We start from the raw sequence: 52,030 nt of genomic DNA, 5'->3' as shown, positions 1-52,030 counted from the left end.
GGCCTTAGCCATCACACCCCGCACAAAAGGGCGGGGCCCCCGAAACCGGGGGCCCCGCCCTGAACGCCGCCGACGCCTAAGGCGTACCGCAGGCCGTCAGTTGTCGTCCTCGTCGATGAGGAACCCGCGCATCGGCGAGGGAGCCTGCTGCATCGGCGAAGGCCCCTGCGGCCGCACCGGCGCCATCGGCTGAGTCATCGCCGGAGTCATCTGCTGCTGCCCACCGTAGGACGGCGGAGCCGGAGCCGGACCGCCCATCTGCCCACCGTAGGACGGCGCACTCGCGCCGGCCGGAGCCATCGAGGGCGCGGAAGGCGACGGCAGCGACGCAGTCGCCGGAACCCGCGGCGGAGCCAGCGAGTCATCGGCCTGGGTCTCCAGCTGACGCAGCTGGGACTCGAGGTAGGACTTCAGCCGGGTCCGGTACTCACGCTCGAAGCCGCGCAGATCCTCGACCTTGCGCTCCAGCGTGGCGCGGGCGGACTCCAGGGAGCCCATCGCGACGCGGTGCTTCTCCTGGGCGTCCCGCTCCAGCGCGTCGGCCTTGGCGCGCGCGTCGCGCTCCAGGCCCTCGGCACGGCTGCGGGCCTCGCCGACGATCTTGTTGGCTTCGGAACGGGCCTCGGCGATCGCCTGGTCGGCGGTCTGCTGGGCCAGCGAGAGCACACGGGCGGCACTGTCGCCGCCGGGGCCCTGACCGGGCTGCGGCATCTGCGGACCGTGACCGCCCATGGGGCCGCCCATCGGGCCACCCATGGGACCGCCCATCGGGCCACCCATCTGCTGCTGCATCTGCGGCTGCATCTGGCCGGGCATCTGCTGCATCTGCTGGCCGGGACCCTGACCCATCGGGCCCTGTCCCATGGGTCCCTGTCCCATCGGACCCTGGCCCATGGGCCCCTGTCCCATCGGACCCTGACCCTGCGGACCACCCTGGCCACTGGGGCCGGCCGGCAGCTGCGGCGCACCGCTGGGCAGCTGGGGCGGGCCGCCCATGGGGCCGCCCATCTGCTGCTGCGGCGGGCCCGATATGCCGGCGGGTACGGGGCCACCCGGGCCGCGCATGCCCTGCGGCGGACCCTGCTGCTGGTCCTGCTGTTCGGGCGGCTTACGCATGCCCTGCTGCTGGTTCTGCGCAGCCGCGCGCGTGGCCGCCGCCAGTTTGGCGCGCAGGTCCTCGTTCTCGCGGAGCAAGCGGGTCAGTTCGGCTTCGACCTCATCGAGGAAGGCATCGACCTCGTCCTCGTCATAGCCTTCTCGGAGGCGGACGGTCGTGAACTGCTTGTTCCGCACGTCCTCGGGGGTCAACGGCATCTCTTCACCTCAACGTAGTCGTCAGCATTCGGCAAGACCGTATCGTTCACACCAACACCGACCTGACGACGGTGATCAGGATGTACACGATGATCATCAGTACGAAGAAGGACAGGTCGAGCGCCACGCCCCCGAGACGCAGCGGCGGAATGACCCGCCGCAGAAGCTTGAGCGGTGGATCAGTGACAGTGTAGGTGGCCTCCAGAACGACCACCATCGCCTTGCCGGGCTGCCATGAGCGGGCGAACTGGAAGACGTAGTCCATGACCAACCGGAAGATCAGCACGATGAGGAAACACATCAGCGCGATGTAGAGAACCTGCCCGACCACGCTCATGATCCGTGCTTCCCTCTCCCCTGTTTCCGTACGTTTCCGTACCTTGACTCCGGTCCTGCGTCTCAGCTCTGGTTGAAGAACCCGCCCTCTGCGATACGGGCCTTGTCCTCCGCCGTGACATCGACGTTAGCAGGCGACAACAGGAACACCTTCTGCGTCACCCGCTCGATGCTGCCGTGGAGACCAAACACCAAACCGGCTGCAAAGTCGACAAGTCGCTTCGCATCTGTGTCATCCATCTCAGTCAGATTCATGATCACCGGGGTGCCCTCACGGAAGTGTTCCCCGATGGTACGGGCCTCGTTGTAGGTCCGGGGGTGCAATGTGGTGATCCGGTACGGCTCCCGCTCGGACACGACCTTGGGCATGATCACCGGGGCGTTCTTCTCCATGCTTTGACGTTCTTGTGTGATAGACGCCACGGGGGCGATTCGCGCAGGACGCCCGGATTCCGCGGTCAGCGAAGAGGAATGCGGCATCGAGTCGCGCTGCACCGGAGGCTGCACCACTCGTACCGATTCGTCCCGTTGGGACTGATGTGCCTGGTGTGACTGGTGCGGCGGTTCGTGCCGCCGACGGTCCCGCTCGGGCTCCGGGTCAAGCTCGGGCTCGAAGTCGTCATCGGGGTCGAAGCCCCTGCCGTCGTACCCATCGTCCTCCACGAGGCCGAGGTAGACCGCCATCTTGCGCATCGCGCCGGCCATGCTCTGAGTCCTCCGCTCTGTGGTGGATCGGCTGACGAGTTGCCAAGTGCCCGCGATCCACGAGGTCGTTATGCCCGCCCATCGGCGGTAATGACCATATTTTCTGCTGTGGTCCGACTTCTTGGCGACGTTACCCGAGCCTGGGTCGGACTCCGAGTACCGCAGTACCGACGCGTACATGTGTCGCTCCGGCCGCCACGGCTTGTTCGAGGTCCGTACTCATACCTGCCGAGACCATGTTCGCAGCCGGATGGGCACGGCGCATAGCAGTCGACAAATCCATCAGCCGCTCGAACGCCGCCTGTTGGCGTCCGGCATAGGGTCCGGTGAGCGGCGCCACGGTCATCAGCCCGTCGAGACGGAGCCCCGGGGCCGCGGCGACCAGATCGCCCAACTCCCCGATTCCACTGACCCCTACGCCTCCCCGCTCCCCCCGGCCGCCCTCCTCCGCGTCCAGCGCGACCTGAATGAGACATCCCACCTCGCGCTCCACCCGCACCGCCTCCTTCGACAGTGCGGTGACGAGCTTGGCACGATCGACGGACTGCACGAGATCCGCGTAACCGAGCACGGATCGCACCTTGTTGGTCTGCAACTGACCGACAAAATGCCAGGAGAGCGGCAGATCAGAACATTCCGCCGCTTTGGGTGCCGCGTCCTGATTCCGGTTCTCGGCGACGTGACGCACACCGAGTTCGGACAGGATCCGCACATCACTGGCCGGGTACGTCTTGGTGACCACGATCAGGGTCACCTCCGCACGCTTGCGCCCGGCGGCCGCGCACGCCGCCATGATGCGATTCTCCACTTGCGCCAGATTTCCGGCGAGTTGATCCCTGCGGTCCGTCATGTCCTATCAGTCCAGCCAGACATAACCCGCGAGCCGCCCGGTGGTGCGGTCTCGACGGTAGGAGAAGTGGTCCGCCGATTCGAGCGTGCACACCGGCGACTGCTCCCGGTCACGCACCCCGAGCCGTTCAAGCTGCGCGTGCACTCCCGCGGTCACATCCACCGCCGGCGTGCCCCAACCGGTCTCGGCGTATGCCGCGGGTTCGACGGCCGCGACCTCGGCTCGCATCGCGTCCGGCACTTCGTAGCACCGGCCGCAGACGGCGGGTCCGGTGCGGGCGACGATCCGGGACGGCTCGGCGCCGAGTTCCACCATGGCCCGTACGGCAGCGGGGACGACGCCCGCGACCATGCCCGGCCGTCCCGCGTGAGCCGCGGCGACAACTCCGGCGACGGGGTCGGCGAGCAGTACGGGCGTGCAGTCGGCGGTGAGCACGGCGAGGGCGAGTCCCCGGCGCGCTGTGACGATCGCATCGACGGACGGAATCTCCGCAGCGAGCCACGGCCCGTCGACCACCGCCACGTCCGGCCCGTGCACCTGGTTCATCCAGACGACCCGGGCCGGGTCAAGGCCCAGTGACTTGGCGGCCAGTTCACGATTGGTCCGTACGGTGTCGGCGTCGTCGCCGACCGCTCCGCCGAGGTTGAGCTCCTCGTACGGAACGGCGCTCACCCCGCCCCACCTGTCGGTGAAGGCGAAGTGCGCGCCGCTCACTGTGCTCGTTCCGGAGCGCTGTCCTATCACTTCAGGAAGTCCGGCACGTCCAGCTCCTCGGCCGCGCTGTCCGAGTACGAGCGGGACGGCGGGACCGGCGGCGAGACCGGGATCTCGTTCACCGGCTCCGGCGCAGGCGCCGACGTCTCCTTCGGCGTGACGCTGCCGAGCGAGCCGAAGGACGGACGGCTGTCGGAGGACCGCACCGGAGTGGGCTCCTCGCGCTTGGCCGAGGACGAGCCGAGGATGTTGTCCCGCTTGGTCGGCGGCTGGCCTCCGTCGAAGCCGGCGGCGATGACGGTGACCCGCACCTCGTCGCCGAGCGCGTCGTCGATGACCGCACCGAAGATGATGTTGGCCTCGGGGTGCGCGGCCTCGCTCACCAGCTGGGCGGCCTCGTTGATCTCGAAGAGACCGAGGTCGGAGCCGCCGGAGATGGAGAGCAGCACGCCGCGGGCACCGTCGATGGAGGCTTCCAGGAGCGGCGAGGAGATCGCCATCTCGGCAGCCGCCACCGCGCGGTCGTCGCCGCGGGCCGAGCCGATCCCCATGAGGGCCGAACCGGCCTCGGACATCACGGACTTGACGTCGGCGAAGTCGAGGTTGATCAGACCGGGGGTGGTGATGAGATCGGTGATGCCCTGAACACCGGACAACAGGACCTGGTCCGCCGACTTGAAGGCGTCGAGGACCGAGACCTGACGGTCCGAGATGGACAGCAGCCGGTCGTTCGGGATGACGATGAGGGTGTCGACCTCTTCACGGAGTTCGGCGATGCCGTCCTCCGCCTGGTTGGCCCGGCGCCGCCCCTCGAAGGTGAACGGGCGTGTGACCACGCCGATGGTGAGGGCGCCGAGCGAGCGTGCGATGTTGGCGACGACGGGTGCGCCGCCGGTGCCTGTGCCACCGCCCTCGCCGGCCGTCACGAAGACCATGTCGGCCCCCTTGAGGACCTCCTCGATCTCCTCGCGGTGGTCCTCGGCCGCCTTGCGGCCGACGGCCGGGTTGGCTCCGGCGCCGAGTCCGCGGGTGAGTTCCCGGCCGACGTCGAGCTTGACGTCGGCGTCGCTCATCAACAGAGCTTGCGCGTCGGTGTTGATGGCGATGAACTCGACGCCCTTGAGACCGACCTCGATCATCCGGTTGATGGCATTGACACCACCGCCGCCGACACCGATGACTTTGATGACTGCGAGGTAGTTCTGCGGTGCTGCCACGTCGAAGGCCTCTCGCCTCGAGTTACGTGTCGTCGCCTCGCATGTTCGCGATCCGACGACTGATGCCGAATGGGACGGTCCGAACGCCGACCCGAACCCTAACGTTGAAGTTTAGGGTTACCAGTGTGTCTGTTCCTTGGACTCTTCCGAACAGGACACTAAGTCGACAAGTGGCGCACGTTCAACGAACACGCCGAACCTCCCGTTTTTCTTTTCACCCTATGTGATCAGCCGTAGCAGTGCCCAACCAGGGTGCTGGCCTGCGCAGATGTACGTCAACTCGCTGATGACGCAGGGGCGGTGGGGACACTTACGTCGAAGTGCCGCGCCTCTGGAGCCGCTTTCATGAGAGCGGTGAGCGTACGGGCCTTCGCCGCGCCCTTCTCGCCGCTCCCCCACTCGACGGTCCGGCCGCCCTTCAACTCCAGCGAGATGGAGTCGTACGAGCCAACCTTGACGACCTCGGTGTCACCGGCGACGGCGGCCGGAATGTCACCGGCGACCGTCACAGCCTCGCGCACCAGCCGGTCGGTCCCGAAGCGACGCAGGCCCGCCGACTGAGAAACCGTCAATTCCAGTACGGGCACGCTCTTCGGAGCATCAGAAACCGTCGCGAATCGCACACCCTTGGCGTCCACTTCGACGAACTTTCCGCCCTTTTCTTCAATCAGGACCGGAGTGCGCTCGGTCACTTTCAGTCCGATTCCATGCGGCCAGGAACGGACGACATCAACCGAGTCAATTCGGGGCAATTTCCGCAGGAGTCGTTCCTCAATGGCGTCGGTGTCGATGGAAACCAGCGGCGATCCGACCGGAACTTCGGCCGCTTCTCGCACCTGCTGATCCGTCAGCAACCGCATCCCGGAGGCCGATACGCGCTCCACGCGCAGCCACTTCGAGCCGTAGAGGAGCCACACGGAAGCGGCAGCGAGCAACACCGCGGCGAGCAAAAGGATGATGAACGTACGAGGCCGGGGCAGCCTCCCGATACGGGGCCGCCGGGGCGGGCCGGACTCCACCTTCTGCCGTTCACCGCGCTCGGCGGTCGTCGGTCCGGCCACGCTCCCTGCCTTCCCTCATACGTCCCTAGGGTCTGTCCGCCGGACAGACCCTAGCGGTGGCGCGAGGCGATCGCCTCGTACACCATGCCGACGAGCAGGTCGTCGGCGTCCCGACGGCCGAACTCACTGGCGGCGCGGGACATCTCGTACAGCCGGTGCGGGTCGCCGAGCACGGGCAGGACGTTGCCCTGGATCCACTCGGGCGTCAGTTCCGCGTCGTCGACAAGCAGTCCGCCGCCGGCCTTGACCACCGGCTGGGCGTTCAGCCGCTGTTCGCCGTTGCCGATGGGCAGCGGGACATAGGCGGCGGGGAGCCCGACGGCGGAGAGTTCGGCGACGGTCATGGCGCCCGCGCGGCAGAGCATCATGTCGGCCGCGGCGTACGCGAGGTCCATCCGGTCCACGTACGGTACCGGGATGTACGGAGGCATTCCCGGCATCTGGTGTACCTGCGGCAGTTCGTTCTTCGGGCCGACCGCGTGCAGGATCTGGATACCGGCCTGCTGGAGGTAGGGAGCGACCCGCTCGATGACCTCGTTCAGGTGGCGGGCGCCCTGGGAGCCGCCCGAGACGAGCAGGGTCGGCAGCGCGGGGTCGAGGCCGAAGTAGGCGCGGGCCTCCGGGCGTACGGCGGCCCGGTCGAGGGTGGCGATGGAGCGGCGCAGCGGGATGCCGATGTAGCGGGCGCCGCGGAGCTTGCTGTCCGGAGTGGAGACGGCGACCTGGGCGGCGTACCGCGACCCGATCTTGTTGGCCAGGCCGGGCCTGGCGTTGGCCTCGTGGATGACGATCGGCACGCCGAGGCGCTTGGCCGCGAGGTAGCCGGGCAGGGCGACGTAGCCGCCGAAGCCGACGACCGCGTCCGCCTTGGTGCGCTCCAGGATCTGCTCGGTCGCCTTGATGGTGCCGCGCAGCCGCCCCGGGACGGTGATCAGCTCGGGGGTGGGTTTGCGCGGCAGCGGGACGGCGGGGATCAGCGCGAGGTCGTAACCCCGCTCGGGTACGAGTCGGGTCTCAAGGCCGCGCTCCGTGCCCAGTGCCGTGATTCCCACGGTCGGGTCCTGCCTGCGCAGGGCGTCCGCGAGGGCGAGCGCGGGCTCGATGTGGCCGGCGGTCCCCCCGCCGGCGAGTACGACATGCACCGAAATTCACCGCTCTCCGGACGAACGCGCCGCCGAGGCACGCCGTCGCATTGTGTTCCATCTCCGAGGCCCCGCGTCTTCCCCCGCGGAGCCTCTCACCGCAGCCCGCTTTCTGCCAAAGCGGGGTTGCCGCATCGCGAGCGCCGCCCGCGCCGCGGGGTCCTCGCGGGCGAAGGCGATCAGCAGTCCGATGGCGAACATGGTCGGCAGCAGGGCGGAACCCCCGTAGGAGAACAGCGGGAGCGGGACACCGGCGATCGGCAGCAGACCGAGCACCGCACCTACGTTGATCACGGCCTGGGCCGTGATCCAGGTGGTCACGCCTCCCGCGGCATACCTCACGAAGGGGTCCTCCGTGCGTCCGGCCACGCGGATACCCGCATAGCCTAGAGCCGCGAAGAGGGCGAGCACCGACAGCGTCCCCGCGAGGCCCAGTTCCTCCCCGGTGACGGCGAAGATGAAGTCCGTGTGCGCTTCGGGCAGTTGGCCCCATTTTTCCACACTGGCGCCGAGGCCGGAGCCGAAGAGCCCGCCGGAGGCGAGCGCGTAGATACCGTGCACCGCCTGCCAGCACTGGTCGTTCGGGCCGGGGTCGGTGGCGCCGATGCAGGCGAGGCGGGCCATCCGGTTCGGGCTGGTCTTGATGAGGATGAACCCGAGCGTCAGGGCGATGGACAGCACGCCCCCGAACAGTCGCGTCGGCGCCCCGGCCAGCCACAACAGCCCGAAGAGGATGGCGGTGAGGATGATCGCCGTCCCCATGTCGCCGCCGAGCATGATCAGCCCGAGCAGCATGAAGGCCACCGGAACCAGCGGCACCAGCATGTGCTTCCACTGAGCGAGCAGCCGCTTGTCCTGTTTGCGCGCGAGCAGGTCGGCGCCCCAGAGCACGAGGGCGAGCTTGCCGAACTCGCTCGGCTGAAGCTGGAAGGGGCCGCCTACGGAGATCCAGTTCTGGTTGCCGTTGACCGCCACTCCTATCCCCGGCACCTGCACCAGGATCATCAGGAAGACGGACCCCGCCAGTATCGGATAGGCCAGCGCCCGGTGCAGCCGCACCGGCATCCGCGAGGCGACGAGCATCAGCACGCCCCCGATACAGGCGGCCAGGAACTGTTTGCGGAAGAAGTACGACCCCGGCAGCGACAGCTGCAACGCCGTGATCTGCGAGGCCGAGTAGACCATCACCAGACCGAGCACGGTGATCAGCAGACTGCCGCCGAGGATCAGGTAGTACGCGGTCAGCGGTCGGTCCCAGGCTTTGCGGACGCGTACGTAGAGGGTGAGCAACGGGTTCTCGCGCGTTGAGCGGGCGGCGACGGGCCGCTTCGGGGCTCGCTGGACCGGCGGCCTGCCGGTGCGACTGCTGGGCATCACCGGCTCCCGTCGTCGCTGCGGGAGGGCGTGACGCCGGGGAGCTCCCCCGGCTTTTCGGGCACAAGGGGTCGGTCGGGCTGGAACAGCGCCGTGCCACCGGCGGAAAGCCGCCGACGAAGCACCGGCCACGATGGCGTCACGCGTCGCTCCCAAGGGTCCCGGGCGCCCGGGCCGGCGGCTTCGGACCCGCCGTCAGGCGCCGACGGCGCCGAGTTCGCGAACCGCTTCCGCGAAAGCGTCACCGCGCTTGTTGTAGTTGGCGAACATATCCATGGAGGCGCAAGCAGGCGCCAGCAGCACCGTGTCGCCCGCCTGAGCGAGCCCCCGCGCCTCCTGAACCGCCGCGCGCATCGCCCCAGTGTCGGTCCGGTCGAGGTCGACCACCGGTACTTCCGGCGCGTGTCGCGCGAGCGCTTCCCGGATGAGGGCGCGGTCGGCGCCGATCAGCACGGCACCCCGCAGTCGCTTTGCCGACTTGGCGACCAGTTCGTCGAAGGTCGCGCCCTTGGCGAGCCCGCCCGCGATCCACACGATCGGCTCGTAGGCGGCCAAGGAGGCTTCCGCCGCATGGGTGTTGGTGGCCTTGGAGTCGTCGATGTAGGCGACCCCGTCCACGTCGGCGACGTGCGCGATGCGGTGGGCGTCCGGCCGGAAGGCCCGCAGACCGTCCCGTACGGCCGTGGGGGGCACCCCGAAGGCGCGTGCCAGGGCCGCCGCCGCGAGCGCGTTGGCGATGTTGTGCGGGGCGGGCGGATTGACGTCCGACACCTCCGCGAGCTCCTGGGCGTTCTTCTGCCGGTTGTCGACAAAGGCACGGTCGACCAGGATGCCGTCCACGACGCCGAGTTGGGAGGGCCCGGGCGCGGCGAGAGTGAACCCGATCGCCCGGCAGCCCTCCTCGACGTCCGCCTCGCGGACCAGTTCCTCGGTGGCCTTGTCGGCCACGTTGTAGACGCAGGCGACCCGATTGCCTTCGTAGATACGGCCCTTGTCGGCGGCGTACGCCTCCATGGAGCCGTGCCAGTCGAGGTGGTCGGGCGCCAGGTTCAGTACGGCGGCGGAGTGGGCGCGCAGGGAGGGCGCCCAGTGCAGCTGGTAGCTCGACAGCTCCACGGCGAGAACGTCGTACGTCTCCTCGCCGAGGACCGCGTCGAGGAGCGAGACCCCGATGTTGCCGACGGCCGCCGTACGCAGCCCTGCCGCCTTCAGGATCGAGGCGAGCATCTGGACGGTGGTGGTCTTGCCGTTGGTGCCGGTGACGGCGAGCCAGGGCGCCGCATCCGGGCCCCTGAGCCGCCAGGCCAGCTCCACGTCGCCCCAGACCGGGACGCCGGCCTCGGCGGCCGCGGCGAACAGCGGCTTGTCCGGCTTCCAGCCGGGCGCGGTGACGATGAGGTCGGTGCCCTCCGGCAGGGTGGCGCCGTCACCGAGGCGCACGGTGATACCGAGCGCCTCCAGGTCCGCGGCCTGGTCCCGGGAGCGCTCGTCGTCGCCGTCGTTGACGACCGTGACGACCGCGCCGAGGCCGTGCAGCACACGGGCCGCCGGGATCCCGGAGACGCCGAGCCCCGCGACGGTGACGTTCCTGCCCTGCCAGTTGGTCACTTCTTGGCTGCCCATCCTGCGTAGAAGAGGCCGAGACCGACGATCACGCACATGCCCTGGATGATCCAGAAGCGGACCACGACAAGGACTTCGGACCACCCCTTTAGTTCGAAGTGGTGCTGGAGTGGCGCCATGCGGAAGACGCGTTTGCCGGTCATCTTGAAGGAGCCGACCTGGATGACCACCGACATGGTGATGAGGACGAAGAGGCCGCCGAGCAGGGCGACCAGAATCTCCGTGCGGGAGCAGATCGCGAGGCCGGCGAGCGCGCCGCCGAGGGCCAGCGAACCGGTGTCACCCATGAAGATCTTGGCCGGCGAGGTGTTCCACCACAGGAAGCCGAAGCAGGCGCCCATGAGGGCGGAGGCGACGACCGCGAGGTCCAGTGGGTCTCGTACCTCGTAGCAGGCGGCCGGGTTGGTGAGGGTCTGCGCGTTGGCGCAGGACTCCTGGAACTGCCAGACACCGATGAAGGTGTAGGCACCGAACACCATCGTCGCGGCGCCGGTGGCGAGGCCGTCCAGACCGTCCGTCAGGTTCACGCCGTTCGACATGGCCAGGATCATGAACAGCGCCCAGACCACGAACAGCACCGGCCCGATGGACCAGCCGAAGTCCTGGACGAAGGAGAGTTTCGTGGAGGCCGGGGTGTTGCCGCGGTTGTCGGCGAACTGAAGGGCCAGGACCGCGAAGGCGATACCGACGGTCAGCTGTCCGGCCATCTTCGCCTTGGCCCGCAGACCGAGCGAACGCCGCTTGACGATCTTGATGTAGTCGTCCAGGAAGCCGACCAGGCCCATGCCCGCCATCAGGCCGAGCACCAGCAGTCCGGAGAAGGTCGGCGGCTTGCCGGTGATCACCTTGCTCAGGAAGTACGCGATGATCGTCGCCAGGATGAAGGCGATACCACCCATGGTCGGGGTACCGCGCTTGGCGTGGTGCTCGCGCGGGCCGTCGTCGCGGATGTACTGGCCGTAGCCCTTCCTGGCCAGCAGCTTGATCAGCAACGGTGTGCCGATCAGCGTCAGGAAGAGACCGATGACGCCCGAGAACAGAATCTGATTCATCATCAGACGGCAACCTCGCCCTCAACGCCGCTGTCGAGCAGCGCGAGCGCCACCCGTTCGAGCCCGACCGACCGGGACGCCTTCACAAGCACGACGTCCCCCGGGCGCAGTTCACTGCGCAACAGGTCGACAGCCGCCTGTGCGTCGGACACGTGCACCGACTCCTCACCCCACGAACCCTCGTTATATGCGCCCAGTTGGAGCCAGGACGCTTCCCTGCCCCCGACCGCGACGAGCTTGCTGACGTTGAGTCGGACGGCGAGCCGCCCGATCGCGTCGTGCTCGGCGAGCGCCTCGTCCCCGAGCTCGGCCATCTGACCGAGCACCGCCCACGTACGACGCCCTCTGCCCATGGCCACGAGCGCGCGCAGGGCGGCTCGCATGGACTCGGGGTTCGCGTTGTAGGCGTCGTTGACGACCGTCACGCCGTCCGGGCGCTCGGTGACCTCCATCCGCCAGCGGGAGAGGGAGCCCGCCTCGGAGAGCGCACCTGCGATCTCGTCTGCGGACAAGCCCAGCTCATGGGCGACGGCGGCCGCGGCGAGCGCGTTCGACACGTGATGCTCACCGTACAGGCGCATGGTCACGTCACTGCACCCGGAGGGTGTGCGAAGGCTGAAGGAAGGCTGTCCGCTCTCCGTGAGACGGACGTTCTCGGCGCGTACGTCCGCTTCGTCGGACTCTCCGAAGAGGATCACGCGTGCCTTCGTACGGGATGCCATGGCCCGTACGAGGGGATCGTCGGCGTTGAGGATCGCCGCGCCGTCCTCGGGAAGGCCCTCGACCAACTCGCCCTTCGCCTGCGCGATCTGCTCGCGGCCGCCGAACTCGCCGATGTGGGCGGTGCCGACGTTGAGGACGAGGCCGATCCTCGGCGGGGTGAGGTTCGCGAGGTACCGGATGTGGCCGATGCCACGGGCGCCCATCTCCAGGACCAGGAACCTGGTCTCCTCGGTGGCGCTGAGCGCGGTGAGCGGCAGCCCGATCTCGTTGTTGAACGAGCCCGGCGTGAAGACCGTCGGCGCCTTGCTGCGCAGTACCTGCGCGATGAGGTCCTTGGTACTGGTCTTGCCGGCCGAACCGGTCAGCGCCACGAGGGTCGCGCCGAGCCGTTCGACGACATGGCGCGCGAGGGCGCCAAGGGCCGTCTGTACGTCCGCCACGACGATCGCGGGGACGCCGACGGGCCGGGAGGCCAGCACGGCGACCGCGCCCGCGTCGACGACCACCTGGGCGAAGTCGTGGCCGTCCACGCGTTCGCCCACGAAGGCGGCGAACAGGCTGCCGTCCTTCACCTGGCGGGAGTCGATGACGACGGGTCCGGTGACCTGTACCGCCGGATCCGGTATGTCGTACGTCTGCCCGCCGACGACTGCTGCGATCTCGGCGAGAGAGAGGGCGATCACAAGTTCATCCCTGGGTCTTCTGGATAGCTTCGCGAAGCACCTGGCGGTCGTCGAAGGGACGCACCACCCCGGCGATGTCCTGGCCCTGCTCGTGGCCCTTTCCCGCGACCAGCACGGTGTCGCCCGGCTGTGCGCGGGCGACAGCGGCCGCGATGGCCGCAGCCCGGTCCTCGAAGACCTGGACCTCGCCGCGCTCGTGCGCCGGCACCTCGGCGGCCCCCGCGAGCATCGTGGCGAGGATCGCGAGGGGGTCCTCGGAGCGGGGGTTGTCGGAGGTCAGTACGGCGGTGTCGGCGAACCGGGCGACGGCGGCACCCATGGGCTTGCGCTTGGTCTTGTCGCGGTCGCCGCCGCAGCCGAGCACCACGTGCAGTTGACCGGTCGTCACCTTGCGCAGCGCGCGCAGGACAGATTCGACTGCATCCGTCTTGTGCGCGTAGTCGACCACCGCCAGATAGGGCTGGCCCGCGTCCACCCGCTCCAGGCGGCCCGGAACGCCCGGCACGGCCGCGATGCCGTCGGCGGCGGTCTGCGGGTCGAGCCCGGCCGCGGCGAGGGACACGAGCGCGGCGAGCGTGTTCGCCACGTTGAAGGTGCCCGCGAGCGGCGACCTGGCGTTGATCCGCTCGCCCTTGGGGCCGACCGCGGTGAACGTCGAGTCCATGGGGCCGACTTCGACGGACTGGGCGCGCCAGTCGGCGTCGGGGTGGCCCTCGGAGGAGAAGGTGACAACCGGGACGGTGGCCTCCTTGGCCAGCCTGCGCCCGTACTCGTCGTCGAGATTGACCACGCCGAGCCTGCTGCGTTTCGGCGTGAACAACTGGGCCTTGGCCTGGAAGTAGTCCTCCATGCCGGAGTGGAACTCCATGTGTTCCCGGCTGAGGTTGTTGAAGACGGCGATGTCGAAGATGCAGGCGTCGACCCGGCCGAGGACCAGCGCGTGGCTGGAAACCTCCATGGCGACCGCCTCGACGCCGCGTTCCCGCATCACCGCGAACAGCGCCTGGAGGTCGGTGGCTTCGGGCGTCGTGCGCTCCGACTTGATGCGCTCGTCGCCGATCCGCATCTCGACGGTGCCGATCAGACCGGTGCTGTGGACCGTCCTCAGACCGCCCTCGACGAGATACGCCGTGGTGGTCTTGCCGGAGGTGCCGGTGATGCCGATCTGGAGCAGGTCGGGCCCGGGGTGACCGTAGATGGTGGCCGCCAGCTCGCCCATCTGCCCGCGCGGGTTGTCGACGACGAGGACCGGCAGGCCGGTGGCCGCGGCACGTTCGGCGCCCGTCGGATCGGTCAGCACGGCGACGGCGCCGAGGGCGGCTGCCTGCGTCACGAAGTCGGCGCCGTGCAGGCGGGCGCCCGGCAGTGCGGCGTACAGGTCGCCGGGGCGCACGGCGCGGGAGTCGTGGGTGATGCCCGTGACCTGCACGGCGGCGCTCTGTGGCTGCTTGGCACCCAGCTGATCGGCGAGTTCCTCCAGGGGTGTGGCGGAGATCTGCACCGGTCGCGGCGGCCCCGGATATGTCACAGGGACGCCCTTCTGGGTGGTTTGGGACTGATCAGCGTCTGGCACGGCGGTGAGCGTACCGGGCGCACCCCCGCCGGAGCGAAGTGAGGGCGTGGACGGGCCGGGCGGCGGGGTGTGCGGCACGGCGTGGTTCCCGGGATCGGGGGTGATCGTTGTCACGAGCGGTTCCTGGCTGTTTCCGTGCTGATCAGGGCGTGAAGGTCACGGGGAGATTCGCGGCCTTGGCCCCGGTGGGCGGTACCTGAAGCGTCTTCAGGGCGAACTCCATCACCTCCTTGTAGATGGGCCCGCAGATCTGGCCGCCGAAGTAGCTGCCCTTGGTGGCGTTCTGGATCGCGCAGTACACCGTGATACGCGGGTTGTCGGCGGGGGCGAACCCGGCGAACGACGAGGTGTAGCCGTTGTACCTGCCGGTGGCCGGATCCACGCGGTTGGCCGTGCCCGTCTTGCCCGCCACCCGGTAGCCGGGAATGCGCGCCTTGGTGCCGGTGCCCTGCTCGTCGTCCACGACGGACTCCAGCATCTGGGCGAGGGTCTTCGCCGTCTTCTCGCTGACGACCCTGCTCTTCTTGGGCTCGGGGGCGGGCGTGAAGCGGCCGTCGGCCCCCTTCGTACCGCGCACCAGCGTCGGTTCGACGCGTACGCCGCCGTTGGCGATCGTCGAGTAGACGGACGCCGCCTGCAACGCGGTGAGCGACACGCCCTGGCCGAAAGGAATCGTGTACTGCTGCGAGGTCGACCAGTCCTCGGGGGCCGCGAGGATGCCCTTCGTCTCGCCGGGGAAACCCAGTCCGGTGTAGCTGCCGATGCCGAACTTGCGCAGATACGAGTAGAGGACCTGGTTGGCCTCCTGCTGCGTCTTGCCGAGCTCACCGGCCGCCAGGATGGTCCCGATGTTGCTGGACTTGGCGAGGACGCCGTTGAGCGTCAGGTTCCAGGTCGGGTGGTCGATGTCGTCCTGGAAGAGCCGGTCGCCGCGCTGCAGCCGGTTGGGCACGACCACATGCGTCTCGGGTGTGGCCACCTTCTCCTCCAGCACGGCGGCCATCGACATGACCTTGGCGGTGGAACCGGGCTCGTACGCGTCCTGGACGGCCCCGTTGCCCAGCGCCGCCGGGTCGGCCTGGGAGAGGTCGTTCGGGTCGAAGCCGGGCGAGTTGGCCATGGCGAGGATCTCGCCGGTCTGCGTGTCCTGCACTATCACGTACCCGCTGTCCGCCCTGGACTCCTTCACCTGCTCGGTGATGGCGTTCTGCGCGGCCCACTGGATGTCACGGTCGATGGTCAGCTCGAAGTCGGAGCCGGCCACGGCGGGCGTCTCGGTGGAACCCGCGGTGGGGACCTGGAGGCCGCCGGACTGGGCGTAGCGGATCTTCCCGTCCTTGCCCGCCAGTTCCTTGTTCAGTTCCTGTTCGAGCCCGCCGCCGCCCTTGCCGTCGGCGTTGACCCAGCCCAGTATCCCGGCGGCGAGATCCCCGTTCGGGTACACGCGCTTGCTGGCGGGGACCGCGACGATGCCCCCGAGGACGTTGACCGTGCTCTTGTCGGTCTCGGCCTTGGCCGCGAGCGTGTTCCTCAGGTCCTTGATCTGCGTCCAGACCTGCGGGGTCTGGCGGTTCGCGAGCAGGGTGTAGCGGGTGTTCTTCGTCTTCAGCTTCCTGGTGACCGTCTCCACGTCCTGGCCGAGGATCGGGGCGAGCAGCGCGGCGGCCTGCTCGGGCGCGTCCGTCGTCTTCGTGGCCTCCTCGGTGAACAACGTGGGGTCGGCCGTGATGTCGTACGCGTCCACGCTGGTCGCCAGCTCGACCCCGTTGCGGTCCGTGATCCCACCGCGCTCGGCGGCGAGCGTGCGCCCGACGTACCGGTTCTGCTCGGCCTTGGCGACATACGTGCTCGCGTCCACGGCCTGCACCTGGAGCAACCGTACGACGAACGCGATCATCACCAGCGTCAGCGCGAGGCTGACCATGCGGAGCCGGGGGCGCGGGCTGCCGAGCCGAATGGCACGGGGGCCGGCGGGCCTCGCCGCGCCCGGGCGGCGTGCGGGGCGGGCGCCGGGTCCCGGACGCTGTCGGCCCTCGGGACGTACGGGCCTGGCGGGGCCGGGCACTCGGCGGCGCGGCGGTTCCCTGTCGGACACTTCCGTCACCTGCCGGGTGTTGTGGGGGTCTGCGCGGACGGGATGGCCGCCGACGGCTGCGCGGAGGCGGGAACCGTGGACGGCGTCAGGGTGGGGAGCACGGTCGGAGTCGGGGGCACTGTCGGAGTCGGCGTCGGGCTCGGGCTCGGGCTCGGTGCGGGGGCGAGAACCTCCGGCGGACGCACCGCCGGGTTGCGTGCCGAGGACTGCTCGGCCGCTCCGGGGACGCCCTTGACGGTGCCGTCCGGGTTGAGGAACGCCGGGTCGCCGCCGGGGACCATGCCCAGTTCGCGGGCGCGGCGCTGGAGGGCGTCGGGGGCGGCGTAGGCGTCCACGTCCCGCTGGAGCGCCTGCTCCTCGTCGGTGAGGCTCTTGGTGTCCATCTGCAGGTCGTCGAGCTGGAACGAACCCGCGCTGAGCGCGGAGTTCAGCACGAGGAGGCCGATGAGACCGCCGCCGAGCAGCAGGACGACCAGCAGGACGAAGGGGGTACGGGCGGCTGTCCCGGCACCGGCCGGGAGGAGCCGGGCGAGCCGAGCCGCTCGTCCTCTCAGTTCGGGTTTCCTACTCACACACCCTCCCTGCGGATTCGGTTCTCCAGCTCACGGTCGCTCCGCGAGTCCGAAACTCCGACCCACGCCACCGTGCGAGTCGGAATCCCCAACTCACTCCGCTCCGTGGGTTCGGGTGCCCGACCCGGGCGCCGGGCGGGTGTCCGGATCCCCAGCCCACTCACTCGCGTGAGTGGGGATGCCGCACCGGGACACGGACCGAGAGTCGGGACATCCCACTCCCACGACCCCGCGAGTTCGGGTTTCCGACTCACTCGTCCTCCCTCTCCGCGCGCCTCACTCGGCTTCCTCGCGGATCCGCTGTGCCCCCCGCAGCCGCGCGGGAGCCGCTCGCCGGTTTTCGGCGACCTCTTCCTCGGTGGGAAGTTCGGCACCGCGGGTGAGCAGCTTGAGCCGGGGCTGGTAGCGCTCGGGCACGACCGGCAGGCCGGGCGGCGCCGTGTTGGCGGCGCCGCCCGCGAACACCTGCTTGACCAGCCGGTCTTCCAGCGAGTGGTACGACAGGACAGCGATCCGGCCGCCGACCGCGAGCGTCTTCACGGCCGCGGGGATCGCCCTTTCCAGGACACTGAGTTCACCGTTGACCTCGATGCGCAGCGCCTGGAAGGTGCGCTTGGCGGGGTTGCCGCCGGTGCGCTTGGCGGCCTGGGGAAGCGAGTCGCGGATCAGTTCGACGAGCCGCGCGCTGTTGCTGAAGGGATCCTTCGCGCGTTCGCGGACGACCGCCGACACGATCCGCTTGGCCTGCTTCTCCTCGCCGTACGCCCGCAGGATCCGCACCAGTTCGCCCGGCGGGTAGGTGTTGAGCACCTCGGCCGCGCTCATGCCGGTCGTCTGATCCATGCGCATGTCGAGCGGAGCATCCTGCGCGTACGCGAAGCCGCGGTCCGCCTCGTCGAGTTGCATGGAGGAGACGCCGAGGTCGAACAGGATGCCCTGGACGCGCGGGATGCCCAGGCGGTCGAGTACATCGGGGAGTTCGTCGTAGACGGCGTGCACGAGGGCCGCGCGGTCACCGAAGGGGGCGAGTCGCTCTCCGGAGAGGCGCAGCGCCTCCTTGTCGCGGTCCAGGGCCACGAGCCGGGCTTCGGGGAACTGTGTGAGGAGCGCCTCGCTGTGTCCGCCGAGGCCCAGCGTGCAGTCGACGACGACGGCTCCGGGCCCGGCGAGGGCCGGGGCCAACATGTCCAGGCACCGCTGGAGCATCACCGGGACGTGTCGACTCTCGCTCAAGGGGCCCTCTCAGATCCACGCGACCGTACGCACTGCCGGGTCCCCGCCCGCTCGAGAAGGGGAGGCCCGCCGGCGCCGGGAGAGTGGCGTCAGCCGACCGGGAGCGGGAGGAGGCCGAGCCGTACGTACGCACCGCGCACGTGGAGAGACGCCGGAAAATCGCCGGGCCTCCGGGAAAACAGTCCAGCAGGGAGAGCCTCGCCTCCCGCTTCGCGTCACTTTAGTCCACGGTGTCACGCGGTCAATCAACCGGCATGCGCGTCGTGAGTCCCGCTCCCGATGAAGCCGTACATCGGAAAGAACAACCCGTACGGGCGAGCCGGCACCGCCCGTGTGGGTTACCTCACAACAAGCCACGATGACGTTCTTTGTCCCTTCTCCCGGCAGGACCGCTTCATATGTGCCCAGTACCGTCATAGGTATGACGACCTCCGCATCCGTTCCCACCGAGCCCGAAGGCGCCATAGCCGGTGACGGCACGACCGTGACCGACCGCCTCGTCGACGCGAACGAGCGGTACGCCGCCGCCTTCACCGATCCCGGGATGGACGCCCGTCCCGTCCTGCACGTCGCAGTGGTCGCGTGCATGGACGCACGGCTCGACCTGCACGCCGCGCTCGGTCTGGAGCTGGGCGACTGCCACACCATCCGCAACGCGGGCGGAGTCGTCACCGACGACGTGATCCGCTCCCTCACGATCAGCCAGCGGGCGCTCGGCACCCGCAGCGTCGTCCTCATCCACCACACCGGCTGCGGTCTGGAGTCGCTCACCGAGGACTTCCGGCACGACCTGGAGATGGAGGTCGGCCAGCGCCCCGCCTGGGCGGTCGAGGCCTTCCGGGACGTCGAACAGGACGTACGGCAGTCGATGCAGCGGGTGCGCACCTCTCCGTTCCTGCTGCACGCCGACGACGTGCGCGGCTTCGTCTTCGACGTCACGACGGGTCTGCTGCGCGAGATCGACCCCGCCTGACGCCTCCACCGGGGCCCCACGACGGCGATCGAAACCCTCGTGGGACCCTCTCTTCACCAAAAGTCATGAGCACTCGATGCCCAAAAGACCGCAAGGCAGGCATATAGCGGCCAGTTATCCACAGGCGGATGACACGAACCGGTAACGGCAACAAGAATGCGGGTGTGGCGTCACGCGGAACTGTTCCCGCGTGGTGTCCGTGTTTCGAGGTGGGCCGGTCCGCACAGGGCGTCGGCCCGCGAAAGGGCCGAGGAGGGCCGGGTGACGACCTATGACGATCGAGCGAGCCTTACAGATCTGACCGCCACTGTGGAGCGTGTCCGCAGTTCGGTGGAAGGAGTGATCGAAGGCAAGCCTGAGGTCGTACGGCTTTCGCTGACCGTGCTGCTCGCCGAGGGCCATCTTCTGATCGAGGATGTTCCGGGCGTCGGCAAGACCATGCTCGCCAAGGCGCTGGCGCGGTCCATCGACTGCTCGGTGCGGCGTATCCAGTTCACGCCCGACCTGCTGCCCTCGGACATCACGGGTGTGTCCATCTGGGACCAGCAGCGCCGGGACTTCGAGTTCAAGCCGGGCGCGATCTTCGCGCAGATCGTGATCGGCGACGAGATCAACCGCGCCTCCCCCAAGACGCAGTCCGCGCTCCTGGAGTCGATGGAGGAGCGCCAGGTCACCATCGACGGAACGACGTACGAACTGCCCGCCCCCTTCATGGTGGTGGCCACGCAGAACCCCGTCGAGATGGAGGGCACCTACCCGCTGCCGGAGGCCCAGCGCGACCGTTTCATGGCCCGTGTCTCCATCGGCTATCCCAGCGCGGAGGCCGAGTTGCAGATGCTGGACATCCATGGCGGGGCAAGCCCGCTGGACGATCTCCAGCCGGTGGCGCACGCGCACGAGATCGTGAAGCTGATCGACGCGGTCCGCACGGTCCACGTCGCCGACGCCGTGCGGCGGTACGCGGTGGAGCTGGTCGGGGCCACCCGCGCGCACCCCGACCTCAGACTCGGCGCCTCGCCGCGTGCCACCCTGCATCTGCTGCGCGCGGCGAAGGCGTCCGCCGCACTGAGCGGCCGGGACTACGCGCTGCCGGACGACATCCAGGCACTCGCCGTGGCGGTCCTGGCCCATCGTCTGCTGCCCACGGCACAGGCACAGTTGAACCGGCGTACGGCCGAGCAGGTCGTCCAGGAGATCCTGCAGCGCACCGTCGTTCCGGCCGCCCCCCAGCAGCAGGCCGGCTTCACGGTGGGCCGCGGCACGACCGCCTACGGCAAGCAGCCGCCACGGAGGCTTGGATGACGCATGGAGGGACGGGGTACGCCGCCGAGGAGGACAAGGGCGGGCTGCGTACCGCGCTCGCCGGGCTCACCACGCGGGGGCGCTCCTTCCTGGCCGCCGGAATCGCGGCCGCGATCTGCGCCTACGTCCTGGGGCAGAGCGATCTACTCCGGGTCGGCCTGCTCCTGTCGGTTCTGCCGCTGGTGTGCGCGACCGTGCTGTACCGCACCCGCTACCGGGTCTCGGGCAGCCGCAGACTCGCCCCCGCGCGCGTGCCCGCCGGTTCCGAGGCCCGGGTCCATCTGCGGATGGACAACGTCTCGCGGCTGCCCACCGGTCTGCTGATGCTCCAGGACCGGGTGCCGTACGTGCTCGGTCCGCGGCCCCGGTTCGTCCTGGACCGGGTGGAGGCGGGCGGCCGCCGCGAGGTGTCCTACCGGGTCCGCTCCGACCTGCGCGGCCGCTATCCGCTGGGCCCGCTGCAGCTGCGGCTGACCGACCCCTTCGGGATGTGCGAGCTGACGCGTTCCTTCTCGACGTACGACACCCTGACCGTCATCCCGCGCGTGGAGCCGCTGCCGCCGGTGCGGCTGACCGGCGAGGCGAAGGGGTACGGCGACGGGCGGCAGCGTTCGCTGGCGCTGGCGGGCGACGACGACATCATCCCGCGCGGCTACCGCTACGGCGACGATCTGCGCCGGGTGCACTGGCGCCTGACCGCCCGCTACGGCGAGTTGATGGTGCGCCGCGAGGAGCAGCCGCAGCGTTCCCGCTGCACGGTGCTGCTCGACACCCGGGGCATCGCCTACGAAGGCGCAGGCCCTGACTCGGCCTTCGAGTGGGCGGTCTCGGGCTCGGCGTCGGCGCTGGTGCACATGCTCGAACGGGGTTTTTCGGTACGGCTGTTGACCGATACCGGCAATTCGGTGCCCGGTGAGGGCGCCGACGGGTTCGCGGGCGCCAGCCAGGAGTCGGCGGACGCGGCCGGGATGATGATGGACACGCTCGCCGTCGTCGACCACTCGGACGGCACGGGTCTGTCCCGTGCGTACGACGTGCTGCGCGGCGGGAACGAAGGGCTGCTGATCGCCTTCCTCGGCGATCTGGACGAGGAACAGGCCACGGTGCTCGCCAAGATGCGCCAGCGCAGCGGCGGGGCCGTCGCATTTCTGCTGGACAGCGAGGCCTGGATGCGGGAACCGACCGATGTCCCCGGGCCGTTGGACAAGAGCGAGGAACAACTGCGCATGCTGCGCGAGGCGGGCTGGACGGCTGTGAGGGTGCCGCGTGGGGCGGGGATCGCCGACCTGTGGCGTGAGGCGGACCGGCAGCGCACGGGCGTCGCGTCGACGGGAAGTACGGCAGGGGGTGGTGCTGCGTGAGCGGGCGTGCGCGTCTGGCGCTGTGTGCGGCGGCGGCCACTCTCATGGCCGCGTGTGCTCTGCTGCCGCTGGTCGATCCGGCGACCTGGCTCTTCCAGGCGGCGTTCCTGCTGGCCGTGCAGTCCGGTGTGGCCGCGCTGACCCGGCGGGTTCCGCTGGCCAGGCCGCTGACCGTGACGGTGCAGGCGGTGGTGACGCTGCTGTTGCTGACGCTGGTGTTCGCCCGGCAGCAGGCCTTCCTCGGGATCATCCCGGGGCCCGAGGCCTTCAACCAGTTCGGGGTGCTGTTGCAGGCAGGCGCGGACGATGTCGGGCGGTTCGCGATCCCGGCGCCGCTGTCCGACGGTATCCGGCTGATGCTGGTCGGCGGTGTCCTGGTGATCGGGCTGGCGGTGGACGCGCTCGCGGTCACGTTCCGCAGTGCGGCTCCCGCCGGACTCCCGCTGCTCGCGCTGTACTCGGTCGCCGCGGGGTTGTCCGGCGGCGGTGCCGCGTGGCTGTGGTTCCTGCTCGCGGCCGTCGGCTATCTGATGCTGCTGCTGGCCGAGGGCCGTGACCGGCTCTCGCAGTGGGGCCGTGTCTTCGGCGGGGCGTCCCGCACCCCGGGCCCCGAGTCCTCGGACGGTGCCGTCGCGCCCGTCCGCACCGGGCGGCGTATCGGTGCGGTCGCACTGGGCATCGCTCTGGTGGTGCCGCTCGCCCTGCCCTCGCTCGACGGCGGCCTGCTGGACGCTGCCGGGGCGGGCGTCGGCTCGGGCTCCGGTGGCGGCGGCACGATCTCCGCGGTGAACCCGCTGGTCTCGCTCCGCGACAGTCTGAACGTGGACGAGGACCGCGAGGTCATGTCGTACCGCACCAACTCCGACGACACCCAGGACATGTATCTGCGGATCGTTTCCCTGGACGACTTCGACGGGACGGCCTGGAAGCCGGCCCAGCGGCACATCGTCGATGTGCCGGACACCTTCCCGGCGCCGATCGGCCTCGGGAGCGAGGTCCAGAGGAGCTCGATCCAGACCCGTGTCTCGGCAGCCGACTGGTACGCCCAGGACTGGCTCCCGATGCCCTATCCGGCCAGCCAGGTGGATATCCGGGGCAGTTGGCGGTACGAGCCGGTGGGGCGCACGCTCGTCGGGGACCACGGCCAGACCACGCGAGGCGTGCAGTACGAGGTCACGAGCCTGCTCGTGCAGCCGACGGCGGAGCAGCTGGCGAACGCGCCCGAGCCGGATCCGGCACTGAAGCGCGAGTTCACCGAGGTACCGGACTCGCTGCCTTCCGTGGTCCGCGAAACCGCGGAGGAGGTCACCGCGGGCTCGGCCAACCACTACGAGCAGGCGGTCAAGCTCCAGGACTACTTCGCCGTGAGCGGCGGATTCACGTACGACACCGAGGTACAGGTCGGCAGCGGTAGCGCCGCGATCGCGCGCTTCCTGAAGGACAAGGAGGGCTTCTGCGTCCACTTCTCCTTCGCGATGGCCGCGATGGCCCGCACCCTGGGGATACCGGCTCGCGTCGCGGTGGGCTTCACGCCCGGTTCCGCGCAGCCCGACGGTTCGATGACGGTGGGGCTGCGGGACGCGCACGCCTGGCCCGAGCTGTATTTCGAAGGGGTGGGCTGGACACGCTTCGAGCCGACTCCGAACCGGGGCTCGGTACCGGAGTACACCCAGCCGGAGACGTCCGGCACCGATGTGCCGGCCGCGCCGCAGCCGACGACTGCGGCGTCCTCGGCGCCCGCCGCCTCGGCGTCGGCCCCCGAGAACTGCTCCGCACAGGAGAGGAAGCTCGAGGCGTGCCCGAGCCAATCCGCGCCGGCGGCGGCGGGCTCCGATGACGGCGGCATGCCGTGGCCGCTCCAGATCCTGGCCCTGGCCCTGGCCGGGCTCCTGGTGCTGGGAGTGCCCTTGCTGCCGATGCTGTGGCGCATCCGGATACGGGGCCTGCGGCTCGGTGGGCATGGACGCACCGAGGCGGATGTGGCGGTGTACACGCTGGGTGCCTGGCTGGAAGTGACCGATACGGCGTGGGACTACGGCATCGAGCCGGACGACTCGCAGACGCCTCGCAAGGCCGCCGCGCGGATCGTCCGTCTCGGGCTCCTCGAACCGCCGGCGGCGGACGCGGTGCACCGGCTGGCGGCGGCCGTGGAGCAGGTGCTCTATGCCCCGCGTCCCCTTCCGACGGCGGGCCTCGCCGAGGACGCCCGTCAGATCGCGGACGCCTTCCGCATATCGGCGAGCCGTCCGGCCCGTCTCCGCGCACTCCTCGCCCCTCGCTCGGCCGTCCGGGTGGCCTGGGCGGCGTCGGCCCGCTGGGGGGCCCTGAGCGCCCGCCTCGCGGCCCGGCGGGAGACCTTGCTGCGGCGCCCTTCGGGGCAGAACGGCTGACCTACCGTGCACGGTGTGCGGCCCTTGCCCTGACCTGAGGCGGGGGCCGCACGTGTGTCAGTGCCGAAGCGGGGGCGGGGGCGGGTCACGCAGCTCGGCGCTCACGGGGCGCTGCCCTAGGTCCTGTCGTCACCTTCCCGTCGTCGCCCGGAGGACGGCCTCGCGCCCGCTGCGGCAGCAGCCTGTGTCGCAGTAGGTGCGTGCTCTCGGTGTGCCGGGCGTGGACCCTCGTACTGGACGTACTTGGGTCTGCGCCCAGTGCGGCGAGAAGGCGTGCATGGCGTCGCGAGGCAGACGGGAATGTGACGACAGGACCTAGGCAGGGCCGCGCTCCTGGCGGGCACGCCTGCCCACTGCCACGACGCGACTACCATGCTCGGTTTCAGGGCGTGCGTGAGGGGGTGTCCACCTCACTGGGTGGACACCCCCTCACGGAATGTCTGTGGCTGCGGCGCTCGGAGGGCTACTGGCCCTGTTCGTCGCGGCGGCGCTGCCAACGTTGTTCGATACGGTCCATCAGGGAGCGGCGCTGTCGGCCTTGACCGCGTGCGGACGGCGCGCCACCTGGCACGGTCGGCTGCTCACCCGGTTTGGGGGCCTTGCGCCAACCGGTGACGGCGAGCACCGCGCAGCCCAGCATGACGAGAAAACCCACCACGCTCAGCCAGATCTGCACCGTGACCATTCCGGCCATGAGGAGCGCGATACCCACAAGGAAGCCCGCGACCGCCTGGTACACCCGTCGTCGGGTGTACGTACGCAGCCCGCTTCCCTCAAGCGCTGTCGCGAACTTGGGATCTTCGGCGTACAGCGCTCGCTCCATCTGCTCGAGCATTCGCTGCTCGTGCTCCGAGAGCGGCACGGAGTCCTCCTCATCGTGCAGTCGCCGGGGCGACCGGGGGTCCCCTTCAGGATAGGCAGGGAATCGCCCCCGTGAAACCCGCCCCTCTACGCCAATTCGCTGACCGGAAGCCGCCATGACACCCGGATCCACTGAGGCGTACATTCCCCGGCGAACGGCCTGTCATGCCGAAACGGTCTCCCCCGATCATACGGCGCCGAGCGCCCGATCGGGGGGCCTGTGGCGTACTCCATCTGCAGTCAAGTCCCTGATCAGCGGTGCACCACGGCGGGCGACTCAGCCCTCAACAGCCCCGGGCGTCTCACCGAGCACATGAAGCTGCGTCGCCACCGAGTGGAACGCAGGGAGTTCGGCCGCCGCCGCCTCCAGTTTCAGCAGGGCCTCCAGGGCTCCGGGCTCGGTGTCCACGAGGACGCCGGGGACCAGGTCGGCGAAGACCCGCACGCCGTGTACGGCGGCGACGTTCAGGCCCGCGCCCTCGACGAGTTCGGTGAGCTGTTCGGCGGTGAAACGGTGGGGTACGGGATCACCCTCGCCCCAGCGTCCGTCCGGGTCATGGAGCGCCTGCCTGGCCTCCGTGAAGTGCCCGGCGAGGGCGCGGGCCAGCACGGCTCCGCCCAGGCCGGCGGCGAGGAGGCTGAGGACGCCTTCGGGGCGCAGGGCGTCCACCACGTTGCGGACGCCCTGGGCCGGGTCGTCCACGTACTCCAGGACCCCGTGGCACAGCACCGCGTCGTAGCCACCGCGCTCGACGACGTCGAAGAGGCCGTGCGCGTCGCCCTGGACGCCGTGCACCCGGCCGGCGACCGAGGCCTCGGCGGCCCGGCGCTCCAGCGCGAACAGCGCGTTCGGGCTGGGGTCGACGACGGTGACGCGGTGCCCGAGGCGGGCCACAGGCACCGCGAAGTTGCCGCTGCCGCCCCCGGTGTCGAGGACGTCCAGGGACTCCCGGCCGGTGGCTTTGACCCGGCGGTCCAGGGCGTCCTTGAGTACCTCCCAAACCACGGCGGTACGGAGAGAGGCGCGAGGGCGCATCGGGTCCGGCACGGCAGTTGACTCCTCGGCGCGGCACCGCCTCTTGCACGGCGGAGCGATCGGGGGGCCTTCCGGTGCCCTTTTCGGGCCGGAAGGCTTCAGGCACTTCCACCCTAGTGGGCGGCGAAGCGATCATCGCCGACCGGCTACGGAGTCACGAACCCCGCGTGGCTCGCCCGGGAAACGGTGCTCCGCGGCCGCCGTGCCGGTCAGCCCGCGTCCGGGACTTGGTGGTCTTCGTCCTGCCGGGGCTGGGGCAGCACGGGCTGCAGTACCAGCATCCGCTCGACGAGGCGTAGGAACATCGCCACGTCGCGTATCAGGTCGTCGGCGTCGCGGCTGCCCACCGCACCCTGTATGCCCGCCTCGGCGCGGGCGCGGCGGGTCGCTCCGGAGGCGAACAGCGCGCTCCACTCGGCGAGTTCGGGCGCGATTTCGGGAAGCACCTCCCAGGCGCTCCGGATACGTGCCCTGCGTCGGGGGGTGGGTTCGGGGCGTCCCCGCGCTGCCAGGACGGCGGCGGCGGTGCGCAGGGCGGCCAAGTGCGCCGTCGCGTACCGCTCGTTGGGCGTTTCGAGGGCGGTCGCCTCGTCAAGTCCGGCGTGGGCTTGCGCAAGCAGTTCGAGGGCGGCGGGTGGGGCCGTGGCCCGGCGGAGCACGGGGTGCACGTCGCTCGCCGGGCCGGTCAGTGAGGGGGCAGGGCCGGAGGCGCGGCGCCGGTGGGAGGCGGCTGCGGATGAGTTGGCCATGACGAACCTCCTGTCGTCTGTGTGACGGCTCTGTGGCCGTATGTGTCCATCGTGAGGTATGCCACTGACAATCCGGTCTGACCTGCACTTTTGCTTCGATCGACAGTTCGAGATACTTTTTGCACTGACCAGTCAGTTCAAAAGTCGACCTACCGGTCGGCTCGAAGAGGGGGAGCTGTGGGCGAGCACCGCGGAGTCGCCGTCAGTGCCGAGGGGTTCGGGCTCAAGGGGCCGCGCGGCTGGGCGTTCCGGGACGTGGGGTTCACGGCCGGACCCGGTTCGCTGATCGCGGTGGTGGGACCGTCCGGCTCCGGCCGGACCTGTCTGCTGCTGGCGCTCGCCGGGCGGATGAAACCCAGCGAGGGACAGGCCACGATCGGCCCCTTCCGGCTGCCCGGGCAGATGTCCGCGGTGCGCCGGATCAGCGCGCCGGCCCATGTCCCCGGCGTCACCGACCTGGACCCGGCGCTGACCGTGGGGGAGCATCTGCTGGAACGGGCGCTGCTGCAAAGGCGGTTCGGAGGCTCGCTGCGGGGGCTGCTGCGACCGCGTGCCGAGCGGGTGAACGAGGCGAAGCTACGGATCGACACCGCTCTGGCCACCGCCGGGCTCGACCGGGGGACGCTGCCCAAGGGCTCGCGGACGTCCGTACGCGATCTGGAACGCCTGGAGGCGCTGCGGCTGTCCGTCGCGCTGGCCCTCGTCGGCCGTCCGCGCCTGCTCGCCGTCGACGACCTGGACCTCAAACTGTCGGATGCCGAACGGGCCGAGGCCTGGGCGCTGTTGAGGTCGCTCGCCGAGTCCGGGACCACGGTCGTCGCGGTCTGCCACGAGGCTCCGGAGGACGCCGTCATCGTGTCCACCAGGCCCGAGGACGTGCCGGAAACCGCGGCCGAGCACCAGCACAACGACGAGTACGACACGAACCCCGACAACGACAACGACAACGACAACGACAAGGAGACGGCCGATGCGCTCGCCGAGACTGGCCTCGCTTGAGCTCAGGCGCTTCGGCAGGGGCAAGCTCCCGCGTGCCGCGCTGGCCGCGCTCCTGCTGCTGCCCCTGCTCTACGGCGCTCTCTACTTGTGGTCGTTCTGGGACCCGTACGGCCGTCTCGACCGCATCCCCGTGGCGCTCGTGAACGACGACAAGGGGGCGACGGCCGCGGGCAAGAAGCTGACAGCGGGCGACGACATCACCAGGGGGTTGCGCGACAGTGACACCTTCGAGTGGCACGAGGTGGGCGCGGCCGAGGCCCGGGAGGGCGTCGAGGACGGTACGTACTACCTGTCGTTGACGATGCCGAGCGACTTCAGCGAGCGGATCGCCTCCAGTTCCGGGGAGTCTCCGGAGACGGGCGCGCTCCAGGTGCGCACGAACGACGCGAACAACTACATCGTCGGGCAGATCTCCCGGACGGTGTTCAGCGAGGTGCGCACGGCCGCGTCCACGAAGGCCTCCCGGTCGTTCCTCGACAGGATCTTCGTCTCCTTCTCGGACATCCACGGGGAGACCGAGAAGGCTGCCAAGGGGGCCGACAAGCTGGAGAGCGGGATCGGCACGGCGGAGAAGGGGGCCGAGGATCTCGCGGACGGCCTGAAGGACGCCAAGGCGGGCAGCGGGAAGCTCTCCTCGGGCCTGAAGAAGCTCAACACGGGTGCGGGCGACCTGGAGGACGGCTCGCGGCAGGTCGCGGACGGTACACAGACCCTGGCCGACAAGGTCAACGGGGTCGCGGACGAGGTGGGCCCCTTCCTGAAGGACAACGAGAAGTCGATCGGTGACACGGCCCAGCTGGTCGCCGACGCCGCCTCGGGGATCCGCGGCGACCTGGACACCCTGGTGAGGACGGCGCCGGCCGCCGCCAAGGGTGCCCACACGGCCGCCGCCACCCTGGACACGGTCTACCAGGCACGCTGCGAGACCCTGCCGGTCCCCGACGCCGCATGCCCCGACCTGAAGAAGGCCAAACAGGCGGCCGCGGACGTGGCCACGGTCGCCGACGACGTCAACACGCTGATCGAGGACCAGGACGGCGATCTCGACACGCTCGACAAGAACCTGGCCACGCTCCAGAAGCAGGCCCAGGCGCTCGCCGACCGCTCGCCGGACCTCTCCGAGGACCTCACCGACGCCGTCTCCAAGATCAACGAGTTGAACAAGGGCGCCGGAAAGGTCGCCGACGGAGCGAAGACGCTGCATTCGGGGCTCGGCACGGCCAAAACCGGCGCGGCGGACCTCGACACGGGTGTCGGGAAGCTGAAGACGGGCGCGAGCGACCTGGACGCCGGCCTGTACAAGCTCGCCGACGGCTCCGGGACGCTCGCCGAAGGACTCCACGACGGCGCCGGACAGATTCCCGACTACGACAAACAGGACCGCGACCAGCGGACCGAGGTCATGTCGGACCCGGTGCGGCTCGCCTCGCAGGACCTCCACAAGGCGCCCAACTACGGCACCGGCTTCGCCCCGTACTTCATCCCGCTGTCCCTGTAGGTGGGCGCGATGGTGGCGTACATGCTGATCCAGCCGCTCAACCGGCGTGCGCTCGCGGCGGGCGGCTCGGCCTGGCGCATCGCGCTGGCGGGCTGGCTGCCGGTGGCCGCCCTAGGGGTGCTGCAGACGGCGGCCCTGATGTCCGTGCTGCACTGGGCGATCGGCCTGGAAATGGCGCACGCGGCCGGAACGGTGGGCTTCCTGTTCCTGGTGACGGCGTGCTTCGCAGCGATCGTGCAGTGGCTGAACGCACGCTTCGGAGCAGCCGGCCGGATCCTCGTCCTCGCCTTCCTGATGCTCCAGCTGACGTCGGCGGGCGGCACCTACCCCGTCCAGACCAGTCCGGGCTTCTTCAACGCGATCCACCCCTTCCTGCCGATGAGTTATGTGGTCGAGGCCCTCAGGAGGCTCATCACGGGAGGCGGCCTCGGCCCGGTCTGGCAGGCGTGCGCCGTCCTCGCGGCCTTCACCGTGGGCGCTCTGGCCCTCACCGCCCTGTCCGCACGCCGTAAGCAGGTCTGGACCCTCGACCGGCTGCACCCGGAGCTGAGCCTGTGACCGCGCGCGGGAGCGTTCCTGTGACAATCAGGGCCATGGAAAGCAGCAACACCACGGCAGCCGGCGGCAGCCGCCGCGAGGCGACCCGCCAGAAGCTCTACGAGGCGGCCGTCACCCTCATCGCCGAGCAGGGCTTCTCCGCCACCACGGTGGACGAGATCGCCGAGCGCGCCGGGGTCGCGAAAGGCACGGTCTACTACAACTTCGCAAGCAAGTCGGTCCTCTTCGAAGAGCTGCTGAAGCACGGCGTCGGCCTCCTCACCGCCTCCCTCCGGGAGGCGGCCGAGAAGACCGCCAGGGACGGCGGCAGCAAGGTCGACGCACTGGACGCGATGATCCGGGCCGGGCTCGTCTTCATCGACCGCTATCCGGCCTTCACCCAGCTCTACGTCGCCGAGCTGTGGCGCACCAACCGCGCCTGGCAGTCCACGCTCATGGTCGTCCGGCAGCAAGCGGTCGCGGTCGTGGAGGGCGTTCTGCGCGACGGCGTGGCGAACGGCGAGCTCAGCGACGAGATCGACATCTCGCTCACGGCTTCCGCGCTGGTCGGCATGGTCCTCGTGGCCGCTCTGGACTGGCAGGCCTTCCAGCCCGAGCGCTCCCTGGACGACGTCCATGCGGCCCTCTCGCGACTGCTCCAGGGCCGGGTGAGCGGCAACCGCTGAGACCCACCGCGCACCCGGCACACACGAAAGCGCCGGTCCGATGTGGCCGCGTCCCCCGCGGGCCACTCGAACCGGCGCTTCGCCGTACTCCCCCGTACTCCCCCGTTGGACCCCGACCGGTCATCCCCGGGTCCCCCGTTGTCTCACTCCCGCCGACGAATCGGCGGAAGGAGCGGCCAAGGGCGCGAGAACCGTTCCGCCGCCCCGTGTCGGCGGTACCGGAGCCGCGCCCCCTTCCGTGTCTCCACTCTGTCGTTCACGCAGGTCGGGCCCATCCGCGCGCGTACTCATCTCGCCCACTAGGTACGAGTACTCAGCCCTGCGCTCTCAAGCCCAGGACGCACCATTGCCGACTGGTTACGATCGCCTCCGTGTCCGTACTCCCCCTGGTCTTCACCAGCGGCTGGGCCAGCGGCATCAACGCGTACGCGGTGGTGCTGCTCCTCGGCCTCTTCGGCGCGACCGGCCTGAGCGACGATGTCCCGGAGTCCCTTCAGCGCCCTGAGATCCTCGTCACAGCCGGCGTTCTTTTCCTCTGTGAGGCGGTCGCCGACAAGATCCCGTACGTGGACTCGGTATGGGACTCCGTGCACACGGTGATCCGGCCCGTGTCGGGTGCCGTGGTCGGCGCGCTGCTCGCCGGACAGAGCGGTTCGCTTCCCGATCTGGCGGCGGGCGCGATCGGCGGTTCGACGGCGCTGGCGAGCCACACCGTCAAGGCCGGGACGCGGATGGCGATCAACACCTCGCCCGAGCCGTTCAGCAACGTCCTCATGAGCACCGCCGAGGATCTCGGGGTCGCGGGAATCCTCACCTTCGCGATGTTCCACCCCGAGGCCGCCGCGATCATCGCGGGCGCCCTGCTGCTCGCCGGTCTTGTGGTGCTCTTCTTCCTGGTCTCGCGGATCAGACGATTCCGGCGCCGCAGGGCCCAGCGCCGGGAGGAGAAACAGCTGGCGGCGCGGGTGGGACGATCGCCCGACTGACCACCGGGCGGGATTGTCAGTGACGGCCGATAAGGTCCCTGGCATGGCACGAATTGCGGTGATGGGCGCCGGGATGGGCGCGATGGCGGCCGCCGCCCGGCTGGCCGTCGCGGGCCACCGGGTGGTGGTGTACGAGCGCACGGCGACGTACGGCGGTGCGGTGCGCCGTGTCGAGCGCGACGGTTTCGCCTTCGACACGGGCCCGGGGCTGCTGCCGCTGCCGGCGGTCTATCGCGACCTGTTCCTCAAGACCGGCAAGGAGCCCCTGGAAGCGTGCGTCGAGCTGGTCCAGGTGGACCCGTCGTCACGCCATGTCTTCGCGGACGGCACGGACGTCTCCTTGCCGAACGCGTCCCGCGCGGGCGTCGTCACCGCACTCACCGAGGCACTCGGCGCGGGCGCGGGTGATCGGTGGGGCGACTTCCTGGTGCGGGCACGCGAGGCCTGGGACCGCACGCGCAGGCCGCTCCTGGAGGAGCCCCTGTGGCCCAACTGGCAGGTGCTCGCCGACCGCGAGCCCTACCCCGCGGTGCCGCACAAGCGTCTGTTGCGCACCCGGCGGGCCGCAACCCTCGCCGAGGTCGGCGCCTGGGAGCTGCGCGACCCGCGCCTGAGTGCCCTCCTGGAGAGCCACGCACTCGCGTACGGGCTGGACCCGCGCGTCGCCCCGGCGAGCGCCGCCGTGCTGCCGTACATGGAGCACGCCTTCGGCACCTGGTATGTGCGCGGTGGGATAAGGGAGTTGGCGCGCGCGGTGTACGAGCGGTGCCTGGCCCGGAAGGTCGAGTTCGTCTTCGGCGCCGAGGTCACGGGGGTCGTCGAGAAGGATGGCCGGGCCGCGGGGGTCGAGCTGCGGGACGGGACCGTCGCCGAGGCGGACACGGTCGTCGGCAGCGGACCCTGGCGGCTGAGCGGCCTGAGCCGTCCCGAGCTGTATGTGGAGGGCGGCGTGCAGCCGGCCCCGGAGAGCCTCTTCGCCGGGAAGGTCGTGGTCTGTCTCGCGCTGCGCGGCGCGCGCCAGGACGGCACCGCGCATCGCACGGTCGTCCACACCACCGACCGGGAGGAGGAGCTCGACCTCTTCGGGCCCGGTACACCGCCCGAGCGGCCGACCGTGTGGGTCGACCGGCCGAACGACCCGCGGCTGCGCCCCGATGACGCGCACGAGTCGGTGGTGCTCACGTCGACGGTGCCGTCCCAGGCCCACCACGACTGGACGGCGGCCGGCGCCGCGGACGCCTTCGCGGACCGTATGACCGCCACCGCCGAGCGGGCCGTTCCGGGGCTGCGTGAGCGGGTGCTGTGGCGCGAGGTACGCACCCCCGTGCACACGGAGGAGGAGACCGGCGCCCAGGGCGGCGGCATACCCGCGCCCTCGCTGTCGGGCGCGGCAGGGACTCGGCTGCACCCCGCGAACAGCACTCGCCTGCCGGGCCTGTTCGCGGTCGGCGGCTGGGCCCACCCGGGCGGCGGCCTGCCCCACGCGGGTATGTCGGGCGCGCTGGTGGCCGGACTGATCGTGGAAGGACCGGAGTTCCGGGGCTCGCAGTGATCCCGGCACGCTGAAGGAGAAGTGGGTCGGAGCACCAAGTCCGGTGCGGGCCGGCCCCAGTACCGGGGGCCGCTTTCAGCACCGGAGGCCGCTCCTCAGTGCCGGCGCCGCCTTCAGCACCAGGCGCCACCTCGGTACCGGATGCCGCCTTCCGTACGGGGGGCGGCCCCTCAGTACCGGTACTGCTGCTCGTCGTACCCAGTGCCGTTGTTGGTGCCATTGCCGTTGTTGGTGCCATTGCCGTTGTTGGTGCCGTTGCCGTTCTCCTGGTACGGGTACGGCTGCTCCGGCGGGAGTTCGCCGCCGTACTCGTCGGTGCGCTGCTGCGGCACCCAGACGCCACCGGGAGGGGTGCCGTCACCGTACGTACCGGCGGCGTACTGGTCCTGCCCGTAGCCCTGCTGCGCGTACTGCTGCTGCTCGCCGCCACCGTAGGTGGTGTTGTCGTACGAGGCACCGCTGTACGTCTGCGTGCCGATGTACGGGTCGGAGTAGGCGGCGTACTGCTGCTGACCGTTGTTGTCGTAGCCGTACTGCTGCTGGTCGTAGCCCGAGTAGCCGTCGTACGCATAGGCCTGCTGGTCCTGGCCCTGGGCGGCGGATGCGTAGGACTGCTGGTCCTGGCCCTGATCGGCGGATGCGTAGGACTGGTCGGCCGCCGCCGCGTACGCGGCGGCGTCGTATACGCCGTAGGAGCCGGTGTCGTCGGGCAGGGGCTGCGGCTCGTACACGGCGGTGCTCTCGGCGGGGCCGGGCTCACCCGAACCCGGCGGCATGAAGCGGTCGGACTGCGCGGGCGAGAAGACGTCGTCGTCGCCGGCGAACTCGTCCTGCTGCGCAAATACCGTGGTGTCGGCCGCTTCGGGGCCGGAGACCTCCAGCGTCGGATCCTGGCGCTCCGGCTCACCGCGGCGACGCTTGCTCGTGCCCTTGGCCTTGTCGGCGCCCTGGCGGTTGCCGACAGCCCAGCCTTCCGCGAACCCGCGGCGGAACGACATCGTCACGTACGTCTGCCCGACCGCGAACGCCGCGGCGCCCAGGCCGATGACCACAACGGAGGGAATCAGCACACCGAGGACCACGCCGAGGAAGCCCGCGAAGGCGAGCAGTCGGTAGCGCAGCCTCGCCTTGTACTGCAGCAGGACCTCGCCGAGCAGCCAGAGCGCGACGACGCCGAAAGCGATATAGAGGACCGTCCAGCCCATGTACGCCCCTCTCCCAGTGGCCGCTACGCAGTGTGTCGTACGCGGGTGCAACCGGTCTAGGCCTGCTACGGATGGTGCAGACCCAGGTTGTCGTAAATTTCCAGCGTTGCCGTGGAGTTGTTGAGCGTAATGAAGTGCAGTCCGGGGACTCCCTCGGCCAACAGTCTCGCGCAGAACTCCGTCGCGAACTCGATGCCAATGGAGCGTACAGCCGCCGCATCATCTTTGGCTGTGAGGATTCGCTCTTTCAGAACGTCCGGGAACGAGGCATTGCTGAGCTTCGGAAGCCTCTCCAGCATCTTCACACTCGTCACCGGCATGACCTCGGGAATCACCGGGGTCGCACAGTCGGCCGCGGCGACACGGTCGCGCAGGCGGAGATACGACTCGGGATGGAAGAACATCTGCGTGATCGCGTAGTCGGCGCCGGCGCGGCACTTGTCGACGAAGTGCCCGGTGTCCAGGTCCCAGGCCTCGGAGCGCGGGTGCATCTCGGGGAAGGCCGCGACACCGACACAGAAGTCGCCGGACTCCTTGATGAGACGGACGAGATCGGCCGCGTAGGTCAGGCCCTGGGGGTGCGGCACCCAGTCGCCCATGGGGTCGCCGGGCGGGTCGCCGCGCACGGCGAGGATGTTGCGGATCCCGGCGTCCGCGTACTGGCCGATGATGTTGCGCAGCTCCGCGATGGAGTGGTTGACCGCGGTGAGGTGGGCGACCGGGGTGAGCGTCGTGTCGGCGACGATCTGCTCCGTCTCCTTGACCGTGCCCGCACGGGTGGATCCACCGGCCCCGTACGTCACCGAGACGAAGTCGGGCGCGACCGCCTCCACCCGACGCAGCGCGTTCCACAGGTTCCGCTCGCCCTTGGGGGTCTTCGGCGCGGAGAACTCGAACGAGTACGTCTTGTTGCCGGTCGCGAGCATGTCGCGCACGGTTCGTGCGTGGTCAGTCCTGGTGGAAGCAGATCCGAGGGCCATACCCGCAGGTTAGCCAGGGGGATCGGGTCCCCCAACCGCACGGCCGAGAATTGTCCGATTTGTCGAAATCTTGTCCACTCCTCGGACAGCGGCCAGCCGACTATTCAGCCAATCCGACAACCATTCGGGGAACTCCCCCCGACGGCTACTCGGACAGCAGCTGTACGCCGCGCAGCCGCTTCGCGAACTCCGCCGCCGCCGCTCCCGGGTCGTCCGCCTCGGTGATCGCCCGCACCACGACGGCGCGGCGGGCGCCCGCCTCCAGCACCTCGTCGAGGTTGCCCAGGTCGATGCCGCCGATGGCGAACCAAGGGCGGTCGGTGCCCAGCGAGGCCGTGTACCGGACCAGGTCCAGGCCGGGTGCGTGGCGGCCGGGCTTGGTGGGGGTCGGCCAGCAGGGGCCGGTGCAGAAGTAGTCCACGCCCTCCTGGACGGCGGCTGCCGCAGCCTCGGACTCGGCGTGGGTGGAGCGGCCTATCAGGATCTCGTCGCCGAGGATGGCGCGGGCGGCGGGAACCGGGAGGTCGCCCTGGCCCAGGTGCAGCACGTCGGCGCCGGCCGCGTGGGCCACATCCGCCCGGTCGTTGACCGCGAGCAGCTTGCCGTGGCGTGCGCAGGCGTCCGCGAAGACCTGGAGGTGCTCCAGCTCCTCGGCCGCCTCCATGCCCTTGTCGCGCAGCTGCACGATGTCGACACCGCCGTCCAGGACCGCGTCCAGGAATTCGGCGAGGTCGCCCTGGCGCCTGCGGGCGTCCGTGCACAGGTAGACGCGGGCGTCGGCGAGCTGGGCGCGCGCGGTGGCGGTGTTGTCGGGCATGCGTGTTACCCCCGTTGTCGGTGCGTGGGGACCACGGCGGCCGGGGTGGCCCATGGCCGCCGTGGTCCGAACGTCGGACGGTCTGTCTCGGTCAGACGGCGAGCGCCTGGGCGCGACGCTTCACCTCCGTGCCGCGATTCTCGCTGAGAGCCTGCGCGGGGGTACCGGGCAGGCTCGGGTCGGGGGTGAAGAGCCACTCGAGCATCTCTTCGTCGGAGAACCCGTCGTCCCGCAGGAGCGTCAAAGTGCCTGTCAGGCCCTTGACGACCTTCTGCTCGGCCCCGTCGATGAAAGCGGCGGGGACGTGCAGCGCGCGGTTCTCACCACGGCGTACGGCGATCACCTGGCCCTCCCTGACCAACTGCCGGACGCGGGTCACCTCGACACCGAACTGTTCGGCGATGTCGGGGAGGGTGAGCCAGGCGGGGACGAGAGCATCGATCTTTGCGTCAATCTCGGTCACAGGACAAGCCTGCCATCCCGGACTGACACTCGGTAGCCGAGCCCCGTCAGGATCAGGTCACAGAGCGGCCGGATCGCCCGTCGGATCGGGTCACCGCACGGCCGGATCGCCCGCCCGGCACCGGTTCCGCCCACGGCGAACCACCCCCGCTACGGCGTCGGCGTCGCCGTCTTCAGCGGCCGCGACGGGTCCGACAGCAGCTCCGGGTCCATCGGAGTGCCCGCCTCGATGAGTTTCCGGCCCTGGGCCAGGTCCCTGGGCCGGCCGACCGCGAGGAGGGCGACCAGACGGCCGTCATGCAGCCAGCAGACCGTCCAGGCGGCGCCGGACGGGTCACCGCGCCAGACGGTGGTGTCGGCGGGTGCGTGGTGGCCGACGTACTGGACGAAGCGGCCGAACTGCTCGGACCAGAAGTACGGGACGGGGTCGTACGCCACAGGGGACTCGCCGATGATGTTCGCCGCCACCGTGCGCGGACCCTGCAGGGCGTTGTCCCAGTGGTGGACCAGAAGGCGGTCCTCGTACCTTCCCGAAGGGAAGGAAGCGCAGTCGCCGACCGCGTACACGTCCGGCACCGAGGTGCGCAGATGGTCGTCGGCCACGACCTCGCGGTGGGCGCCGAGCTCGATGCCGGAGCCGCTGAGCCAGCCGGTGGCGGGGCGCGCGCCGATGCCGACGACGACGGCGCCCGCGGGCACCCGGGAGCCGTCGTCCAGCACCACCGCGCCCGGCTCGACGCGCTCCACGCGCGCGTGGGTGCGCAACGAGGCCCCGCTGTCCGCGTACCAGGCGGCCATCGGCGCGGCCACCTCGGCGGGCAGTGCCCCGGCGAGCGGCCGGTCGGCCGCCTCGATGACGGTCACCGCGCACCCCGCCTCACGTGCCGCGGTGGCGAACTCGGCGCCGATCCAGCCCGCCCCCACCACCACGATGTCGTGCTGCTGGGCGAGCACGGGACGCAGCCGCTCCGCGTCGTCCAGGGTGCGCAGCACATGGACCCCGGGCACGCCCTCGGCGCCCGGCAGCCGGATCGGTTCCGCACCCGTCGCGATGACCAGGACGTCGTACGGCACCGGCCCCGCGGCAGTGTCCAGCTCATGGTCTTCGGGGCGTACGCCGAGCGCCTCGCGCCCGAGCCGCAGGTCGATGTCCAGTGCCTCGAAGTCGAGGTCGAAGGCGGAACCCTCGGCCTTGCCGAGCAGTACCGCCTTGGACAGCGGTGGCCGGTCGTACGGCTGGTGCGGCTCCGCCCCGATCAGCGTCACGCCGCCGCCGAAGCCCTGTTCCCGCAGGGCTACCGCGGTCTGCACGCCGGCCATGCCCGCGCCCACGACGACGACCTGCCGTACCGTCCGCTCCTGAACCTGCGTCTCCTCGGTCACCTGATCACCATAGACAGCCGGCAATTCGTCAGTCAGGGTGCGTGCTCAGTGACGTGCTCCACACCGCCGCTCCTGACCTGCTCCGCACGACTGGGCCGCACCGCTCGGACGGACCCACTCCGCACGACTAGGCCGCACCGCTCGAACGGACCTCTTCCACCACACTGGTCCCGCTGCCCCGCTGCGATTCCCACTCCCAGCTCTCCTCCAGGCGTACGCGCCCGCCGGGCAGTTCCGCCACGCGCGACACGCAGTGCCCCGAGGAGGTGCTGCCGTCGCGCTTCAGCTGTACGTACCGGAAGTCGAGGCGGTCGCCCTCGCGAGTACCCAGGAGATGACCGCGTACGACGTCACCGCCTTCGTATTCGGCCCAGATCTCGCCGTCCCGCTCGTGGTACGTGAAACGGGTGCGAGTACCCACCTGACCCGGCGCCTGGTCGGCGACCGGGGACAGGACGAGGCCGTCGAGCGAACGGGCCATGGACGGAGGCTCCCTTACTGAGACATACGGCGGCGAGCTAGGCTGGCCAACGTAAAGCACTCGCGGGAGTCCGGACGCACCGGGCTGAGAGGGAGGCTGGACGGCCTCCGACCGTACGAACCTGATCCGGGTCATGCCGGCGAAGGGAGGGGCTGGACGCCCATGTCGCATACACCGTCCGACACATCTCGTACATCCCTGTCATCGGGCACCTCAGACGTCCTTGTCATCGGGGGCGGAATCATCGGGCTGGTGACGGCCTGGCGGGCCGCGCAGCGCGGGTTGACCACCACGCTGGTGGACCCCGAGCCCGGCGGCGGCGCCGCACAGGTCGCGGCCGGTATGCTCGCCGCCGTCACCGAACTGCACTACGGCGAACAGACCCTGCTGGGCCTCAACCTCGCTTCCGCACACCGCTATCCGGACTTCGTCGCCGAGCTCACCGAGGCGACGGGCCAGGACCTCGGCTACCGCCGGTGCGGCACCCTGGCCGTCGCACTGGACGCCGACGACCGCGCCCACCTGCGCGAACTGCACACCCTGCAACGTCAGTCGGGGCTCGACTCGGAGTGGCTCAGCGGCCGTGAGTGCCGCCGCCTGGAGCCGATGCTCGCGCCCGGCGTGCGTGGCGGTCTGCGGGTCGACGGCGACCACCAGATCGATCCGCGCCGACTGGCGAAAGCCCTGGTCACGGCATGCGAGCGGGCCGGAGTGATGTTTTGCCGGAGGTGGGCCGAACGCCTGGGCGTGGTACGGAACCGGGCCCAGGGAGTCGTCACCGGAGACGGCAGCGAGCTGTCGGCCGGGCAGGTGGTCCTCGCCGCGGGCAGCCTCAGCGGGCGCCTCGCGGGGGTTCCCGAGGACGTACTGCCGCCCGTGCGCCCCGTGAAGGGGCAGGTGCTGCGGCTGACCGTGCCACGGCCGTACGCGCCCTTCCTCAGCCGCACCGTGCGCGCCGTCGTGCGCGGCAGTCACGTCTACCTGGTGCCGCGCGAGAACGGCGAGCTCGTCGTCGGCGCGACCAACGAGGAGCTCGGCTGGGACACGACGGTGACCGCGGGCGGCGTGTACGAGCTGCTGCGCGACGCCCATGAGCTGGTCCCCGGGATCACCGAGCTGCCGCTCACCGAGACCCGCGCCGGACTGCGCCCCGGCTCGCCCGACAACGCACCGCTGCTCGGACCGACCGAGCTCGACGGGCTCCTCCTGGCAACCGGGCACTACCGCAACGGCGTCCTGCTGACACCCGTCACCGGTGACGCGATGGCGCATGCCCTGACCACCGGTGAACTGCCGGACGTGGCACGCCCCTTCACCCCCAAGCGCTTCAGCCCGGCCCGCACGGAGCAGCCCGTATGAGCATCCTCGTCAGCGTCCTCGTCAACGGAGAGCGGCAGCGGATCGCCGCCGGCACCGCTCTCGACACGCTCGTCGCGGCGCTCACCCCGGCCCCGTCCGGTGTCGCCGCCGCGCTCAACGAAACCGTCGTCCCGCGCGGGCAGTGGTCGTCCACCGCCCTCTCCGAGGGAGACCGCGTCGAAGTCCTCACCGCCGTCCAAGGAGGCTGACCCATGGCCGACGATCCCTTTCTCCTCGGTGGTACGTCCTTCACGTCCCGTCTGATCATGGGTACGGGGGGTGCGCCGAGCCTGGATGTCCTGGAGCGCTCGCTCGTCGCCTCCGGCACGGAGCTGACGACGGTCGCGATGCGGCGCGTAAACGCTTACGTGCACGGTTCGGTGCTGTCCGTCCTCGACCGGCTCGGCATCCGGGTGCTGCCGAACACGGCGGGCTGCTTCACCGCGGGCGAGGCCGTACTGACCGCCCGCCTCGCGCGCGAGGCGCTGGGCACCGACGTGATCAAACTGGAGGTCATCGCCGACGAGCGCACGCTGCTACCCGATCCGATCGAGCTGCTCGACGCGGCGGAGACGCTGGTGGACGACGGGTTCACGGTGCTGCCGTACACGAACGACGACCCGGTGCTCGCGCGGAAACTGGAAGACGTCGGGTGCGCGGCGATCATGCCGCTGGGGTCACCGATCGGGTCCGGGCTCGGGATCCGGAACCCGCACAACTTCCAGCTGATCGTGGAGCACGCGCGCGTGCCGGTGATTCTGGACGCGGGGGCCGGTACGGCGTCCGATGCCGCGCTCGCGATGGAGCTGGGGTGTGCGGGGGTGATGCTGGCCTCGGCCGTGACCCGGGCCCAGGAGCCCGTGCTCATGGCCGAGGGCATGCGGCATGCGGTGGAGGCGGGGCGGCTCGCCTACCGTGCGGGGCGGATTCCTCGGCGGCACTTCGCCGAGGCGTCGTCTCCGGCGGAGGGCTTGGCCCGGCTGGACCCGGAGCGGCCCGCCTTCTGAGTTCGGCCATCCGCCGTCCGCCGTCCGCCGTCCGTGGCTGCGGCTTCAGGCCTCTCTCGCCCGCGCACCGCCCGTTTCCACCTCGTTGAAAAGTGCGGGTCTCCCGTGGGGCGACCCGCGGTCGGCGGCTGCCGGATGTCCCTCGGCCCGTGCGGCGACCCGCCGTCGGCGGCTGCCGGATGTCCCCCGGCCCGTGCGACGTGCGTCACAGGTCGGCTTCAGTCCAGACCCGGTATCGGCTGAACGGGTGGGGGGTGACAGTGGTGGCTCGTAGACTCACCTGCGTGGATACGACCCTTCAGGACCCGCTTGTCGGGCAGCTGCTCGACGGCCGCTATCGCGTGGAAGCGCGGATCGCGGTCGGCGGGATGGCCACGGTCTACCGGGCCCTGGACACCCGCCTCGACCGTGTGCTCGCCCTCAAGGTGATGCATCCGGCCCTGGCCGCCGACGGCTCGTTCGTCGAACGGTTCATCCGTGAGGCCAAGTCGGTGGCCCGGCTCGCGCACCCCAATGTGGTGCAGGTCTTCGACCAGGGGGCGCACGGGTCGTACGTCTACCTGGCCATGGAGTACGTCGCCGGGTGCACCCTGCGCGACGTGCTGCGCGAGCGCGGGGCCCTCCAGCCGCGGGCCGCGCTCGACATCCTGGAGCCGGTACTCGCCGCGCTCGGCGCGGCCCACCGCGCCGGGTTCGTGCACCGCGACATGAAGCCGGAGAACGTCCTCATAGGGGATGACGGCCGGGTCAAGGTGGCGGACTTCGGCCTCGTACGGGCCGTGGACACCGTCACCAACACGACGGGCGCCGTCCTCGGCACCGTCTCCTATCTCGCCCCCGAGCAGATCGAGCACGGCACCGCCGACGCCCGCGTCGACGTGTACGCGTGCGGAATCGTCCTCTACGAGATGCTCACCGGCGGCAAGCCGCACTCCGGGGACTCCCCCGCCCAGGTGTTCTACCAGCACCTCCACGCGGACGTACCGCCGCCGTCGGCCGCCGTACCGGGACTGGCGTACCAGCTCGACGAGCTGGTCACCTCCGCGACCGCGCGCAACCCCGAGGTCCGCCCGTACGACGCGGTGGCGCTGCTCGGGCAGGTGCTGGAGGCGCGGGCGGGGCTCAGCGCCGAGCAGCTCGACGCCGTACCGCCGCAGGCCCTCAGCATGGGTCACCACAATGCCGAGGACCGTACGAGTGTGATCCCGCGCTCGCTGTCCGTGCAGCGCCCGCTGCCGGTGAACGAGTACCACTATGACGAGGCCGCCGCCGACGCCGTGCTCAACCCGACCAGCCGGTTCGAGCGGACCAGCCAGTTCGCGTCCGAGGGGGCCCCACCCTCACGGCGCGGCACGGGCCGCCCCCGGCGCGGAATGATCGCGATCGTCACCGCGGTCCTACTGGTGCTCGGCCTCGGCGCGGGCGTCTGGTACATCAACTCGGGCCAGTTCACCAAGGTCCCGGCGGTCCTGGCGATCACCGAGGAGCAGGCCAAGGACCGGCTGGCGGACGCCGGGCTCGACGCCGGTGACGTCAAGCACGCGTACAGCGACACCGTGGAGCGCGGCACCGTCGTCAGCAGCAACCCTGAGGTCGGCGCCCGGATCCGGGACAACGACTCCGTGGACCTGACCATCTCCGACGGCCCGGAGACGGTGAAGGTGCCCGACCTCCCGGGCGCGGCGCTGGACAGCGCGAAGTCCAAGCTGGAGGACAGCGGCCTGGCGGCCGGTCTGGTCACCCGTGAGTTCAGCGACGACGTACCCAATGGCTCCGTGATCAGCACGGACCCGGCAGCGGGCACCGAGCGCCACGCGGGTTCCACCGTCGCCATCACGGTCAGCAAGGGCAGCCCGATCGAGGTGGCCGACGTCACGGGAGCGTCCGTCGAGGACGCCACCGCGGAGCTGGAGGAGGCAGGTCTGAAGGTGAAGATCGCCTCCGCGCAGGTCAATTCGGAGTTCGACAAGGGACTGGTCGCCAAGCAGTCCCCGGGCGAGGGCCGGGAGGCCGCCGAGGGCGACACCGTCACGCTGACGATCTCCAAGGGTCCCGAGCTGGTCCAGGTGCCGGACGTCGTGGGGGACAGCGTGGACGACGCGAAGCAGGCGCTTCAGGACGCCGGGTTCCAGGTCCACGAGGACCGCGGACTGCTCAACCTCTTCGGGAACACGGTGAAGAGCCAGTCGGTGGACGGCGGCGATACGGCGCCCAAGGGGTCGACGATCACCATCGAGATCGCGTGAGCCGCACCGCGTCGGCCCCCGCCGGCCCCGTGCACGAGGTCCGCCGACGGGACGGGAGAACGCGCGTGACACCCTGGCGGGTGTGACCAGCAAGCAGCTTCGCAACCCCGTCGGCGGCCATGTCCCCGTGGCCGGCGGCCTCAACTCCGTCGGCCTGAGCTACGCCCGCGAGCTCAAGGCCGAGACCGTTCAGGTCTTCGTCGCCAACCCGCGGGGCTGGGCGACGCCGGACGGCAACCCCCGGCGGGCCGAAGAGGACGCGGCGTTCCGGGCGGCCTGCGCCGCCGAGTCGATCCCCGCGTACGTCCACGCCCCGTATCTGATCAACTTCGGCTCGCACACCGAGGCGACGGTCGAGAAGTCCGTGGAGTCGCTGCGGCACTCGCTGCGCCGGGGCCGGGAGATCGGCGCCCTGGGTGTGGTCGTGCACACGGGGAGCGCCACCGGAGGCAGGGAGCGTTCCGTGGCTCTCGCTCAGGTGCGCGAGCATCTGCTGCCGCTGCTCGACGAGCTGACCCACGACGACGACCCGTTCCTGCTCCTGGAGTCGACCGCCGGTCAGGGCGCTTCCCTCTGTTCCCGCACCTGGGACTTCGGACCGTACTTCGAGGCGCTCGACGCGCATCCGAAGCTGGGCGTCTGCCTCGACACCTGCCACATCTACGCGGCCGGCCACGACCTGACCGGGCCGAGCGGGATGCACCAGACCCTCGACCTGCTGGTGGACACGGTCGGTGAGGGCCGCCTCAAGCTGATCCACGCCAACGACTCCAAGGATGTGGTCGGCGCCCACAAGGACCGCCACGAGAACATTGGCTCCGGCCATATCGGCGAGGATCCGTTCCGGGCCCTGATGACCCACCCCGCGACCGAGGGCGTACCTCTGATCATCGAGACGCCGGGCGGCCGGGAGGGGCACGCGAGGGATATCGAACGCCTGAAGAAACTCCGCGAATAAGGAATACCCCCTGGGGGTATCCAGTTGGTGCAGGACAACAGGCACCACTACCCGACTCCGGGGGCTTCCATGCGGCACGACGCACACGCCCACGAACCGCACGCTCACGAATCACACGCTCATGCGTCGCGCAGTCACGCAGCACACGGCCACGAGACGCACAGCCTCGGCAGCGGGGCCACCTGGTCCATGGCCGCACAGGCGACCCTCCACTGCCTCACCGGCTGCGCCATCGGCGAGGTCCTCGGCATGGTGATCGGGACCGCACTGGGCTGGGGCAACGTACCGACACTGATCCTGGCGATCGCGCTCGCCTTCTTCTTCGGTTATCTGCTCACGCTGCGCGGTGTGTTGAAGGCAGGCATCGGCCTGAAGGCCGCGATCCGGGTCGCGCTCGCCGCCGACACCCTCTCCATCGCGGTGATGGAGCTGATCGACAACGGCGTGATCGCCCTGTGGCCGGGCGCGATGGACACGGAGCTCGCGGACGCGGCGTTCTGGTGGGTGCTGGCCATCGCACTCGCCGCCGCGTTCGTGATCACCACCCCGGTCAACAAGTGGATGATCGGCCGGGGCAAGGGCCACGCGGTGGTGCATCAGTACCACTGACCAGCACAGAAGCAGGGGCGACGGAGGACTCAGAGCTCGGGGCCGTCGCCGGGCTCCTCCTGATAGGAGTAGCGCTGCTCACGCCACGGGTCACCGACGTTGTGGTAGCCGCGCTCCTCCCAGAAGCCGCGGCGGTCCGCCGTCATGTACTCCACCCCGCGGACCCACTTGGGGCCCTTCCAGGCGTAGAGCTGCGGCACGACGAGGCGGAGCGGGAAGCCGTGTTCCGCCGTCAGGAGTTCGCCGTCCTTGTGGGTGGCGAACATCGTGCGGTCGGAGGCGAAGTCGTCGAGGCGTAGGTTCGAACTGAACCCGTACTCGGCCCAGACCATGACATGCGTGACGGCGGGTGCCGGCGGGGCGATCTCCAGGATCGTCCGAGCGGGAATGCCGCCCCACTCCGCCCCGACCATGCTGAACTTCGTGACGCAGTGCAGATCGGCCGTGACAGAGGCGTACGGCAGGGCCGTGAACTCCTCGTGGGTCCAGCAGTGCTTCTCACCGTCGGCGGTCGCGCCGAAGACCCTGAACTCCCAGCGTTCGGGGCGGAACTTGGGTACGGGACCATAGTGCGTAACCGGCCAACCGCGCTGCAGTCGCTGCCCCGGCGGAAGCTCGAACTGCGCCGCTTCTCCAGATTCACGCTCCACCGGCTGACCCATGACTCCATCCTGACAGACCCCGGGCGATGCACCTGACCAGCCCGACTGCGATTCCGGCAACTCCTACTAAGCGTGCACTTACTGGACGTTCCGAGATTGCCGGTGCGAGGATGCGGCGCAATCTGCCCCCGTTCCCCGCCTGCTTGGAAGGAGCCTCTGCAATGCAGGGCGACCCCGAGGTCCTCGAGTTTCTGAACGAACAGCTCACCGGCGAGCTGACGGCGATCAACCAGTACTGGCTGCACTACCGCATCCAGGACAACAACGGCTGGACGAAACTCGCCAAGTACACGCGTTCCGAGTCCATCGATGAGATGAAGCACGCGGACAAGATCACCGAGCGCATCCTCATGCTGGACGGCCTGCCGAACTACCAGCGGCTGTTCCACGTCCGGGTGGGGCAGACCCTCACCGAGATGTTCCAGGCCGACCGGCAGGTGGAGGTCGAGGCGATCGACCGTCTCAAGCGGGGGATCGAGGTAATGCGGGCGAAGGGCGACATCACCTCCGCGAACATCTTCGAGGACATCCTCGAGGACGAGGAGCACCACATCGACTACCTGGACACGCAGCTCGAACTGGTCGAGAAGCTCGGCGAGGCGCTCTACATCGCGCAGCAGATCGAGCAGCCGGACAGCTGACGGGCCCGCTAGGCCGCCTCGTCCAACGACGTAGGCACCGGGACCTGCGAGAGGACCGGCTGACCCTCGTCCGCCAGTTCGCGACGCGGGCATGCTCCCCGGCCCAGCAGGGCCTGAATGCGGCGGACGCACGAACCGCAGTCCGTGCCCGCCTTGCTCGCCGACGCTATCTGGCGAGGGGTGCAGACCCCGTCCTCCGCGTGCTTCTTCACCTGCGCCTCGGTGACACCGAAGCAGTTGCAGACGTACACGCGGTCCACCTCCCGACGGGGGATTCCTAGGTCGCGCCATCCCGATAATCGGTGAGGCTAACCTAACCTTACCCGTCCTGCAGAGACCGCAAAAGTGCGGCGGGGCGCGGATCGTATGTGATCCGCGCCCCAATTCACGCTCCTGTAACAGCCGAAACCGCTGCGCGTCCGCTACTGGTCGCGGTACATCTCCGCGACGAGGAAGGCCAGGTCAAGAGACTGGCTGCGGTTCAGACGGGGGTCACAGGCCGTCTCGTACCGCTGGTGCAGATCGTCGACGAAGATCTCGTCGCCGCCGCCCACGCACTCGGTGACATCGTCGCCGGTGAGCTCGACATGGATGCCGCCCGGGTGGGTGCCCAGACCCTTGTGGACCTCGAAGAAGCCCTTGACCTCGTCCAGCACGTCGTCGAAGCGGCGGGTTTTGTGGCCGGAGGCCGCCTCGTAGGTGTTGCCGTGCATCGGGTCGGTGATCCAGGCGACGGTCGCCCCGGAGGCGGTGACCTTCTCGACCAGCTCGGGCAGCTTGTCGCGGACCTTGTCCGCGCCCATCCGCACGATGAAGGTGAGACGGCCCGGCTCTCGGTCCGGGTCGAGGCGCTCGATGTACTGCAGCGCGTCCTCGGCCGTCGTCGTCGGGCCCAGCTTGATGCCGATCGGGTTGCGGATCTTCGAGGCGAACTCGATGTGCGCGCCGTCCAGCTGGCGGGTGCGCTCACCGATCCACACCATGTGGCCCGACACGTCGTACAGAAGACCCGTACGCGAGTCGACCCTGGTCAGCGCCGACTCGTAGTCGAGGAGCAGCGCCTCGTGGGAGGCGTAGAACTCGACGGTCCTGAACTCCTCCGGGTCGGCACCGCAGGCCTGCATGAAGTTCAGCGCCTGGTCGATCTCGCGCGCCAGCTGCTCGTAGCGCTGGCCCGACGGGGACGACTTCACGAAGTCCTGGTTCCAGGCGTGCACCTGGCGCAGGTCGGCGTAGCCGCCGGTGGTGAAGGCGCGCACCAGGTTGAGCGTGGAGGCGGACGCGTTGTACATGCGCTTCAGGCGCTCGGGGTCCGGGATGCGGGACTTCTCGTCGAAGGCGAAGCCGTTGACCGAGTCGCCGCGGTACGTCGGCAGGGTCACGCCGTCGCGGGTCTCGGTGCCCTTGGAGCGCGGCTTGGAGTACTGGCCCGCGATCCGGCCCACCTTCACGACCGGCACGGAGGCCGCATAGGTCAGGACGGCGCCCATCTGGAGCAGGGTCTTGAGCTTGGCCCGAATGTGGTCGGCGCTCACGGCGTCGAACGACTCGGCGCAGTCGCCGCCCTGCAGAAGGAACGCGTCGCCCTTCGCGACGGCCGCCAGACGGGCGCGCAGCTGGTCGCACTCGCCCGCGAAGACGAGCGGCGGATACGACTGGAGGTCCGCGATCACATCGCGCAGAGCCTCGGCATCGGGGTACTCGGGCTGCTGCGCCGCGGGCAGGTCTAGCCAGCTCGCCTTGGCGGCGATGGCTTGGGATTCAGCGTTCACGGTCACCTCGTAAACATTACGGGGTCATGTCGAGCCTCCCTTCACCTGCTCACGAATTGAGACGGGCCGAACTCGACGGGGGCACACGCCGGACGGCCGTACAAAAGGTTCGTACGACCGCCCGGAACAGGCGAGAGGCGGCTAGTCGACGTCGAGCCGGTTGCGGTCGATGCTGATCCGCACGCCGCCGTGGGTCTCGGTCGTGTCGCCGACGTACTGGTGGATCCGCTGGTGCTTGGGCCACAGGCTCGCGGGGATCGCCGAGTCCGTGGTCGTCGACTCGTAGTTCCAGCGGGCGAAGTGGATCACGTCGGGCGGGGTGATGTTCTGCGCGTTGGCCACCAGGTCGGTGATCAGGGAGGAGACGCTGCCGTAGGCGCCGGAGCGGTAGCCGAGCTGGTGCAGGCGCTCGGTGTAGGCGTCGATGTAGGCCAGCACCCGGGTGGTCACCGTGCCGCCGCGTGCGTAGTGCTCCAGGTCGTTGTAGATCACCGAACCCTTGCCGAGGCCCAGCGCGGCGGCCTGCTTGGCCGCGTCGTCGGCGGCCGCGGTGCCCTGCGGCACCGGGTCGGTGATCGAGGCACAGCCTCCGCCGCAGCTGCCGCCGTCGGAGGAGGGCTGTCGGCCCACGTACAGCGGGATGAAGCGCCAACCGTTGGCGTACTGCGCGCGCACCCAGGCGGCGGTCAGATTCGGCTGGGCGCAGGCGCGGTTGAGTCCGCCGATGTAGATGCCGACGGCGCCGTACTCGGACGCGTCCCGCCAGGCGTTCATCGCGGACTGGCTCGGCGCGGCGCAGGCGTCGAAGCCCTCGCCCCGGAAGGACGTGGCATCCGCGGGGACGGGCGCCGCCGCGGCCCGTTCGGCCTGCGCGGTCGCGACGGGCAGACCGGCGCTGCGCAGGATCCGCTGGATGCTGCCGCGGTCGTCGCCATACGCGGCGGTCACGGCGATGCGGTCGGCGGTGGCCCGGTAGGTGCGGGCCGTGCGGTTCTCGGTGACGGCGCTTCCGGCGGTGGTGGCGGGCTGGATGAGGAGCGCTTCGGTACGTCCCCGCAGGCGCGCCGGGCAGTCCTGCCGGCCCCCGGGCGTGCCGAGGTACACGGCGTGGCGGTCGAAGCGGACACAGGCGTCCGGGTTCTTCTCCAGGTCCACGATCTCCCAGGAGGCGGGGACGGCGAACTCGTGGCCGCGGTAGCTGACCTGGCTGATGTCGTCGGATTCGGCCGGACGCGGGGCAGACAGGGCGGTGCCGGGCCAGCCGGCGGCAAGGACCGCGGCGGTGGCGAGGGCCGTGAGCGCGCGTGCGCCGCTCCGGCGGGACAGGGGTGAACGAACTGCGTGAATGACTGGCTCCTAGGTCGGGCTCCTCGATCGGGCTGTGAACCCATCAATGGCCGCCGACCGGGCAGCCCGAACCCCGTCCTCACACGGTTCACGCTGTTGCCCGGCCACCGGCGTCGGGTAGGGTGCGGCGCATGTTCGCGCACTCGATCCAGACCTGGTGGTGGACCGCTCATCCGGCGGCCCGCTGACTGCGCGTACTCAAGACTTCGCGAAGGCCGCCCGAGGGGCGGCCTTCGGTGTTTTCCGGAGCCGTTCCTCTCTGAGTCACCCAGACCTCTCCGAGAAGGAACAGGACCGATGAACCTGCTCGATCTGCTGGACGATCCCCGTCCGTTCGCCCTGCTGCGCCGCCGCACGCCCGGCCGTGACCACCATGTGGTCGAGGTCCTGCTGGGCCCCGTCAGTACCTACGACCGTCTCGCCGACCTCCCCGACGAGGGCCTCGCGCTGATCCCCTACCGCCAGATCAGGGAGCGCGGCTTCGACGTCCGCGACGACGGCACGCCGCTCGCGGTGCTGACCCCGGAGGAGACGTACGAACTGCCGCTGGAACGGGCCCTGGCGGAGCTGCCGTCGCACGAGGTGCGGGTCGAGGGCGGTGGCTTCGACGTCGGCGACGAGGAGTACGCCGAGATCGTCGGGCGCGTCCTCGACGAGGAGATCGGGAGCGGCGAGGGCGCGAACTTCGTCATCCGGCGGACGTACGAGGGTGTGATCCCGGGGTTCGGGAAGGCCGACGCCCTGGCCCTCTTCCGGCGGCTGCTCATCGGCGAGCGGGGCGCGTACTGGACGTACGTCGTGCACACCGGGGAGCGGACGCTGGTCGGCGCGAGTCCCGAGGTGCATGTGCGGATGTCGGGCGGCACGGTCGTCATGAACCCGATCAGCGGGACGTACCGCTACCCGGCCGGGGGGCCGACGCCCGAGGGTCTGCTCGGCTTCCTCGCCGACGGCAAGGAGATCGAGGAGCTCTCGATGGTCGTCGACGAGGAGCTCAAGATGATGTGCACCGTCGGTGACATGGGCGGGGTGGTGATCGGGCCACGGCTCAAGGAAATGGCCCATCTCGCGCACACGGAGTACGAGTTGCGGGGCCGCTCCTCGTTGGACGTACGGGATGTGCTGCGCGAGACCATGTTCGCCGCCACCGTGACCGGGTCACCGGTGCAGAACGCGTGCCGGGTCATCGAGCGGCACGAGGTCGGCGGGCGGGGCTACTACGCGGGCGCGCTGGCGCTCATCGGGCGGTACGCGGGCGGCGGGCGGGAAGGTGCTGCCGGAGGGCGGGAAGGGGCGGTCGACGGGCGGGAAGGTGCTGCCGGAGGGCAGGAGGGTGCTGCCGGAGGGCGGGAAGGTGCTGCGGGTGCCCAGACCCTCGACTCCCCCATCCTCATCCGGACCGCCGACATCGACGCGGCGGGGCGGCTGCGGGTGCCGGTCGGCGCCACCCTCGTACGGGGATCGGATCCCGCGAGCGAGGTCGCCGAGACCCATGCGAAGGCGGCGGGCGTGCTCGCGGCGCTGGGGGTCCTGGACGGCAGGCCGCGCGAGGAGGGCGTACGGCCGCAACTGGCCGACGATCCGCGGGTGCGGGCGGCGCTCGACGGACGACGGGCCTCGCTCGCGCCGTTCTGGCTGCGGATGCAGGAGCGAACCGACGCGCTGGAAGGGCACGCGCTGGTCGTGGACGGCGAGGACACGTTCACGGCGATGCTCGCGCATGTGCTGCGGTCGTCGGGTCTTGACGTGACGGTGCGGCGGTACGACGAGCCGGGGCTGCGGGAGGCGGTCGCGCGGCACGAGGGGCCGCTCGTGCTGGGCCCCGGGCCGGGCGATCCGTGCGATGTGCACGACCCCAAGATGCGTTTCCTGCGCGAGCTGACGGCCGAGGTTCTGCGCACGCACGGCCACGGCGTGCTCGGGGTCTGCCTCGGCCATGAGCTGATCGCGGCCGAGCTGGGGCTGGAGATCGTCCGCAAGGAGGTGCCCTACCAGGGCGCGCAGACCGCGATCGACCTCTTCGGGCGGACGGAGACCGTCGGCTTCTACAACAGCTTCGTGGCGCGCTGCGACGACGAGGCGGCGGCCGAGCTGTCGGCCCATGGCGTCGAGGTCAGCCGCGGCGGGACCGGTGAGGTGCATGCGCTGCGCGGGCCACGTCGCGCCGGAGGCGCGCCCATGAACGCAGTCGCGGGTGTGCAGTTCCACCCGGAGTCGGTGCTGTCGCTGCGCGGCGCCGGGATCGTGCGGGAGTTGCTGGGTCAGCTGCGCGGGACCAGCACGTTCGCCGAGCGGCGGCCCGCGGTGTAGTCGGGGACGTTGCCCGGGGTGGTGTCGATGATCTCGTGGCCGACCGCGAGGAGTGCGGTGTCCTCGGTCAGGGAGACGTCGAGGCAGCGGACGTCGTGGTGTCCCGTGAAGGCCTGCTGGATCAGAGGCTTCTCGTCGGACTGGACGCCTAGGGCCAGGATCTCCACGGGCGCTCCGGGTGGTTGCCGGAATTGTCTGGTGCCGGCGCATGTACGGGGAGGGGGAGTGGGTGCGCGCGCGGTTCCGGTCTCCGGTCGGCCAGGCCTCGCCTGCCGTGATGTTCGGGGCGGGGCCGGGGCGGGGGCATCCGTCCTCGGTCTGGCGCGGAATCGGCTGCTCACCGACTTGGCGGCGTTGACGCGCCAGCCGCTGCGGGCGGACGTCCCCGCCCCGTCCCCTCCGGTGCGTCGGCGGGTGCGGGGCGTGGGGATGCATGCCCGGCTCAGCCGACACCCGGTGCCCTGCGGTACGCCGGCGGGTGCGGGGCGTGGACCCGCCGACTCAACCGACACCCCCATCCCCTCCGGTACGCCGACGAGTGCGGGGCGTGGACCCGCCGACTCAACCGACACCCCCATCCCCTCCGGTACGCCG

Annotated in this window: 46 protein-coding genes, 2 pseudogenes and 1 riboswitch; of the genes and pseudogenes, 18 read left to right on the top strand and 30 right to left on the bottom strand. The window is 70.2% G+C overall.

Translation table 11 applies throughout. The features are described from left to right. Nucleotides 1-96: 96 nt before the first annotated feature. The 16 genes from ACFWP7_RS28635 to rsmH all read right to left on the bottom strand — a co-directional run bounded on the left by ACFWP7_RS28635 (nucleotide 97) and on the right by rsmH (nucleotide 18,267). Nucleotides 97-1,314: a DivIVA domain-containing protein gene (locus tag ACFWP7_RS28635; RefSeq protein ID WP_384386802.1), complete on the bottom strand. Its 1,218-nt coding sequence runs from the start codon at nucleotides 1,312-1,314 to the stop codon at nucleotides 97-99. Nucleotides 1,315-1,360: 46 nt separating this feature from the next. After that, nucleotides 1,361-1,651 (bottom strand): YggT family protein, encoded by a 291-nt coding sequence (locus ACFWP7_RS28630; protein ID WP_384386799.1) that lies wholly within the window; start codon nucleotides 1,649-1,651, stop codon nucleotides 1,361-1,363. Nucleotides 1,652-1,713: 62 nt separating this feature from the next. Then, entirely contained in the window at nucleotides 1,714-2,355 is a 642-nt protein-coding gene (locus ACFWP7_RS28625) for a cell division protein SepF (RefSeq protein ID WP_384386796.1), read from the bottom strand. Nucleotides 2,356-2,485: 130 nt separating this feature from the next. Then, nucleotides 2,486-3,205 (bottom strand): YggS family pyridoxal phosphate-dependent enzyme, encoded by a 720-nt coding sequence (locus ACFWP7_RS28620; RefSeq protein WP_384386793.1) that lies wholly within the window; start codon nucleotides 3,203-3,205, stop codon nucleotides 2,486-2,488. 6 nt (nucleotides 3,206-3,211) lie between these two features. Beyond that, nucleotides 3,212-3,949: a peptidoglycan editing factor PgeF gene (pgeF, locus tag ACFWP7_RS28615; protein ID WP_384386791.1), complete on the bottom strand. Its 738-nt coding sequence runs from the start codon at nucleotides 3,947-3,949 to the stop codon at nucleotides 3,212-3,214. Beyond that, nucleotides 3,946-5,136 (bottom strand): cell division protein FtsZ, encoded by a 1,191-nt coding sequence (ftsZ, locus tag ACFWP7_RS28610; RefSeq protein WP_365427548.1) that lies wholly within the window; start codon nucleotides 5,134-5,136, stop codon nucleotides 3,946-3,948. Before ftsZ ends, pgeF begins: the two co-directional genes overlap by 4 nt. A gap of 275 nt (nucleotides 5,137-5,411) precedes the next feature. After that, nucleotides 5,412-6,197, bottom strand: a complete 786-nt coding sequence (locus ACFWP7_RS28605) for a cell division protein FtsQ/DivIB (RefSeq protein WP_384386787.1) — start codon at nucleotides 6,195-6,197, stop codon at nucleotides 5,412-5,414. A 50-nt stretch (nucleotides 6,198-6,247) separates the two neighbouring features. Beyond that, nucleotides 6,248-7,339, bottom strand: coding sequence for an undecaprenyldiphospho-muramoylpentapeptide beta-N-acetylglucosaminyltransferase (murG, locus tag ACFWP7_RS28600; protein ID WP_384386784.1), 1,092 nt, complete (start codon nucleotides 7,337-7,339; stop codon nucleotides 6,248-6,250). Between the two features lie 6 nt (nucleotides 7,340-7,345). Then, complete coding sequence (gene ftsW / locus ACFWP7_RS28595; RefSeq protein WP_384386781.1) at nucleotides 7,346-8,713, bottom strand: putative lipid II flippase FtsW; 1,368 nt, start codon at nucleotides 8,711-8,713, stop codon at nucleotides 7,346-7,348. A gap of 195 nt (nucleotides 8,714-8,908) precedes the next feature. Continuing rightward, nucleotides 8,909-10,336: a UDP-N-acetylmuramoyl-L-alanine--D-glutamate ligase gene (gene murD, locus ACFWP7_RS28590; protein WP_384386779.1), complete on the bottom strand. Its 1,428-nt coding sequence runs from the start codon at nucleotides 10,334-10,336 to the stop codon at nucleotides 8,909-8,911. Continuing rightward, complete coding sequence (mraY, locus tag ACFWP7_RS28585) at nucleotides 10,318-11,391, bottom strand: phospho-N-acetylmuramoyl-pentapeptide-transferase (RefSeq protein ID WP_384386776.1); 1,074 nt, start codon at nucleotides 11,389-11,391, stop codon at nucleotides 10,318-10,320. The genes murD and mraY overlap by 19 nt, the downstream gene beginning before the upstream one ends. Further along, the gene (gene murF / locus ACFWP7_RS28580; protein WP_384386773.1) at nucleotides 11,391-12,794 is read right to left on the bottom strand and encodes a UDP-N-acetylmuramoyl-tripeptide--D-alanyl-D-alanine ligase; all 1,404 of its coding nucleotides are present in this window, start codon (nucleotides 12,792-12,794) and stop codon (nucleotides 11,391-11,393) included. The genes mraY and murF overlap by 1 nt, the downstream gene beginning before the upstream one ends. 4 nt (nucleotides 12,795-12,798) lie before the next feature. Beyond that, the gene (locus tag ACFWP7_RS28575; RefSeq protein WP_384386810.1) at nucleotides 12,799-14,322 is read right to left on the bottom strand and encodes a UDP-N-acetylmuramoyl-L-alanyl-D-glutamate--2,6-diaminopimelate ligase; all 1,524 of its coding nucleotides are present in this window, start codon (nucleotides 14,320-14,322) and stop codon (nucleotides 12,799-12,801) included. A 187-nt stretch (nucleotides 14,323-14,509) separates the two neighbouring features. Next, complete coding sequence (locus ACFWP7_RS28570) at nucleotides 14,510-16,462, bottom strand: peptidoglycan D,D-transpeptidase FtsI family protein (protein ID WP_384386770.1); 1,953 nt, start codon at nucleotides 16,460-16,462, stop codon at nucleotides 14,510-14,512. Nucleotides 16,463-16,467: 5 nt separating this feature from the next. Then, nucleotides 16,468-17,034 carry a hypothetical protein gene (locus ACFWP7_RS28565; protein WP_384386766.1) on the bottom strand — a complete coding sequence of 189 codons (567 nt, stop codon included), beginning with the start codon at nucleotides 17,032-17,034 and terminating at the stop codon, nucleotides 16,468-16,470. Between the two features lie 276 nt (nucleotides 17,035-17,310). Next, a complete protein-coding gene (gene rsmH, locus ACFWP7_RS28560; protein WP_384386763.1) occupies nucleotides 17,311-18,267 on the bottom strand; it encodes a 16S rRNA (cytosine(1402)-N(4))-methyltransferase RsmH in 957 nt (318 codons plus the stop codon). Nucleotides 18,268-18,688: 421 nt separating this feature from the next. On the opposite strand from rsmH, the gene ACFWP7_RS28555 reads away from it, so the two are divergent. From ACFWP7_RS28555 to ACFWP7_RS28540, 4 genes are all read left to right on the top strand, one after another. Further along, on the top strand, nucleotides 18,689-19,240 hold the full coding sequence (locus ACFWP7_RS28555; RefSeq protein ID WP_384386761.1) for a beta-class carbonic anhydrase: 552 nt from the start codon (nucleotides 18,689-18,691) through the stop codon (nucleotides 19,238-19,240). Nucleotides 19,241-19,501: 261 nt separating this feature from the next. Next, complete coding sequence (locus ACFWP7_RS28550; RefSeq protein WP_384386758.1) at nucleotides 19,502-20,542, top strand: AAA family ATPase; 1,041 nt, start codon at nucleotides 19,502-19,504, stop codon at nucleotides 20,540-20,542. Then, entirely contained in the window at nucleotides 20,539-21,903 is a 1,365-nt protein-coding gene (locus ACFWP7_RS28545) for a DUF58 domain-containing protein (RefSeq protein WP_384386755.1), read from the top strand. The genes ACFWP7_RS28550 and ACFWP7_RS28545 overlap by 4 nt, the downstream gene beginning before the upstream one ends. Beyond that, complete coding sequence (locus ACFWP7_RS28540) at nucleotides 21,900-24,293, top strand: DUF3488 and DUF4129 domain-containing transglutaminase family protein (protein WP_384386752.1); 2,394 nt, start codon at nucleotides 21,900-21,902, stop codon at nucleotides 24,291-24,293. The genes ACFWP7_RS28545 and ACFWP7_RS28540 overlap by 4 nt, the downstream gene beginning before the upstream one ends. Before the next feature lie 463 nt (nucleotides 24,294-24,756). Here the strand turns inward: ACFWP7_RS28540 and ACFWP7_RS28535 are convergent, their stop codons facing one another. The 3 genes from ACFWP7_RS28535 to ACFWP7_RS28525 all read right to left on the bottom strand — a co-directional run bounded on the left by ACFWP7_RS28535 (nucleotide 24,757) and on the right by ACFWP7_RS28525 (nucleotide 26,939). Further along, complete coding sequence (locus ACFWP7_RS28535; protein ID WP_384386749.1) at nucleotides 24,757-25,155, bottom strand: DUF3040 domain-containing protein; 399 nt, start codon at nucleotides 25,153-25,155, stop codon at nucleotides 24,757-24,759. A gap of 276 nt (nucleotides 25,156-25,431) precedes the next feature. After that, nucleotides 25,432-26,202, bottom strand: a complete 771-nt coding sequence (locus ACFWP7_RS28530) for a class I SAM-dependent methyltransferase (protein WP_384386746.1) — start codon at nucleotides 26,200-26,202, stop codon at nucleotides 25,432-25,434. A gap of 197 nt (nucleotides 26,203-26,399) precedes the next feature. Next, a complete protein-coding gene (locus ACFWP7_RS28525) occupies nucleotides 26,400-26,939 on the bottom strand; it encodes an SAV_6107 family HEPN domain-containing protein (RefSeq protein ID WP_384386743.1) in 540 nt (179 codons plus the stop codon). Between the two features lie 177 nt (nucleotides 26,940-27,116). Between ACFWP7_RS28525 and ACFWP7_RS28520 the strand changes: the two genes are divergently transcribed. The 5 genes and pseudogenes from ACFWP7_RS28520 to ACFWP7_RS28500 all read left to right on the top strand — a co-directional run bounded on the left by ACFWP7_RS28520 (nucleotide 27,117) and on the right by ACFWP7_RS28500 (nucleotide 33,197). After that, nucleotides 27,117-27,938, top strand: coding sequence for an ATP-binding cassette domain-containing protein (locus ACFWP7_RS28520; protein ID WP_384386740.1), 822 nt, complete (start codon nucleotides 27,117-27,119; stop codon nucleotides 27,936-27,938). Beyond that, nucleotides 27,910-29,994: pseudogene (locus tag ACFWP7_RS28515) on the top strand (YhgE/Pip family protein). Before ACFWP7_RS28520 ends, ACFWP7_RS28515 begins: the two are co-directional and overlap by 29 nt. Before the next feature lie 35 nt (nucleotides 29,995-30,029). After that, a complete protein-coding gene (locus ACFWP7_RS28510) occupies nucleotides 30,030-30,659 on the top strand; it encodes a TetR/AcrR family transcriptional regulator (RefSeq protein ID WP_384386737.1) in 630 nt (209 codons plus the stop codon). A 371-nt stretch (nucleotides 30,660-31,030) separates the two neighbouring features. Further along, nucleotides 31,031-31,645 carry a DUF4126 domain-containing protein gene (locus ACFWP7_RS28505; protein WP_384386734.1) on the top strand — a complete coding sequence of 205 codons (615 nt, stop codon included), beginning with the start codon at nucleotides 31,031-31,033 and terminating at the stop codon, nucleotides 31,643-31,645. 43 nt (nucleotides 31,646-31,688) lie between these two features. Then, nucleotides 31,689-33,197 (top strand): phytoene desaturase family protein, encoded by a 1,509-nt coding sequence (locus ACFWP7_RS28500; RefSeq protein WP_384386732.1) that lies wholly within the window; start codon nucleotides 31,689-31,691, stop codon nucleotides 33,195-33,197. Nucleotides 33,198-33,367: 170 nt separating this feature from the next. On the opposite strand, the gene ACFWP7_RS28495 is transcribed toward ACFWP7_RS28500, so the two are convergent. The 6 genes from ACFWP7_RS28495 to ACFWP7_RS28470 form a co-directional block, all read right to left on the bottom strand. Next, nucleotides 33,368-34,402 (bottom strand): hypothetical protein, encoded by a 1,035-nt coding sequence (locus ACFWP7_RS28495; protein ID WP_384386729.1) that lies wholly within the window; start codon nucleotides 34,400-34,402, stop codon nucleotides 33,368-33,370. Between the two features lie 65 nt (nucleotides 34,403-34,467). After that, nucleotides 34,468-35,382: a methylenetetrahydrofolate reductase [NAD(P)H] gene (gene metF / locus ACFWP7_RS28490; protein ID WP_384386726.1), complete on the bottom strand. Its 915-nt coding sequence runs from the start codon at nucleotides 35,380-35,382 to the stop codon at nucleotides 34,468-34,470. 145 nt (nucleotides 35,383-35,527) lie between these two features. Then, a complete protein-coding gene (thiE, locus tag ACFWP7_RS28485) occupies nucleotides 35,528-36,199 on the bottom strand; it encodes a thiamine phosphate synthase (RefSeq protein ID WP_384386723.1) in 672 nt (223 codons plus the stop codon). A gap of 91 nt (nucleotides 36,200-36,290) precedes the next feature. Further along, nucleotides 36,291-36,662 (bottom strand): Rv2175c family DNA-binding protein, encoded by a 372-nt coding sequence (locus tag ACFWP7_RS28480; protein WP_384386720.1) that lies wholly within the window; start codon nucleotides 36,660-36,662, stop codon nucleotides 36,291-36,293. Between the two features lie 149 nt (nucleotides 36,663-36,811). Then, nucleotides 36,812-38,044 carry an NAD(P)/FAD-dependent oxidoreductase gene (locus tag ACFWP7_RS28475; protein ID WP_384386719.1) on the bottom strand — a complete coding sequence of 411 codons (1,233 nt, stop codon included), beginning with the start codon at nucleotides 38,042-38,044 and terminating at the stop codon, nucleotides 36,812-36,814. Between the two features lie 127 nt (nucleotides 38,045-38,171). After that, complete coding sequence (locus ACFWP7_RS28470; RefSeq protein WP_384386716.1) at nucleotides 38,172-38,525, bottom strand: hypothetical protein; 354 nt, start codon at nucleotides 38,523-38,525, stop codon at nucleotides 38,172-38,174. Nucleotides 38,526-38,577: 52 nt separating this feature from the next. Then, a riboswitch (TPP riboswitch) is annotated at nucleotides 38,578-38,690 on the top strand. On the opposite strand from ACFWP7_RS28470, the gene thiO reads away from it, so the two are divergent. The 6 genes from thiO (at nucleotide 38,688) to ACFWP7_RS28440 (ending at nucleotide 44,704) form a co-directional block, all read left to right on the top strand. Continuing rightward, nucleotides 38,688-39,884 carry a glycine oxidase ThiO gene (thiO, locus tag ACFWP7_RS28465; protein ID WP_384386713.1) on the top strand — a complete coding sequence of 399 codons (1,197 nt, stop codon included), beginning with the start codon at nucleotides 38,688-38,690 and terminating at the stop codon, nucleotides 39,882-39,884. (Overlaps the previous riboswitch by 3 nt.) Beyond that, on the top strand, nucleotides 39,881-40,093 hold the full coding sequence (gene thiS / locus ACFWP7_RS28460) for a sulfur carrier protein ThiS (protein ID WP_384386710.1): 213 nt from the start codon (nucleotides 39,881-39,883) through the stop codon (nucleotides 40,091-40,093). Before thiO ends, thiS begins: the two co-directional genes overlap by 4 nt. Nucleotides 40,094-40,096: 3 nt before the next feature. Continuing rightward, a complete protein-coding gene (locus ACFWP7_RS28455) occupies nucleotides 40,097-40,891 on the top strand; it encodes a thiazole synthase (protein ID WP_384386707.1) in 795 nt (264 codons plus the stop codon). A gap of 284 nt (nucleotides 40,892-41,175) precedes the next feature. Beyond that, nucleotides 41,176-43,137, top strand: a complete 1,962-nt coding sequence (gene pknB, locus ACFWP7_RS28450) for a Stk1 family PASTA domain-containing Ser/Thr kinase (protein ID WP_384386704.1) — start codon at nucleotides 41,176-41,178, stop codon at nucleotides 43,135-43,137. Between the two features lie 82 nt (nucleotides 43,138-43,219). After that, entirely contained in the window at nucleotides 43,220-44,095 is an 876-nt protein-coding gene (locus tag ACFWP7_RS28445; protein ID WP_384386701.1) for a deoxyribonuclease IV, read from the top strand. A gap of 69 nt (nucleotides 44,096-44,164) precedes the next feature. Beyond that, entirely contained in the window at nucleotides 44,165-44,704 is a 540-nt protein-coding gene (locus ACFWP7_RS28440; RefSeq protein WP_384386698.1) for a DUF4396 domain-containing protein, read from the top strand. Between the two features lie 29 nt (nucleotides 44,705-44,733). Here ACFWP7_RS28440 and ACFWP7_RS28435 read toward each other — a convergent pair whose 3' ends face one another. Then, a complete protein-coding gene (locus ACFWP7_RS28435) occupies nucleotides 44,734-45,366 on the bottom strand; it encodes a sulfite oxidase-like oxidoreductase (protein ID WP_384386695.1) in 633 nt (210 codons plus the stop codon). A gap of 161 nt (nucleotides 45,367-45,527) precedes the next feature. Here ACFWP7_RS28435 and bfr point away from each other — a divergent pair, with 161 nt between their 5' ends. After that, on the top strand, nucleotides 45,528-46,007 hold the full coding sequence (gene bfr, locus ACFWP7_RS28430) for a bacterioferritin (protein WP_384386692.1): 480 nt from the start codon (nucleotides 45,528-45,530) through the stop codon (nucleotides 46,005-46,007). Nucleotides 46,008-46,015: 8 nt separating this feature from the next. Here the strand turns inward: bfr and ACFWP7_RS28425 are convergent, their stop codons facing one another. The 3 genes from ACFWP7_RS28425 to ACFWP7_RS28415 form a co-directional block, all read right to left on the bottom strand. Continuing rightward, the gene (locus tag ACFWP7_RS28425; protein WP_384386690.1) at nucleotides 46,016-46,267 is read right to left on the bottom strand and encodes a bacterioferritin-associated ferredoxin; all 252 of its coding nucleotides are present in this window, start codon (nucleotides 46,265-46,267) and stop codon (nucleotides 46,016-46,018) included. A 162-nt stretch (nucleotides 46,268-46,429) separates the two neighbouring features. Beyond that, nucleotides 46,430-47,785, bottom strand: a complete 1,356-nt coding sequence (locus ACFWP7_RS28420) for a class II 3-deoxy-7-phosphoheptulonate synthase (protein ID WP_384386687.1) — start codon at nucleotides 47,783-47,785, stop codon at nucleotides 46,430-46,432. 135 nt (nucleotides 47,786-47,920) lie between these two features. Then, on the bottom strand, nucleotides 47,921-48,934 hold the full coding sequence (locus ACFWP7_RS28415; protein ID WP_384386684.1) for a glycoside hydrolase domain-containing protein: 1,014 nt from the start codon (nucleotides 48,932-48,934) through the stop codon (nucleotides 47,921-47,923). 323 nt (nucleotides 48,935-49,257) lie between these two features. On the opposite strand from ACFWP7_RS28415, the gene ACFWP7_RS28410 reads away from it, so the two are divergent. Further along, the gene (locus ACFWP7_RS28410; RefSeq protein ID WP_078602827.1) at nucleotides 49,258-49,314 is read left to right on the top strand and encodes a trp operon leader peptide; all 57 of its coding nucleotides are present in this window, start codon (nucleotides 49,258-49,260) and stop codon (nucleotides 49,312-49,314) included. Between the two features lie 109 nt (nucleotides 49,315-49,423). Further along, a complete protein-coding gene (locus tag ACFWP7_RS28405; RefSeq protein ID WP_384386681.1) occupies nucleotides 49,424-51,436 on the top strand; it encodes an anthranilate synthase family protein in 2,013 nt (670 codons plus the stop codon). A 17-nt stretch (nucleotides 51,437-51,453) separates the two neighbouring features. Here ACFWP7_RS28405 and ACFWP7_RS28400 read toward each other — a convergent pair. Continuing rightward, nucleotides 51,454-51,603: pseudogene (locus tag ACFWP7_RS28400) on the bottom strand (2-hydroxyacid dehydrogenase); the annotation flags it as partial. Nucleotides 51,604-52,030: the final 427 nt, after the last annotated feature.

It is taken from the genome of Streptomyces sp. NPDC058470, assembly GCF_042721055.1.
Taxonomy (GTDB): domain Bacteria; phylum Actinomycetota; class Actinomycetes; order Streptomycetales; family Streptomycetaceae; genus Streptomyces.
The sequence above is the reverse complement of the archived record's forward strand: the minus strand, read 5'-3'. Positions and strand labels throughout refer to the sequence as shown.

Coding starts and splice junctions, on each gene's coding strand:
- ACFWP7_RS28635 (WP_384386802.1), bottom strand. CDS start 1,314: ATGCCGTTGACCCCCGAGGACGTGCGGAACAAGCAGTTCACGACCGTC.
- ACFWP7_RS28630 (WP_384386799.1), bottom strand. CDS start 1,651: ATGAGCGTGGTCGGGCAGGTTCTCTACATCGCGCTGATGTGTTTCCTC.
- ACFWP7_RS28625 (WP_384386796.1), bottom strand. CDS start 2,355: ATGGCCGGCGCGATGCGCAAGATGGCGGTCTACCTCGGCCTCGTGGAG.
- ACFWP7_RS28620 (WP_384386793.1), bottom strand. CDS start 3,205: ATGACGGACCGCAGGGATCAACTCGCCGGAAATCTGGCGCAAGTGGAG.
- ftsW (WP_384386781.1), bottom strand. CDS start 8,713: ATGCCCAGCAGTCGCACCGGCAGGCCGCCGGTCCAGCGAGCCCCGAAG.
- murD (WP_384386779.1), bottom strand. CDS start 10,336: ATGGGCAGCCAAGAAGTGACCAACTGGCAGGGCAGGAACGTCACCGTC.
- mraY (WP_384386776.1), bottom strand. CDS start 11,391: ATGATGAATCAGATTCTGTTCTCGGGCGTCATCGGTCTCTTCCTGACG.
- ACFWP7_RS28555 (WP_384386761.1), top strand. CDS start 18,689: ATGACGACCTCCGCATCCGTTCCCACCGAGCCCGAAGGCGCCATAGCC.
- ACFWP7_RS28545 (WP_384386755.1), top strand. CDS start 20,539: ATGACGCATGGAGGGACGGGGTACGCCGCCGAGGAGGACAAGGGCGGG.
- ACFWP7_RS28525 (WP_384386743.1), bottom strand. CDS start 26,939: ATGGCCAACTCATCCGCAGCCGCCTCCCACCGGCGCCGCGCCTCCGGC.
- ACFWP7_RS28510 (WP_384386737.1), top strand. CDS start 30,030: ATGGAAAGCAGCAACACCACGGCAGCCGGCGGCAGCCGCCGCGAGGCG.
- ACFWP7_RS28500 (WP_384386732.1), top strand. CDS start 31,689: ATGGCACGAATTGCGGTGATGGGCGCCGGGATGGGCGCGATGGCGGCC.
- ACFWP7_RS28495 (WP_384386729.1), bottom strand. CDS start 34,402: ATGGGCTGGACGGTCCTCTATATCGCTTTCGGCGTCGTCGCGCTCTGG.
- metF (WP_384386726.1), bottom strand. CDS start 35,382: ATGGCCCTCGGATCTGCTTCCACCAGGACTGACCACGCACGAACCGTG.
- thiE (WP_384386723.1), bottom strand. CDS start 36,199: ATGCCCGACAACACCGCCACCGCGCGCGCCCAGCTCGCCGACGCCCGC.
- ACFWP7_RS28470 (WP_384386716.1), bottom strand. CDS start 38,525: ATGGCCCGTTCGCTCGACGGCCTCGTCCTGTCCCCGGTCGCCGACCAG.
- thiO (WP_384386713.1), top strand. CDS start 38,688: ATGTCGCATACACCGTCCGACACATCTCGTACATCCCTGTCATCGGGC.
- thiS (WP_384386710.1), top strand. CDS start 39,881: ATGAGCATCCTCGTCAGCGTCCTCGTCAACGGAGAGCGGCAGCGGATC.
- ACFWP7_RS28455 (WP_384386707.1), top strand. CDS start 40,097: ATGGCCGACGATCCCTTTCTCCTCGGTGGTACGTCCTTCACGTCCCGT.
- ACFWP7_RS28440 (WP_384386698.1), top strand. CDS start 44,165: ATGCGGCACGACGCACACGCCCACGAACCGCACGCTCACGAATCACAC.
- ACFWP7_RS28435 (WP_384386695.1), bottom strand. CDS start 45,366: ATGGGTCAGCCGGTGGAGCGTGAATCTGGAGAAGCGGCGCAGTTCGAG.
- bfr (WP_384386692.1), top strand. CDS start 45,528: ATGCAGGGCGACCCCGAGGTCCTCGAGTTTCTGAACGAACAGCTCACC.
- ACFWP7_RS28405 (WP_384386681.1), top strand. CDS start 49,424: ATGAACCTGCTCGATCTGCTGGACGATCCCCGTCCGTTCGCCCTGCTG.